At 64.1% G+C, this 57671-nt stretch carries 43 protein-coding genes, 1 pseudogene and 1 riboswitch (2 of these 45 cut by a window edge); of the genes and pseudogenes, 20 read left to right on the top strand and 24 right to left on the bottom strand.

Going from position 1 to position 57671, the window contains the following annotated elements:
* The 3 genes from ACWF6P_RS09640 to ACWF6P_RS09630 form a co-directional block, all read right to left on the bottom strand.
* Nucleotides 1-15216 carry the 5' portion of a non-ribosomal peptide synthase/polyketide synthase gene (locus tag ACWF6P_RS09640; RefSeq protein WP_452620877.1) on the bottom strand. The gene continues 11358 nt to the left of window position 1, outside the view, so only the first 15216 of its 26574 coding nucleotides appear in the window; the start codon lies at nt 15214-15216; its stop codon lies off the left edge, out of view.
* A complete protein-coding gene (locus ACWF6P_RS09635) occupies nt 15216-15347 on the bottom strand; it encodes a hypothetical protein (protein WP_378446015.1) in 132 nt (43 codons plus the stop codon). The genes ACWF6P_RS09640 and ACWF6P_RS09635 overlap by 1 nt, the downstream gene beginning before the upstream one ends.
* Before the next feature lie 178 nt (nt 15348-15525).
* Nucleotides 15526-15882, bottom strand: a complete 357-nt coding sequence (locus ACWF6P_RS09630) for a hypothetical protein (protein ID WP_192804714.1) — start codon at nt 15880-15882, stop codon at nt 15526-15528.
* 189 nt (nt 15883-16071) lie between these two features.
* Between ACWF6P_RS09630 and ACWF6P_RS09625 the strand changes: the two genes are divergently transcribed.
* Both ACWF6P_RS09625 and ACWF6P_RS09620 read left to right on the top strand, forming a co-directional pair.
* The gene (locus tag ACWF6P_RS09625; protein WP_230815631.1) at nt 16072-16410 is read left to right on the top strand and encodes an RNA polymerase-binding protein RbpA; all 339 of its coding nucleotides are present in this window, start codon (nt 16072-16074) and stop codon (nt 16408-16410) included.
* Nucleotides 16411-17146: 736 nt separating this feature from the next.
* Nucleotides 17147-17323 (top strand): hypothetical protein, encoded by a 177-nt coding sequence (locus tag ACWF6P_RS09620; protein WP_452620876.1) that lies wholly within the window; start codon nt 17147-17149, stop codon nt 17321-17323.
* Between the two features lie 10 nt (nt 17324-17333).
* Here the strand turns inward: ACWF6P_RS09620 and ACWF6P_RS09615 are convergent, their stop codons facing one another.
* Together ACWF6P_RS09615 and ACWF6P_RS09610 are read right to left on the bottom strand one after the other, a co-directional pair.
* On the bottom strand, nt 17334-18179 hold the full coding sequence (locus ACWF6P_RS09615; RefSeq protein ID WP_317552846.1) for a hypothetical protein: 846 nt from the start codon (nt 18177-18179) through the stop codon (nt 17334-17336).
* Between the two features lie 65 nt (nt 18180-18244).
* Nucleotides 18245-19220, bottom strand: a pseudogene (locus ACWF6P_RS09610) (helix-turn-helix transcriptional regulator).
* Nucleotides 19221-19354: 134 nt separating this feature from the next.
* On the opposite strand from ACWF6P_RS09610, the gene ACWF6P_RS09605 reads away from it, so the two are divergent.
* Nucleotides 19355-19750: a RidA family protein gene (locus tag ACWF6P_RS09605; RefSeq protein ID WP_452621005.1), complete on the top strand. Its 396-nt coding sequence runs from the start codon at nt 19355-19357 to the stop codon at nt 19748-19750.
* A 51-nt stretch (nt 19751-19801) separates the two neighbouring features.
* On the opposite strand, the gene lnt is transcribed toward ACWF6P_RS09605, so the two are convergent.
* The 3 genes from lnt to ACWF6P_RS09590 are packed head-to-tail and all read right to left on the bottom strand — an operon-like array spanning nt 19802 to nt 23615.
* Nucleotides 19802-21370, bottom strand: coding sequence for an apolipoprotein N-acyltransferase (gene lnt, locus ACWF6P_RS09600; protein WP_452621004.1), 1569 nt, complete (start codon nt 21368-21370; stop codon nt 19802-19804).
* A 37-nt stretch (nt 21371-21407) separates the two neighbouring features.
* A complete protein-coding gene (locus tag ACWF6P_RS09595; protein WP_452620875.1) occupies nt 21408-23042 on the bottom strand; it encodes an amidohydrolase in 1635 nt (544 codons plus the stop codon).
* A gap of 12 nt (nt 23043-23054) precedes the next feature.
* Nucleotides 23055-23615, bottom strand: coding sequence for an FxsA family protein (locus ACWF6P_RS09590; RefSeq protein WP_003944915.1), 561 nt, complete (start codon nt 23613-23615; stop codon nt 23055-23057).
* A 250-nt stretch (nt 23616-23865) separates the two neighbouring features.
* On the opposite strand from ACWF6P_RS09590, the gene ACWF6P_RS09585 reads away from it, so the two are divergent.
* Nucleotides 23866-24525, top strand: coding sequence for a hypothetical protein (locus tag ACWF6P_RS09585; protein ID WP_452620874.1), 660 nt, complete (start codon nt 23866-23868; stop codon nt 24523-24525).
* 37 nt (nt 24526-24562) lie between these two features.
* On the opposite strand, the gene ACWF6P_RS09580 is transcribed toward ACWF6P_RS09585, so the two are convergent.
* Nucleotides 24563-25222 (bottom strand): response regulator, encoded by a 660-nt coding sequence (locus tag ACWF6P_RS09580; protein WP_003945024.1) that lies wholly within the window; start codon nt 25220-25222, stop codon nt 24563-24565.
* Nucleotides 25223-25299: 77 nt separating this feature from the next.
* The gene (locus tag ACWF6P_RS09575) at nt 25300-26463 is read right to left on the bottom strand and encodes a sensor histidine kinase (protein ID WP_277377122.1); all 1164 of its coding nucleotides are present in this window, start codon (nt 26461-26463) and stop codon (nt 25300-25302) included.
* 65 nt (nt 26464-26528) lie between these two features.
* On the opposite strand from ACWF6P_RS09575, the gene ACWF6P_RS09570 reads away from it, so the two are divergent.
* From ACWF6P_RS09570 to ACWF6P_RS09555, 4 genes are read left to right on the top strand one after another with little or no spacing between them, the layout of a single operon-like run.
* Nucleotides 26529-27269 carry a TSUP family transporter gene (locus tag ACWF6P_RS09570; protein WP_452621003.1) on the top strand — a complete coding sequence of 247 codons (741 nt, stop codon included), beginning with the start codon at nt 26529-26531 and terminating at the stop codon, nt 27267-27269.
* Between the two features lie 30 nt (nt 27270-27299).
* Entirely contained in the window at nt 27300-28820 is a 1521-nt protein-coding gene (locus tag ACWF6P_RS09565) for a TldD/PmbA family protein (protein ID WP_452620873.1), read from the top strand.
* Nucleotides 28817-30178 carry a metallopeptidase TldD-related protein gene (locus ACWF6P_RS09560; RefSeq protein ID WP_452620872.1) on the top strand — a complete coding sequence of 454 codons (1362 nt, stop codon included), beginning with the start codon at nt 28817-28819 and terminating at the stop codon, nt 30176-30178. The genes ACWF6P_RS09565 and ACWF6P_RS09560 overlap by 4 nt, the downstream gene beginning before the upstream one ends.
* Entirely contained in the window at nt 30178-31083 is a 906-nt protein-coding gene (locus ACWF6P_RS09555; protein ID WP_452620871.1) for an epimerase, read from the top strand. Before ACWF6P_RS09560 ends, ACWF6P_RS09555 begins: the two co-directional genes overlap by 1 nt.
* Before the next feature lie 7 nt (nt 31084-31090).
* Here ACWF6P_RS09555 and ACWF6P_RS09550 read toward each other — a convergent pair whose 3' ends face one another.
* Nucleotides 31091-31471 carry a PPOX class F420-dependent oxidoreductase gene (locus ACWF6P_RS09550; protein ID WP_378446028.1) on the bottom strand — a complete coding sequence of 127 codons (381 nt, stop codon included), beginning with the start codon at nt 31469-31471 and terminating at the stop codon, nt 31091-31093.
* A 203-nt stretch (nt 31472-31674) separates the two neighbouring features.
* Between ACWF6P_RS09550 and ACWF6P_RS09545 the strand changes: the two genes are divergently transcribed.
* The gene (locus tag ACWF6P_RS09545) at nt 31675-33330 is read left to right on the top strand and encodes a GMC oxidoreductase (RefSeq protein WP_452620870.1); all 1656 of its coding nucleotides are present in this window, start codon (nt 31675-31677) and stop codon (nt 33328-33330) included.
* Nucleotides 33331-33368: 38 nt separating this feature from the next.
* On the opposite strand, the gene cobN is transcribed toward ACWF6P_RS09545, so the two are convergent.
* Nucleotides 33369-36989 carry a cobaltochelatase subunit CobN gene (gene cobN / locus ACWF6P_RS09540; RefSeq protein WP_452620869.1) on the bottom strand — a complete coding sequence of 1207 codons (3621 nt, stop codon included), beginning with the start codon at nt 36987-36989 and terminating at the stop codon, nt 33369-33371.
* 39 nt (nt 36990-37028) lie between these two features.
* Nucleotides 37029-37162: riboswitch (cobalamin riboswitch) on the bottom strand.
* Between the two features lie 51 nt (nt 37163-37213).
* Here cobN and cobG point away from each other — a divergent pair.
* The 9 genes from cobG (at nt 37214) to ACWF6P_RS09495 (ending at nt 44134) form a co-directional block, all read left to right on the top strand.
* Nucleotides 37214-38356 carry a precorrin-3B synthase gene (gene cobG, locus ACWF6P_RS09535; protein WP_452620868.1) on the top strand — a complete coding sequence of 381 codons (1143 nt, stop codon included), beginning with the start codon at nt 37214-37216 and terminating at the stop codon, nt 38354-38356.
* 19 nt (nt 38357-38375) lie between these two features.
* Nucleotides 38376-39002, top strand: coding sequence for a precorrin-8X methylmutase (locus tag ACWF6P_RS09530; protein ID WP_007729839.1), 627 nt, complete (start codon nt 38376-38378; stop codon nt 39000-39002).
* Complete coding sequence (gene cobJ, locus ACWF6P_RS09525) at nt 38999-40486, top strand: precorrin-3B C(17)-methyltransferase (RefSeq protein WP_452620867.1); 1488 nt, start codon at nt 38999-39001, stop codon at nt 40484-40486. The genes ACWF6P_RS09530 and cobJ overlap by 4 nt, the downstream gene beginning before the upstream one ends.
* Nucleotides 40487-40512: 26 nt before the next feature.
* A complete protein-coding gene (locus tag ACWF6P_RS09520; protein WP_378446033.1) occupies nt 40513-40872 on the top strand; it encodes an HNH endonuclease in 360 nt (119 codons plus the stop codon).
* Nucleotides 40869-41273, top strand: coding sequence for a nuclear transport factor 2 family protein (locus ACWF6P_RS09515; protein WP_452620866.1), 405 nt, complete (start codon nt 40869-40871; stop codon nt 41271-41273). Before ACWF6P_RS09520 ends, ACWF6P_RS09515 begins: the two co-directional genes overlap by 4 nt.
* Complete coding sequence (locus tag ACWF6P_RS09510; RefSeq protein WP_452620865.1) at nt 41270-41509, top strand: PLDc N-terminal domain-containing protein; 240 nt, start codon at nt 41270-41272, stop codon at nt 41507-41509. Before ACWF6P_RS09515 ends, ACWF6P_RS09510 begins: the two co-directional genes overlap by 4 nt.
* 77 nt (nt 41510-41586) lie before the next feature.
* Nucleotides 41587-42168, top strand: a complete 582-nt coding sequence (locus ACWF6P_RS09505; protein ID WP_452620864.1) for a dihydrofolate reductase family protein — start codon at nt 41587-41589, stop codon at nt 42166-42168.
* A gap of 186 nt (nt 42169-42354) precedes the next feature.
* Nucleotides 42355-43386, top strand: a complete 1032-nt coding sequence (locus tag ACWF6P_RS09500) for a transcriptional regulator (RefSeq protein WP_452620863.1) — start codon at nt 42355-42357, stop codon at nt 43384-43386.
* 25 nt (nt 43387-43411) lie between these two features.
* Entirely contained in the window at nt 43412-44134 is a 723-nt protein-coding gene (locus ACWF6P_RS09495) for a nucleotidyl transferase AbiEii/AbiGii toxin family protein (RefSeq protein WP_452620862.1), read from the top strand.
* 133 nt (nt 44135-44267) lie between these two features.
* Here ACWF6P_RS09495 and ACWF6P_RS09490 read toward each other — a convergent pair whose 3' ends face one another.
* The 9 genes from ACWF6P_RS09490 to ACWF6P_RS09450 form a co-directional block, all read right to left on the bottom strand.
* A complete protein-coding gene (locus tag ACWF6P_RS09490; RefSeq protein WP_452620861.1) occupies nt 44268-45050 on the bottom strand; it encodes an alpha/beta hydrolase in 783 nt (260 codons plus the stop codon).
* 201 nt (nt 45051-45251) lie between these two features.
* A complete protein-coding gene (locus ACWF6P_RS09485) occupies nt 45252-45767 on the bottom strand; it encodes a DUF1990 family protein (RefSeq protein ID WP_452621002.1) in 516 nt (171 codons plus the stop codon).
* A complete protein-coding gene (locus ACWF6P_RS09480) occupies nt 45767-46126 on the bottom strand; it encodes a VOC family protein (protein ID WP_019748498.1) in 360 nt (119 codons plus the stop codon). Before ACWF6P_RS09480 ends, ACWF6P_RS09485 begins: the two co-directional genes overlap by 1 nt.
* 10 nt (nt 46127-46136) lie before the next feature.
* On the bottom strand, nt 46137-46778 hold the full coding sequence (locus ACWF6P_RS09475; RefSeq protein ID WP_378446041.1) for a ScbR family autoregulator-binding transcription factor: 642 nt from the start codon (nt 46776-46778) through the stop codon (nt 46137-46139).
* Between the two features lie 159 nt (nt 46779-46937).
* Nucleotides 46938-47837 (bottom strand): HAMP domain-containing protein, encoded by a 900-nt coding sequence (locus ACWF6P_RS09470; protein WP_452620860.1) that lies wholly within the window; start codon nt 47835-47837, stop codon nt 46938-46940.
* Between the two features lie 166 nt (nt 47838-48003).
* Complete coding sequence (locus ACWF6P_RS09465; protein WP_452621001.1) at nt 48004-48771, bottom strand: cobalt-precorrin-6A reductase; 768 nt, start codon at nt 48769-48771, stop codon at nt 48004-48006.
* Nucleotides 48768-49517, bottom strand: coding sequence for a precorrin-4 C(11)-methyltransferase (gene cobM, locus ACWF6P_RS09460; RefSeq protein WP_452620859.1), 750 nt, complete (start codon nt 49515-49517; stop codon nt 48768-48770). Before cobM ends, ACWF6P_RS09465 begins: the two co-directional genes overlap by 4 nt.
* Nucleotides 49514-50797, bottom strand: a complete 1284-nt coding sequence (gene cbiE, locus ACWF6P_RS09455; protein WP_452620858.1) for a precorrin-6y C5,15-methyltransferase (decarboxylating) subunit CbiE — start codon at nt 50795-50797, stop codon at nt 49514-49516. Before cbiE ends, cobM begins: the two co-directional genes overlap by 4 nt.
* A complete protein-coding gene (locus ACWF6P_RS09450) occupies nt 50794-51555 on the bottom strand; it encodes an SDR family NAD(P)-dependent oxidoreductase (RefSeq protein WP_452620857.1) in 762 nt (253 codons plus the stop codon). Before ACWF6P_RS09450 ends, cbiE begins: the two co-directional genes overlap by 4 nt.
* A gap of 30 nt (nt 51556-51585) precedes the next feature.
* On the opposite strand from ACWF6P_RS09450, the gene ACWF6P_RS09445 reads away from it, so the two are divergent.
* Entirely contained in the window at nt 51586-52011 is a 426-nt protein-coding gene (locus ACWF6P_RS09445) for a PPOX class F420-dependent oxidoreductase (protein WP_452620856.1), read from the top strand.
* On the opposite strand, the gene ACWF6P_RS09440 is transcribed toward ACWF6P_RS09445, so the two are convergent.
* The gene (locus ACWF6P_RS09440) at nt 52012-53148 is read right to left on the bottom strand and encodes a M24 family metallopeptidase (protein ID WP_452620855.1); all 1137 of its coding nucleotides are present in this window, start codon (nt 53146-53148) and stop codon (nt 52012-52014) included.
* A gap of 37 nt (nt 53149-53185) precedes the next feature.
* Here ACWF6P_RS09440 and ACWF6P_RS09435 point away from each other — a divergent pair, with 37 nt between their 5' ends.
* Complete coding sequence (locus tag ACWF6P_RS09435) at nt 53186-54151, top strand: 5'-3' exonuclease (protein WP_378446048.1); 966 nt, start codon at nt 53186-53188, stop codon at nt 54149-54151.
* A gap of 4 nt (nt 54152-54155) precedes the next feature.
* On the opposite strand, the gene ACWF6P_RS09430 is transcribed toward ACWF6P_RS09435, so the two are convergent.
* Together ACWF6P_RS09430 and ACWF6P_RS09425 are read right to left on the bottom strand one after the other, a co-directional pair.
* Nucleotides 54156-54989 carry a DUF4333 domain-containing protein gene (locus tag ACWF6P_RS09430; RefSeq protein ID WP_452620854.1) on the bottom strand — a complete coding sequence of 278 codons (834 nt, stop codon included), beginning with the start codon at nt 54987-54989 and terminating at the stop codon, nt 54156-54158.
* Nucleotides 54990-55041: 52 nt separating this feature from the next.
* Nucleotides 55042-57671, bottom strand: partial view of a DEAD/DEAH box helicase gene (locus ACWF6P_RS09425; RefSeq protein WP_452620853.1) — the 3' portion only. Its footprint extends 82 nt past the window's final position; 2630 of the gene's 2712 nt are visible here — the last part of the coding sequence; the start codon falls outside the window, past its right edge; it ends in the stop codon at nt 55042-55044.

Here is a 57671-nt window from a genome sequence, read left to right as displayed (position 1 = left end):
TGCCACGTCCACGGCCAGGGGGTTCATCGAGAACCCGTCGGCGACGATGTGGTGGACGACGATCACGAGCACGTGTCTGCGTGTGTCCCCGTCCACGCGTAGGACTGCGCAGCGGATGGGGACGTCGGCCGAGGCGTCGAACCCTTCCGAGGCCAATTCGAGAATTCGATCGGAAACTTGTGCAGCAGCGACGATCTCCGGTTCCAGGATCGGCATGACCGCCTCGGCGGAGACAACCTGCTGTACCGGTTGTCCGTCGATCGAAGGGAACTTCGTCCGCAAGCTCTCGTGGCGGCCCAGTACGTCCGCTACCGCCTCCCGCAATGCGGCGAAGTCCAGATCGCCGTCGAGGCGCACGGCCAGGGGAACGTTGTAGGCCGGTGACGTCACGTCGAACTGGTTGAGGAACCACATCCGCTTCTGCGCCAGCGACACGGGCAGTGGGTCCGGGCGAGACCGTCGAGTCAACGGTGGTCGGGGGTTTTCGCCGCGGCCGACACTCTCGGCCAGACGCGAGAGCTGCCGAACTGTCGGAGACTCGAATAATCCTCGTACGCCGATGTCGGTGCCGAGTAGCGCGTTGACGCGGGCTATGACGCGCGTCGCGGTCAGTGAGTTTCCGCCGACGTCGAAGAAGTGGGTGTCGATGCCGATGGGGGTCACTCCGAGCACGTCCTCGAAGACGCCCGCCACCAGTCGTTCCAACTCGGTGGTCGCTGCCGTGAACGTTTCGGCATCGGTGTCGAATCGAGGCTTCGGGAGAGCAGCCCGATCGACCTTGCCGACGCCGGTGAGTGGCAGTTCGTCGAGCACGACGACGCTCGCGGGCACCATGTGTGCCGGCAGCACGTCTCGAGCCGCTGCCCGGATGTCCTCGGCGGTCACGGGGTGTTCGTCGTCGCAGACGACGTACGCCGCCAGAGCCTGCTCGTCCGACGGTCCGCGCACCGCCAGCGTGACCGCGTACTCGACGCCCGGCAGCTGACCCAATGCAGTGTCGACCTCGCCGAGTTCGATGCGGAAACCGCGGATTTTGACCTGGAAGTCGCTGCGTCCGAGGTACTCGATGGTGCGATCACTGCGCCAGCGCACGACGTCGCCGGTGCGGTACATCCGCTCCCCCGGCTCGCCGTACGGGTTGGCGACAAATCGTTCGCTGGTCAGCGGTGAGCGCCCATGATAGCCACGTGCGAGTCCGACTCCCGCCACGTACAGCTCCCCGGGAACACCGACAGACACCGGTTGGAGTCTGCGATCGAGGACAACCTCACTGAATCCTCGGTTCGGCGGCCCGAGATAGACCTTGTCGCCCGCCGGAATGGGGTCACTGAGATTGCAGGAGATGGTGGTTTCGGTGGGACCGTAGACGTTGACGAACGATCTTCCCGGCGCCCACGTGCGCACCAGGTCTGCGGAGGGTGCTTCGCCGCCGACCGTGATGGTGGTCAGTTCGTCGATTCCCTCGGGATCCACCGATGTCAGGGCCGCGGGCGTGATGAACGCGTGGGTGACGTGGCCTTCTCGAAGAACGTCGGCCAGTTCGGTTCCTCCGTAGACGGTGGTCGGAGCTACCACTAGTTCGCCGCCGACGGCAAAGGCGAGGAGATATTCGAGGACGGACGCATCGAAGCTCGGCGAGGCGAAGTGCAGTGCGCGCGAATTCTCCGTGAGACCGTAGCGATGACGCTGCTCGTCGGCGAAGTTCTCGAGGCCGGTATGGGTGACGACAACACCCTTGGGTCGGCCGGTCGAACCCGAGGTGTAGATGAGGTAGGCGGTGTTCTCCAGCCGGGTGGGTCCTCGGCGCTCGTCCTCGCGTAGCGGTGCCGTGGACACTCCGGCGAGCCGAGCGATGCTCGTCGGGTCGTCGAGTTCGAGCCACTCCGTCGCACCACCGTCGCCGGGTCGGTGGGCAGCAGTGGTCAATCCGAGCGAGGATGCCGAATCCTCGAGCATGAACGAGATCCGGTCACTCGGGTAGCGCGGATCGATCGGCACGAACGCAGCGCCGGTTTTGGTGATCGCCCAGACGGCTGCCACGGATTCGAACGAACGTTCCACACAGATCGCCACCCGTGAGTCCGGACCGGCACCTTCGGAGATCAACACGCGTGCCCACTGATTCGAGGCCTCGTCCAGTTCTCGGTAGGTCATCTTTCTCTCACCACACGACAGTGCGATCCGTTCGGGGAATCTGCTCGCCGTGTCCACGAAGATGCGATCGAGTGTCCTGACCGAGCGCCCTTGCTTTCCTCGCGCGGGAACCAGTTGCTGCACTTGCGAATCCGGCATCAGCCGCAGTTTCGCCAACGGAAGATCCGGTTGCGCGGTGATCAGTTCGAGGGTGCGCAGCAGCCGGTCCGCGATCGCGTCGATGTCGTGATCGCCGAGGACTCCGGGGAAATACTCGAACTTGAGCCGCAAGCGTCCGTCTGCCGCGGAAGCGACGATCGCGAGCGGATAGTGCGCCGCATCCTCGGCATCGTGGACGTCGAGGACGTGCATTCCGGCGATGTCCGTGCCGGACGAGAGTCCACCGCGGTCGACGGGATACGACTCGAAGACTGTCAGGGTGTCGAATGATGCAGCACCCCCCACTGCCGATGTGATGTGCGAAAGACCGACATGATGGTGATCGGACAACCGCGCCTGTTCGGCTTGCACACGAACGCACAGTGCTGCCAAAGACTCTCGCGGGTCGAGGCGAACTCGCACAGGGACGGTATTGATGAACAGGCCCACCATCGACTCGACGCCGGGAACCTGAGGTGGGCGTCCGGAGACCGTTCCGCCGAAGACGACGTCGTCGCGGCCGAGGAGTTCGGCGAGCACGATTCCCCAGGCCACCTGGATCAGGGACGCTGTCGTCAGACCGCGGGAGCGGACGAATCCGCGCAGGAGTTCCGTCTCACGTTCTCCGAGCGCCGTGGTGGTCGAGCGTGAGGTTGCACCGTCCTCGTCGACTGCGTGGGTTCCGGTGAGCAGTGTCGGATCGTCGAGTCCGCGAAGTGCTTCGCCCCAGGCCTCGATCGACTTGCTCTCGTCGCGACTGCTGATCCAGCTCAGATAGTCCCGGTACGGATGCACGCGCGGGATGGCGCTGTGATCACTGTCCGTGGCGTAGAGGGTGAGTAGATCGCGGACCAGCAGCGGCATCGACCACCCGTCGAGGAGGATGTGGTGGTTGGTCAGGATCAACCGGTATGCGTCGTCACCGGTACGCAGAAGCAGGAACCGCAGCAGGGGCGGTGTGTCCATGTCGAAGCCGCGCACCCGATCCGCATGGAGGAGTTCGCGTATCTCGGTCGCCTGTTCGGTGGGTGCCAACGGGGAAATGTCGATCTCGGTCCACGGCACATCCACGGCGGCGCTGATGACCTGCACCGATTGCCCACCGGTGTCGGTCGTGAACGCAGCGCGTAGGTTCTCGTGTCTGTCGAGCAGCGCCTGTGCGGCACGGTGCAACCGGGGCGCGTCGACGCCGTCGAGTTCGAGTGCGAGTTGGACAGTGTACGCATCCACGGTGTGTTCTGCGTAGCGGGCATGGAACAGCAGTCCGGATTGCAGCGGTGAGAGTGACCAGACGTCGGTCAGGGTCGGGAACTCGAGCTCGAGGCGATCGATGGACTCCTGGTCCAGGTCGATCAGGTCGATGTCCGACGGTGTGAGTCCACCTCGTTCGCTCTGCTCGGCGTATGCGGCCAGAGCGCGCAACGCCTGTACCCAGAGTTCTGCGATGGCGCGCGCATCACCGTCAGCCAACACGGCAGTGGGATAAGCGATAGTGGCGCCGATGTGCGGTGCACCCGAGATTTCGGTGGTGACGACATTGACGTCCAGTACCGAACCCACGGGCATGTCGGACTGAGCTGCCGCTTCCAGATCGACGTCACGGGCCAGTGCCCAATCCCCCAGCGACTCTCCGGCTTCGGTGCCGGAAAAACGCCCCAGATAGTTGAACGAGATCTGCGGTTGGCGGAGGTCTTCGAGTTCCGTTCGGCCTACCTCGTCGAGGTAACGCAGAACTCCGTACCCGATACCGCTGTCCGGAACGCCCAGTAGCTCTTCCTTGACGCGCTTGAGCACCACCGCGGCGTCGGGGCCGCTGCTCATCACGTTCGCGATGTCGATGTCGGCGAGGTCGATCCGCATCGGGAAGACGCTCGTGAACCAGCCGACGGTGTGCAGCACATCTGCTCCGGGGACCACGTGAGCTTCGCGTCCGTGGCCCTCCATCGAGACGAGCACGTTGTCCGTTCGTAGGCCCTGTGCCTGCCTCCACTGCGTCAGTGCCAGCGCGAGAGCAGCAACGAGGCCGTCGTTGACGGATCCACCGAACAGCGCCGGAAGCGTGGTCAGGACTGTTTCGGACAGTTCGACGGGTACGTCGGCGACAACTCGGCCGACCGAATCGAACGTGTCGAGCCGCGGGTCCAGCGGGCGGATTCCGATCAGCGGGTCGGCACCTTCGAGTATCGAACGCCACCTGGGCAATTCGACTCTTCGACCGGGCGCGATGTCGCGGAGCGCGTACGACCAACGACGAACCGACGTGCCCGAGTACGAAGGCTCCGGTTCCTCGCCTGCATCGATGCGGTGGAAAGCCGACGCAAGTTCCGGTACGAGGACGCGCCAGGAGACACCGTCGACTGCGAGGTGGTGGATCACCAGGAGCAACCGGCCGGTGTTGCGCACGCCGGCCAGCCAGACGACACGGACCATCACACCCCGGCTGGGGTCCAGTTCTCGGCGTGCACCGCCCAGGGCGTCGACGATCGCCGCGTCGAACACTGCGGTTCCCGGCTCGGCCTCCACCTCGAGTACCTGGCAGATGTCCTCGGCTGCAACCGATCCCGGCTCGCCGACGACGAGCCTGCGCTCGCCGTCGAGTTCGAGGCGCGCGCGAAGGATGTCGTGACGATCGAGAACAACTTGAAGAGCCGCGGTCAACTGCTCCACACTGCGAAGCCCGTGCGGCGCATTGAGAAGAGTCGCCTGGGAGAACGAATCGAGCCCCTGGAGATCGGAGCCGAGCCGGTCGAGCCACCACTGAGCCACCGGCAACAAGGGCACGTGGCCCACGCCGCCTCCGGGAAGTTCCTCGAGCACCTCGGGTTCGTCGTCCCTGGTCGACGCCAGCAATACCGCAAGACCGGCGACCGATTTCACCTCGAAGACGTCACGCGGGGTGAAGACGAGTCCCGCGTCGCGGGCACGGGCGACGAGCTGAATCGACATGATCGAATCGCCGCCCATCGAGAAGAACGAGTCGTCGACGCCCACCGATTCGACACCGAGGACGTCGACGAACAGGGCGGCCAGCGTGCGCTCGGTATCGGATTCGGCAGCCCGCGAGCGTGCCTGGGTTACCCGGAAGTCGGGAATCGGCAGTGCTCGACGATCGAGCTTTCCGTTGGCTGTCATCGGAAGTTCGTCGAGTACGACCACCACTGCGGGAACCATGTACGGGGCCAGAGCCGAACCCGCGAACGCGATGACAGCCTCGGGATCCACAGTCTGAGCGTCGCTGGCAGGCACTACGTATCCGACGATCCGTGCGGCGCCTCCCCCACGTTCGAGCGTCGTCACCACGGAATGTGCAACGCCGGGATAGCGAGCCAGAACTGCCTCGATCTCGCCGAGTTCGATGCGGAATCCGCGAATCTTGACCTGGAAATCGCCGCGGCCCTGGTACTCGAGTTCTCCGTTCTTGTTCCACCGGGCGAGGTCGCCGGTGCGGTACATCCGCGTACCGGCACCGCCCATGGGATTGGGCACGAACCGTTCGGCGGTGGTGCCCGCGCGGTTGCGGTAGCCGCGGGCGAGTCCGTCGCCGCTGACGTACAACTCCCCCGTCACTCCGACCGGGACGCGGTGCAGGCGATTGTCGAGGACCCACGCGGTGATGCCTGTCGACGGGCGACCGATCGTCACTCGATCGGTCGGGGACATCGGCTCGGTGATGCTGGCGACGACCGTCGATTCGGTTGGTCCGTAGGCATTGATCATGATCCGGTGATCGCTGACCCAGGCGGCGACGAGGTCGGGCGGGCAGACGTCGCCGCCGGTTCCGATGCACACCAACTCGTCCAGTCCGCTCGGATCGACCGTGGCCAGTGCGGCTGGTGTGATGAAGGCGTGCGTGACGTGTTGATCGGCGATCAGGCTCGTCAGTTCGGTTCCGCCGATGATGCTCGGTGGGGCGATGATCATCGTGGCGCCGGCACCAACAGCCATCAGGAGTTCGAGAATCGAGGCGTCGAAGCTCGGTGAGCTGAAATGCAGCGTGCGGGAGGTCGACTCGACTCCGAAGCGACTGCGCTCCTGCTCGGCGAGCGCCGAAAGCCCACGGTGAGTGACCATGACGCCTTTGGGGACGCCGGTGGAACCGGAGGTGTAGATGACATAGGCCGGATTGTCGAGAGACGCGGTTCCCAGCAGTTCCGTAGCCTCTATCCGATGATCACCAGTCTGTTCCAGGGTCGCGAGGATCTCGGCCTGATCGAGCAGAATCGCGTCCGCCTCGTTCGGGACGACACCGGCATGCTCGGCGGTGGTGAGAACGACGCCCGATCCCGAGTCGTTGATCATGTGGTGCACACGATCGACGGGATATGCCGGGTCGACGGGTACGAACGCGGCGCCGGTCCGAGCAACCGCCCAGATCGCCACCACGGATTGCAGTGAGCGCGGCAATGCTAGAGCGACAACGGATTCCGGGCCGGCCCCGCGGCTGATCAACAGTCTCGCGAGCCGGTTGGCGCGGCGGTCGAGTTCGGAGTACGTCAGATGTCGGTCGCCGAAAACCAGCGCGGTTCTCTGCGGTTCGCCAATGTAACTCCGCTCGAGCAACGTCGAGAAGTGAACCTGCTCGGGAAGTTCCGGTGCGAGGGTGCGGATCGTGTCGAGATCGCTCACGAGATCGATGTCTCCGACCGGTGTGTGCGGCGACTCCGTCACGGCATCCAGAATCCGAATCAGATACCGAGCAAAACCGTCGACTGTCGCCTCGTCGAACAGCGCTCTCGCGTAGGTGAACCCGGCCTCGATGCCCGCCGGCTGACCGTCCTCGTCGAAAGTCTCGGCCAGAGTGAGCTGCAGATCGAAATTCGAGACGGCGGATTCGAGTTCGAGTACTTCGACGTCGAGATCTGTCAGACGAACAACTGGTCGAGTGGTGTTCTTGAACTCGAGCATCACCTGGAACAGCGGTGAATGCGACGTCGACCGCTCCGGAGCGAGCGCATCGACGACGCGCTCGAAGGGGACGTCTGCGTGAGCGAAGGCGTCGAGGTCGGTGCTGCGAACCCTGGCCAGGAGATCGGTGAAGGAGGCCGAGGGGTCCACGTCGGCGCGCAGGACCAATGTTCCGACGAACATGCCGACCATCGGATCGAGCAGGGCATTTCCGCGCCCGGCGATCGGTGAGCCGATCGTTATGTCTTCCATGCCGGACAATCTGGCCAAGAGCGCTGCGTAGGCGGCGTGAATCGCCATGAACATACTGCTTCGATGTTCGATCGCGGTTTCGCTCAGACGACGGTGGATGCCGGCATCGATGTCGAACCGGACGACGCCACCCGAGAGATCCTGCACACGCGGACGCGGACGATCTGCAGGGAGCGCAAGAAGCTCAGGCACACTTGCCAGCTGACGTGTCCAGTACTCGAGCTGACCGGCGAGCGTACTGTCCGGTTCGTCGATCCGACCGAGCGCCCGTTCCTGCCAGATCGCGAAGTCCGCGTACTGGACCGGGAGAGGAGCCCAGTCGGGGGTCTCACCTCGATGTCTGGCCGAATACGCGCTCATCACGTCGAACGCCAACGGTGCCATCGAGAATCCGTCGGCGCAGATGTGATGGACGACCACAGCCAGGACGTGATCTTCTTCGTCGACCTCGATCAGTTCGGCCCTGATCGGCGGGGCCTGCGTCACGTCGAAGCCCGTCGAGGTGACGCGCTCGATCTCCGTGAGTACCGCTTCGGCGTCCGCGCTGACAACCGGCATCGTGCCCAACGCTTCACCTGGTTCCACGATCACCTGCGCCGGCACTCCCTCGATCATGGGAAACAGCGTGCGCAGCGATTCGTGTCGAGCAAGTACGTCGATGATCGCGCTCTCCAACGCGGCAACGTCCACCCGGCCTCTGAGCCTGATCGCTATGGCGACGTTGTATGCCGCGGACGTGACATCGAATTGATTGACGAACCACATGCGCTTCTGCGCCAGCGACAGCGGAATCGACTGTGGCCTCGGCAACGCTTCGAGCGGAAGGACGGCCGGTCCCCCTCGCGCAGTGGCGCACTCGACCGCCAACTGAGCAACGGTCGGCGCGTCGAACAACTCTCTGATCGACAAGTTCAGCGACAGCGAATCGTTCACTCGCGCCACGGCACGGGCAGCGACGAGACTGTTCCCGCCGATCTCGAAGAAATTGTCATGCACACCGACGGCACCGGATTCCAGGAGTTCTTCGAAGATCGACGCCAACTGGGCTTCGATCGGCGTTCGCGGCGCCAGATACGTCTGCGAGCTGTCGAAGCTGGGCGCGGGCAGGGCCTTCCGATCGAGCTTGCCGGTCGAGCCGAGTGGGAACACGTCGAGGTCGATGACCACCGCCGGAACCATGTAGGCCGGGAGGAGGCCTCTCAACTCGGTGCGCAGGCTGTCCGTGTCGATCGAATTCCCGGCTTCGGCGATGACGTAGCCGACGAGACTGTCACCGACCACATTGTCGTGATGGACGAGAGCAGCAGCTTGCGCGACACCTGTGAGCCTCAGCAATGCTGCTTCGACCTCGGCGAGTTCGATGCGCTGGCCGCGGATCTTCACCTGGAAATCGCGTCGGCCGACGTAGTCGAGTAGCCCGTCGGCGCGCCATCGGACGACGTCGCCGGTTGGGTACATCCGTGTGCCCGCCGGGCCGTACGGATCTGCAACGAATCTGTCTGCGGTGAGGTCACTACGCCCGAGGTATCCGCGCGCCAGTTGCACTCCCGCCAGATACAGCTCGCCGTGTACGCCGACCGGGACGGGATGCAGCCGACCGTCGAGGACGTAGAGCTGCGTGTTCCAGACGGGCGCACCGATCGGAACGGTAACGGTCATGTCGGGGGTGAATTCGGCGGCGCTCACGTCGACGGCCGCTTCCGTGGGTCCGTACAGGTTGAACAACCCCGCAGAACTCAGACGAGTGAACGCCTCCGCTGTGGTGGGTGCAAGAGCTTCACCGCTGCAGAACACCTGACGCAAGCTCGCGCACTGCTCGGGAGTCGCGACGGCGACGAATTCCGCGAGCATCGACGGTACGAAGTGCGCCGTCGTGACTCCCTTGCCGGCGATCAACGCCGACAGGTATCCAGGATCACGGTGCCCCTCCGGTTCCACGATCACCAACTGCGCGCCGGTCTGCAGGGGCCAGAAGAGTTCCCACACCGAAACGTCGAATGTCACCGGAGTCTTGTGCAGCACCACGTCCGACGCGTGAAGTGGATACGCGTCCTGCATCCACAGAAGGCGATTGACGATCGAACGGTGCGATACTGCAACGCCTTTCGGTCGACCGGTCGATCCGGACGTGAAGATCACGTATGCAGCATTGTCCGGACGGAGGGGCGCGACCCGATCAGCGTCCGTGATCGGCGCCGTCGTGGGAACCGGATGATCGACATCGATGTCGACGATCGGCACTTCTGCGGGAAGAGCGCCACGGTCCTGGGGTCGACTCAGCACGCAGATCGGTTCCGCGATGTCGAAGACGTAGGCGATGCGCTCGGCAGGATGATCGGGGTCCACCGGGACGTATGCCGCACCGGCACGGATCACGGCGTGGACGGCGATCAGCAGTTCGGCCGACCGGCGAATCGACACCGCGACGCGCATGTCCGGGCCGACGCCGCGGCCGATGAGGGTTCTGGCAAGTTCGCTCACCCTCGCATCGAATTCCGCATACGTCAGCGTCCGCTCACCGAAGATCAGCGCGGCCCGCTCGGGTGTCCGGGCTGCCTGCTCCGCCGCCAGGTCGGCCAGAGTGGTGATCGGTACTACGTGCTCGGTGGAATTCCAACGCTCGAGGACCAGTTCCGCCTCGCCCGGGGCTGTGAGGTCGACGTCGCCGACGACGGATTCCGGGTCGGCAGCTACCGCGTCGAGGAGCATCGTGAAGCGATCGGCGAGGCCCGACATGGTGTCCGAGTCGAACAGTTGGCTGGCGTAGTTCAACTGGCCGTCGAGATGGTCGCCGCGGTCGGTCAGAATGACCTGAAGATCGAACTTTGCTGCACCCGTAGAAAGTTCGTCAACCGTGACGTCGAGTTCGGGCAAGGTGACTTCGGTGGGAGCGGCGCCCTGCATCACCAGCATGACCTGGAACAGCGGCGCCTGGTTGTCGGCGAGGGACTCCACGAGTACGTCGTACGGCACTTCGGTGTGCTGCAAGGCCGCCACGTCGACGTCGCGCACACGGGTGAGAACGTCGCCGAAGGTGAGTCCCCCGTCGAGAACCGTCCTCAGCACCACCGTGTTGACGAACATTCCGACAACGTCGTCGAGGGCTCGCTCGCTACGTCCGGCCACCGGGGTGCCGATCGTGATGTCGTTCGCTCCACATTCTCGGCTGAGCAGGACGGCCAGCGCGGCGTGGATCACCATGAAGACGCTGACATCGCTGCGCGCCGCGATCTCGCCGACCCGGCGGTACGTCGCGGAGTCGATACGGAAATCGAGATCGTGACCGCGCAGCGAGACACCGGCCGGCCGCGGATGATCCATCGGCAGTTCCGCAAGCTCGCCGCGTTCGGTGAGCGTGTGCGACCAGAACCGCAACTGCTCGGCGAGTATCGAATCCGGGTCGGACGCTTCGCCGAGCGCTCCGCGTTGCCATTCGCTGAAATCGCCGTACTGCACTTCCAGTGGCAGCCACGCCGGTACACGTCCGCTCGCCCTCGAGGCGTACGCGACCATCACGTCACGGGCCAGCGGGGCCATCGACAGGCCGTCCGCGGCGATGTGGTGCACGACGAGGACCAAGGTGTGTTCGAGTTCGTTCACTTCGAGCAGAGTCGCGCGGATCGGCACCGATCCGCTGACGTCGAATCCCGTTCGCGCCAGTTCGCTCGCTCGTACGGAAGCCGCTGCGGCAGGAACGGTTTCCACCTCGAGGTGATCGAACATCTCGTCCACACCGAGAACGTGCTGTACCGGACCGCGAGCGCTCTCGGGGAAAACGGTCCGCAAGACCTCATGCCGGACGATCACGTCCCGCAGGGCGGCGAACAGGGCATCGACGTCGAGAGCGCCGGTCATTCTCACCGCGATCGGGATGTTGTACGCCGGCGAGTTCGGATCGAGTTGATTGGTCAGCCACATTCGTTGCTGCGCCAGAGATACCGGTATCCGATCAGGGCGATCGATACGCGTCAGTGCAGGCGCGCGGGTATTCCGCGAGTCCGCGAGGTCGGCGCGTGCAGCCAGAGCGGAGACTGTCGGTGCCTCGAAGAGGTCGAGAACGCTCAGCGTCGTCCCGAGCGCTCCGTTGACCCGGGACACGACGCGGGTCGCGATCAGCGAGTCACCGCCGAGGTCGAAGAAGCTGTCGTCTGCTCCCGCCCGGGTGATGCCGAGCAGATCGCAGAACACCGCCGAAATCCGCTTCTCGGTCGAGGTCTCGGGTGCACGGTATTCGGCCGAGCCGCCCGCCGAATCGATGTCCGGCAACGCCTTCCTGTCGATCTTTCCTGCCGGAGTCAAGGGAATGGAATCGAGTACGACGATCCGCGACGGAACCATGTGAGCTGCCAACGAGGATCCGGCGTGGGCGATCAACTCGGAGTTGTCGATGTGTGTACCCGCAGCCGCCGTGACGTACGCCGCCAACAGTGTTTCCCCGCTCGGGCCCGCAACTCCGGCGGCGACGGCCTGGGCGACGCTCGGATGGCGGCGCAGTACGTCGTCGATCTCACCGAGTTCGACGCGGAAACCGCGGATCTTGATCTGGAAGTCGCTACGGCCGAGGTACTCGAGTTCACCGGCGCCGTTCCACCTCGCGAGGTCGCCGGTGCGGTACATACGTTCTCCCGCAACACCGTTGGGGTCGGCAACAAATCGTTCGGCCGTGATCGTGGCACGCGCGTGGTACCCGCGCGCCAGACCGATACCGCTCACGTAGAGCTCGCCGGCGACACCGATGGGCACCGGTTGAAGCCGTGAGTCCAAGAGGACGGCCGCGGCGCCGCGCATCGGCTTTCCGATGGTGACGGGAACATCGCTGCTCAGCGGTCCGGTCAGGGTGGAGACGACGGTGGTTTCGGTCGGTCCGTACGCGTTGAACATCGAGCGTCCGTGTGACCACTGATCAACCAGTGCGGGCGAGCAGGCGTCGCCACCGGTCACGACCACCCGAAGATCCGGCAGGCCGGCGGGATCGACGGTTGCGAGCGCGGCCGGGGTGACGAAGGCATGTGTCACCCGGCCGACGCGCATCACCTGGGCCAGTTCGCCGCCGCCGTACACGGTGGGCGGCGCGATCACCATCGTTGCCGCGCCGCCGAAGGCAAGGAGAAGTTCGAGGACCGAAGCGTCGAAGCTCGGTGAGGAGAAATGCAGTGTGCGATCTCCTGGTTCGACTCCGAACCGGTCTCGCTCTTCGTCGGCGAAGCTGCTCAGCCCGCGGTGACTGACCACGACGCCTTTGGGGACACCGGTCGAGCCGGAGGTGTAGATCAGGTACGCCGGATCGTCGTAGTGCACGCGTGAATGACGTTCGGCATCGTCAATCGGTGCATCCGAGCAGTCGGCGTTCAATTCGTCGAGAAGAAGCCAATCCACCGAGTCGGCGAGCCCGCCGTGGTGCTCCGCCACGCTGATTCCGACAACAGCTCCCGAATCGGTGAGCATGTGCCGAATACGGTCCTCGGGGTAGTGCGGATCTATCGGGAGAAAGGCTCCGCCGGCCTTGGCTACCGCCCACGTCGCGGTCACGGATTCGATCGACCTCGACAATGCCAGGGCGACGTAGGTGCCGGGGCCAACCCCGCGGGCGATCAATTCGCGGGCGAGCTTGTTCGACTCGGCGTCGAGTTCCCGGTAGCTCACCTGGCGATCGCCGAACACGAGCGCTGGCGCATCGGGGTTCACAGCTGCGGCTCGGCGGAGGATGTCGGGGAGGGTCAGCGGGTTGGACGCGACCTCTCCCCGTGCCGGTACCAGGGACTCACGCTCGAACTCGTCGAGGAGATCGAGGTCTCCGATCGGCGTTTGCGGGGCTGCGGCTGCGCCGGAGAGAACCCACACCAGTCTCGAGAGGAAGCCTCGGACCGTGGATTCGGCGTAGTGCTGTGCGGAGTACGCCACCTCGAGGGCATCGGCGTCCGCGTGGACCTCGATCGCCACGTCGCGGCCGGCTATCGTCGTCTCCCGCGATCCGTCGTTGAGATGGACATGCAGCTCGGGCACCTCGGGGACACCTGCCGCCGATCGGAGCAGCAACGTATCGTGTTCTTGCGCAAGAGAACCCACGAACTCATCGAACGGCGCTGCCGGATCGACCTCGCAGCGCAGGGGCAAGGTCCCCAGCTCGGTCCTCGTCCCGATCAACACGTCCCGGCGCTCGGTCGATCTCGACAGCAACGCAGCAAATGCCGCATGGACAACGGCAAAGAGCGATACACCTTCCGAGCGTGCGAGTTCGGCGACCGCGGGATCGAGCGGGACACTCAGCCGATCCGTACCGGTCGGCTCCGATTCCGCGTCGATTCGCCCGAGATCCAGTCTCTCGAGGCCCAGTGTCGAACCCTCGTCGGCGTCCCCCAGGTATCTCGCCCAGAACCGCTCGTGTTCTCGCCGCTGTGCACTGCGCGCTCCTGCCTCGGCACTTGCCGGATGAATCCGGTTCATCGGCGTACCGGCCGGCGCTGCTGTCAGTTCAGCGACCAACTCGGTGAAGGCTCGGTGATGATCAGCCAGTTCGTCGTGACCGTAGCGATTGGGGTTACCCCGAAAATCGATCAACGTCTGGGCCGGATCGCCGCTCTGGTACACGTTGACCAGGAGATCTTCGACCGGCCCCGACGTGACGATGTGGAACTCGCCGGTCAACGATCCCAGGGTGATCTCCTGCCGGAACAGCATCACATTCATCATCGGACCGGACAGACGCGCGTCGCCGACCGCCAGGCCGGCATCACGCCGGATGTCCTCGAGACTGCACCGCTGATGACGAAGCGCACCGAGAAGTTCGAGTTGAACCCGCCCGACCAGATCGTCGACGCTTTCGCCTGGGTCGACGTGAATGTGAAGTGGCGCGACGTTGACCAACATGCCGCCGGACCGTTGTAGCGGGGCCGTGGTCCTCGCCGAGACCGGGAGGTTGATCAAAACGTCGTCGTAGCCGGTGCTGCGGGACAAGTAGCACGCCAGTGCCGAAATCAGCACCGCTGCCGCAGTGGCACCGGAACGTGTATTCCACTCGTCCAACGCGGCAAGACTGTTCGCCGACATCGCGGCACTGACGAGTTCGCTGTGCGCCGTCGGCGGTCCCTCACGCGTGGCCAACGTGGAACCGTGTTCGACGCCGGATACGCGCTGGGCCCAGTATTCGCGGTCGGCGTCGAACCGACTCGATTCGCGGTACTTCTGGTCGAGTTCGGACAGCGTCATGACGTCGAGCGCCTTGTTCGCCGCAGGCTCTCGACCTTCGACGGCCGCGGTGTAGATCGCCGCGATCCGATTGACGATCGTCATTCCACTGTATCCGTCGAGTGCAACGTGGTGAATTCTGGTGTACCACAAGTAATCTCGATCACCAGTTTGGAGAATTGTCATTTCGACAAGGCGATCGCGCGTCAAGTCGAGTGTCGTCGCGTAGTCGTTGTCCATCCACTCCGACGCCGCGAGCCTCGGATTCTCGCGCTCACGGAAGTCGAAGTAATCGATGCCCGGATCGATCGTGAAGTCCACGATCTGGCACGGTTCCCCGTCCGGGTACATCAACCGCAGAAATGGCGATTCGAACTCGTGGGCAGCCTCCACCGCAGCGCGGCTGAGCAGTTGCATGTCCAGGTCGCCGTGGAATTCGATGTACTGCGCGATGAAGTACGGGACCGTCGGGTGAAGTTGCTGCGCGAACCACATGCTGCGCTGCACGGCCGAGAGAGGAAACGCCCCGGCCGGCAGACTCCGTGATCCGGTCAGCGGATCGATCCTCTTTTCGGTATCCATCACGACCACCCCCACACAGCGTTACCGCGATCAGCGGTGCCACGATCGGCGTTGCCACGATCAGCGCTGGGAACTGTGGTTCGGGGATTGAAGAGAAACATCGCACCGCCTCGATATCGAGTGGAAACCATGTGGCGATCCTGCGAGAGCGCAGCCGAAGGTCATCGACCTCGACGAAGGGTCGCTTCGAAGTCCGAACCTCCCCGAAGGTCCGAACTCAGGATCAGAATTTGTCGTCGTCAGGCGTCAGGCGCACCGCAGTGCTGCGGTGCTCAACGCAAGGCTAGAAACCGGTTGCCCACACCTGCTTCACCGGAAACGTTCGGCTTCGCGGGCAAGTTCGGTCAACCGTTCACACAACTGTGTGAGTTCCGAACTTTCGGCGCCCTCGGCAACAGCTGTCGCCACATCTTCGGCGGCGCAGCGGACCTCGAACATCCGATCCACCAGTTCGACAGCCTCGACGGCGGTCAAGATGACGGCGTCAGCCGGGATGGACGTGCCTTTGACAGCACTGCGTTGTTCGTAGGCGCGCTGGCGACAGGACTGGCTGCAGTACCGGCGACGACGACCCACTCCCGTCACCGCGACCTCGCGGCCGCACCACACACACGGGTTTCCGGAACGCGCAGTCTGCGGTGATCCGACGCGTGTGCTCTCAGCCATGAGTCGACACTGTACTCGAGATTCGGACGCCTTCGATGAACGCGCACGGTACCCGGTAAGATGGAGAGGTTGCGTCTTCTCGCCACACGGGAACCAATCGGGTGCTCGTGGCGTTGTAGATGAGTGTGAGCGTCTACTCCCCAAGTCAGGGCGCCCACCAGCGGTGACGAACGAAGAGAGGACACCACCATGGCAGATCGCGTACTTCGAGGTAGCCGACTCGGAGCTGTGAGCTACGAGACCGACCGTGACCATGACCTCGCGCCCCGTCGTATGGCCAAGTACAAGTGCGAGAACGGCGAGATCTTCGACATCCCGTTCGCGGACGAAGCCGAGATCCCCGGTACCTGGTTGTGCCGTAACGGCCTCGAAGGCAGCCTCATGGAGGGAACTGCTCCCGAAGCCAAGAAGGTCAAGCCTCCCCGTACCCACTGGGACATGCTTCTCGAGCGTCGCTCGGTCGAGGAACTCGAAGAGCTCCTCAAAGAGCGTCTCGACTTGCTGAAGGCCAAGCGTCGCGGCGCATGAACTAGCACTTCGATCAAGACCGTCCGGTTCTACACCGGGCGGTCTTTCTCGTTCTTCGGGGAGTGATCGTTCACAAGTCGACGTCATACTTCGGCCCTTCTTCGACGTGGTAACTCCAGATGCTTCGCCGTACTGAAAGATATTTCAGTACAACGTCATTCAGCATCCAGGCGCACTCGCCAGCCGACAGTGCGCGAATGCTGGATTCGCGCTGGAGAACCATCGGCACTGCTTCGTGCACCAGTGTGAGCTGTATCCCCCACCCTGCGACACACCAAACTTCGGTGCACCAAACTTCGATACGGCATGAAACTTCGATACGGCATGGGGACACCTCGGATACGGTGTCGAAATGAGACCGTCAGGAATGTTTGTCGGCGCGGGCGCACTGCTTCTCCTTGTGGGCTGCGGAAGTGCCGAGTCCCCGGTGCTGGGCTCCGCCCCTGCTCCCCCGACAGCCGATCTTTCGATGCTCGAGCCGGCGACCTGTCTCGCCGACAATCTCGGCGCGTCGCTCGGCACCGGAGTGCTCGTTTCCGAACCGAAATCGATCCCCGACGGATTCACCCCCACTCACGTGATCACTTGCGACTTCGGTACTGATGGCGATGGCAATGACAATGACAATGGCAGGGGCGATGGCAGGGGCGGTTGGGTCGAGCAGCATCGTAGGGGCGATCTGTCGGCCGTTCTGTCCGCCTTCAGAGTGCCCTCCGACCCGCGGGATCCCTCTTGCATGACAGACCAGCTTGTACCGCCGACCGTGTGGCTCGTGGACGATCGGGGGTACGGTATGCGGCCGCTCGTTCCCCAGGGCACATGCGGCCAGTACAAGTGGGATGCGATCGAGGCGGTCAACACTCTGCCGGTCACCGAAACAATCGTGCACCAGGTTCCCCTCGGCGCGCGATGACTGCGACCTTCTAGTCGACCGTGAATCTTCGCATCGCCAGATATCCGAAAACGCCGACCAGGATCAACGTGACGCCTGCGGTCACGGAAACGGAGTCGGTCACCAGCCCTGCGATTCCGGTCACGGCTATGAACACCGGCAGAAAGTCGAACAGCCTGAAAATCGACTGCGGGGGTTCGGTATCGAGGCCCTGCGCCTGAGCCGCCTTGTTCGGCGCGTACTCGGGGTACCACTCGGTGAACGAGATCGCGAAGAAGGTTCCGAGCAACTGCAGAATCCACCCGGTCCAGAAGTTGTCACCGTCGTGCAGCCGTGCATCTCCGAACAGGCCCACTGCAGCCGACCAGGTGAAGGCGAGCGCCCATACTGCCGTGATGACGTAGTTGATGCGCAGAAACAACGGCGTCGTCCAATACTCCTCGGGCGTCGACTCTTTCGCGTACTGCAAAGTGAAAGGATTGCGGAGCAGGATCGACCCGAAGGCGAAGACCACCAGTGCGATGTTGGTCAGTTCGCCTCCCCAGAGTTCGAACCACCGAATCGTGTTCGCCGACGCGAGTAGCCCGATGGCCGCCAGAACGCCGAAGAACGCGACGTCGAAGACCTCCAACAGCTTCACGGTGCCACCACGCCGGTGACTGGCCGCCAAAATCAGCAGTGACAACCCCAGCGCGGCAGCTGCGGATTCCTCGAACCTTCCCGGCCCGGAGAGTAAAGACAGCAGGATCCACGGCGACAGGCCCGCGAGCGGTGATTGCAGAACCGCATCGACCACGCTCGTTTTACGAACTGCATTCTGTCGCTCGGTCTTCTGGGGCTCGGTTTTCTGTGGCTGGGTCTTCTCGGGCTCGGTCACGGAACGCCGCCTTTGCGCTGGAACGGGTGGCACAGCGAGTACCCGCGAAGACGGCCCCTGAAGCGTCAGGACGACTCGCGGTAGCTTTCCGCCACTGCGGCGGCGCGGCTCAACAGGGCAATGCGCAGCGACTGCGGGGCCAACGCCTCCGCATCGACGCCAAGCTGCCACAGCGCCCATTCGGCATGTCGCGAATCTTGGAAGGTGACCTCCATCCGCAGCCATCCGTCGTCTCCGGCACTCTCGGCATGCACGCCCAGCGCGGTCTCTACCAACTCCTCCCTGCGTGCCGGATTCAGCCGCAGCCGCACGGCCACCTGGTCTCCGCCCGCCCGAAAGCGCGCACTGCGTTCCTGCCAGATCTGTTCGAGATCGACACTGGCCGGCCGCTCAGCGAGTTCGGCGAGTTCCTCTGCGGCCAGAATCCGAGACAACCGATAAGTCCGGTCAGCGCCCGAGGTCACGGACAACAGGTAGCCTTTGCCGCGCACCGTGACCAGGCCGACCGGATCCACCGTGCGCCACTTCGGCGCCCGGTTTCACCGCTGCGTAGTGGATCCGCAGCTTGTGCCCGGCAAGCACCGCACGCCGGACCTCGATCAAGACCGCGTCGGGCACTTCCTCGGTGACCGATCGCCGTGAGAGCAGATCCTTCTCGGGGTCGATCAGAAACCGCTGGGCTGCAATGTCCGCGAGAACTCGATTGCTTTCGGGTAGCGCGTCGACGACCTTGCGCATGGCTGAAGCGAGCTCCGAGCCGAGTCCGAAAACCTGCTCGCCACGCGCCGATCCCGCGGTCAGCAGTGCAAGTGCCTCGTCGTGGTTGAGTCCGGTCAGTTCGGTTCGGAAACCGGGTAGCAGCGCGAAACCTCCGTTTCGACCGCGTTCGGCGTAGACCGGTACCCCGGCCGCAGACAAAGCCTCGATATCGCGCAACACGGTACGTGTGGACACCTCCAACTCACGTGCCAGTGCGTCCGCGGACTGCCGGCCCCGTTGGCGCAGTATCAGCACGAGCGAGACCAACCGATCAGCACGCATTCCGAAAATGTACCGAAATACATGACATAGAGTGTCGTGATTTATTGACAGGCTTCTTCCACGACGGTGGAGACGGGGGCTGTCGAGCCCCCGCCCATACGTTTTTCGAACAATCGAATGGAGTCGACGTGGCAATGGAGCGAACGGCAGTCAACCCGGTGACGTGGTCGGCGGAAATGGGATTCAACCAAGGTGAAATTGTCTCCGGGCAGACTCGGACCCTGTTCATCTCGGGCCAGACGTCGATGAGCGAAGACGGTCGACCTCGGAATGAAGGCGACATGGCTGCGCAAGTAGCGCTCAGCCTCGACAACATGGAGGCAGTGCTCGCCGAGGCCGGCATGAGTCTGGCAAACCTGGTCCGTCTCAACGTCTACACCACAGATGTGGACCTGTTGTTCACGCACTACGGCATGTTGGCCTCACGGCTGGCCGCCGCCGGGGTCGCACCAACCACGACGATGCTCGGCGTGGCTCGGCTGGCAATCCCGGGTCAAATGGTCGAACTCGAGGGAACTGCCGTCGCGTGATGCGGCCTTCCCTGTTTTCCGTCCCTGTTGGTGGGGAGTGATTCCCGAGGGTCAGGTTGCTGCCGTCTTTTCGGCAGGTAGCTCGGCCTTGTCCCGGCGCCTCGCGATCACTGCCAAGGCAATCGCGCCGACAGCGATGATGCTGAGCACGATTTCCGGCGCCGGGCCTACTCGGGTGGCGAGAGTGGTGCTGGTCGAGAGCGGCACCTTCGCCACCAGTGCGGCAGGCACGAACAGTTCGGTCTGCGAGGTCACCGCGCCGTCGGGACCGATGATCGCGCTGACGCCACTGGTCGCAGCAACGACCACCGCGCGACCGTGCTCGACTGCCCGCACGCGCGACATCGCCAGCTGCTGATACGTCATCTCGGTGTCGCCGAACGTGGCGTTGTTGGTGGGTACCGCGAGAAGTTGTGCACCGTTGCGGACCGACTCCTGGAAGGCTCGGTCGAACGCCACCTCGTAACACGTTGCGACGCCGATGGGTACGTCCGCTGCGTGGACGACCCCGTTGCCCTCGCCGGGCACGAAGTTGCCCGCTCGATCGGCATAGGACGAGAAGTTCCGGAAGAAGCTCCGGTAAGGCAGGTATTCGCCGAACGGCTGGATGATCTTCTTGTCGTGTTGTTCCTGAGGACCATCGGCGCCGTCCCACACGATCACCGAGTTCGTGGTCGTGCGATCGGCATTCACGAGTACGGTGCCGACAAGAATCGGCGCCCCGATCGCTTCGGAGGCTCGGGTGATGTCAGCCGCGGCATCGGCGTTTCGCAAGGGGTCGATGTCCGAGGCGTTCTCCGGCCAGATCACGACGTCAGGCTGATCGACACGGCCCGCGTCCACCTCGGCGGCAAGTTTCACGGTTTCGCTCACATGATTGTCGAGGACCTGCTTGCGTTGTGAATTGAAGTCCAAGCCCAACCGCGGAACGCTTCCCTGAATCGCGGCGACGGTGATCGTTCGGTCGCCGGAATCCATGGTGGCCAGGAACGGCGACGCCACAAGGGCAATGATCACGGGCACGAGGGCAGCGGCAACAGCTCCGAAGAATCCTCGGTCCCACCGCTTGGCTGCGACAGCGACGGCAATTGCTGCCAAGCCGGTACCGGTCAGGGCCACCGCGAAACTGAGCAGCGGCGCACCGCCGACACTCGCAAGGGGAAGGAGCCACCCTTCGGATTGACCGAATGCGAGCCTGCCCCAAGGAAATCCGCCGAAAGGAACGCTGGAACGAAGCCACTCGGTGAGCGTCCAGGTCGCGGCAATCCACAACGGTGCCCACGGCAACCTCCCCACCAGGACAGCGAGCAACCCGAACAGTCCGATGAACAACGACTCCACCGCGGCCAACGCGATCCACGGGACCGCGCCTACGAACACACCGATCCACGGAAGCAGCGGCACCAGGAATCCGAGACCGGCCAGGTACCCGTAACCGAAGCCGGCACGCAGGCGAAGTCCGCCGCGGCCGAAGTTGGTCAACACACACGTCAGAAGAGCGATCCCGACGGGCGCCAAGAACCACAGTGGGCGGGGTGGGAACCCGGCAAAGATCAGGAATCCACCTGCGGCTGCGTACAGCGAACGCAGCCATGCCGAACCGGTGAGCACAGCGTTCACGCGGGAGCGATCGTTGCCGGGCGCCTCGGCGCTGCGCTCACTCACTCGTCGAGCTGCGCTGATAGACGACGCGTCCGCGATGCACGGACTCGATGCAGACCGGAATCGGCGCATCTTCCGCCAACCTCGGCAGAGCGGGTACTCGCGAGCGCGGATCGGTGGACCATCGCTGAACCGAGTCGGCCGGTGCACTCACTTCGAGTTCGCCTGCCTCCCACAACACGTAGGACGCCGGTGCGCCCGGATTGAGCGTTCCCGCGGCGCCGTCCCGCACGCCGCCCGCGCGCCAAGCACCGCGTGTTGCTGCGGAGAAGGCCGCACGCGGCGAGATCCCACTTCCGTCGGTGCGGTGCTGAACAGCGGCGCGCAGCATCGCCCACGGCTCGATCGGGGTGACCGGCGCATCGGAACTGAATGCGAGTGAGACGCCCTTACCGGCAGCGGGTGCAAACGGATTCAGAGCTGCCGCGCGGTCGAGGCCCAGACGTGTCGCGTACAGGCCGTCGGTGCCTCCCCACAGTGCGTCGAACACCGGCTGGACACTCGCGATGACGCCCAAGGCAGCAAAGGTTTCCGCGTCGGCCATCGACATCATCTCCGCATGTTCGAGGCGGTGACCCAGCGCGGCGACCTTGGGGCCACCCAGTTCGTCGGCCACTTTCCGGAACGCGGCAGCTGCCGAAGACACGGCGCCGTCACCGATGGCGTGGAATCCGGCCTGGACACCCGCGAGGGTGCAGGCCCGGATGTGTGCGGCGATCGCGTCGACGTCGAGGTAGGCGTTTCCCGTCGAATCAGGTTGGTCTGCATAGGGTTCGAGCAACCAGGCGGTGTGTGAACCGAGAGAACCGTCGATGAAGAGATCCCCGCCGAGTCCGTGGGCACCGGTCTTGTCGAGGAGCGCGCGCGCGTCCTCCTCGCTGTCGACGCGTTCACCCCAGTAGCCCCGAACCTCCACGCCGTGATCGTGGGACAGGAGTTCCTGAAAGTCGGTCAATCCCGAGATGTCCGGTCCCCCGCACTCGTGAACGGCAACGATTCCGCGTGAGGCGCAGAGATCGAGCGCAGCGGTACGAGCAGAAGCGCGCTGAGTTTCCGTCAGCAGATTCCGAGCGGCATTGCGCGCCAGGTGGTGTGCGTCGAACGTCAACGGGCCCTCGGCTGAGTATCCAGCGGTGTCGGCGAGGTCGGAGATGCCGTCGCGCAATGCGCTCGAGCACGCGGCGGAGTGAACATCGATCCGCGAGAGGTATACCTTGCGGCCAGGTGCCGCGGCGTCGAGATCTGCGGTCGACGGCGGCGTCTGCTCGGCCCACTCGGTGTCGTCCCAACCGTGTCCCCAGATGACTGCGTCGGGATGGGCAGTTTCGGGGTTCGCGGCTGCGAATGTTCGTACTCGCGAGAGGCATTCGTCCAGAGAGTTCGCGCCCACGAGATCGAGGCCGACGAGATTGAGTCCCAGTGCGGTGATGTGGACGTGGGTGTCGACGAACCCGGGAGTGACAAACGCACCGCCCAGGTCTTCGATCTCCGCGGCGGGGTGCAACGCCCGTCCGGCGCGCTCGTCGCCGACCCACACGACGGTGCCGTCGGTGATGGCGATCGAGGTCGCGTCAGGTGCAAATGAACTGTAGATCCGGCCGTTGACCAGCAGACGAGTAGTCACGAGCACCCAGTCTGCCTGTTAGTACTGCGGCCCCCGCGAACGGGTGGGTGTATCCGTGTCCAGAATCTCACCCTCGAGGACCAGTTCCTTGCCGTTGCTGGCTACGTACTCGGTGGTTTCGGGTGTCTCGACGATGATCTCGCCGTCGATCACCTCGCCGTTTCCGCGCATCCGCGCCGCGTAGCCGACGGTTCCGGCAAAGGCGTCACCACCGGCAGCAAATGCTGCTGCGCGCTTGCCTGCCAGGAGGACGGCAAGCGGGCGCAGTGCCCAGCGGGTCGGCGGAATCAGAAGCAGCAGGCCCAGAACGGAAGTCACGAGTCCGGGCACGAACATCAACGCGGAGCCCGCCGCGACCAAGGCGCCGTCGGCCACCGCCAGTGACGGCGATCCCTCACCCCGCGTGGCCTTACGAAATCCGTCCATGACCCGTCGCCACTGCGAACGCATGAGGATCAATCCGACAAGCGATCCGGCAAGAAACAGCAGCACGGTCCAGGCGACACCGATGGCGTTGCCCACGATGACCAAGGCTGCGATCTCGACGATCACGTAGAGGAGGAATACGGCGGCAATCATGACGTCCCCTTTCAGACGGTCTATCCGTTCAACGCTCGAGGGCCCGGTTTTTCTCCCGACAGCGATGCAGACCTGCAAAACAGGCGGGTGCCGTGAGTCACATGGGGCCTCTGCGGGGCGCCGTCGACTTGCCTGGCGTTAACTAACGCTCCGCTAACGATTCTAAACCTCAAGTTGACGTTGAGAGTCTGGACGTGGTCAAGTCACTTCGGGCCGCATTTCCCGGCCTCATGAAATGAAGGAGCCCGACATGAGCCGACTCCCCGGCAAGACACTCGCCCGACGCATCCCGGCTGCCCTCGCCGGCACTGCCGCCGTCGTGGCACTCACCGCCGGCAGCACGATGACGAGCGCCGGAACCGCCGCCGCAGAACCGGTTGCACCCGAAGGTATTGCTGCGCTGATCGCCCAGGCCGCAGCCATCTCCCCCGAAGCGTCTGCCGCTGTCCAGCAGCTGATCGGCACGGCAGGCGCCGACCAGATCACCGCAGCCCTCGATATCCCCGCCGTCGGCGTCACGAAGCCACAGTCGTTCATGTACCCGGCACCGACGATCGGGTGCGGCATCGCCGGCGAGCCTGTCACCGTCACGCTCAGCTCCGCGCAGGCCGGTCCGAACTTCCCCTTGCCGCCGTGGGTCGAGGCCGATCACCTTCGTTTCCAGGCAATCCCGGGTTACGTGGGCATCCCCAAGACATCAGGGTTGAGTGTCGCCTGGATCAACGTCGGCACGTTCAAGGGCGGCATCGTCCCGTTGGACGAGAAGTTGCCCGTACTCGATACGCCGTTGCTCTCGAAGGTCGTCGACACCGGTGACGGCAAGGTGTTTGCCGCTCTGTTCGGCAATGTCGATTACGCAGACGGGAAGACCTGCATCGTGCTGCCAACAGTGGGCTCTTTTGATGCTTGAGCAGAGCGAAACGCTCGCTGCCTGACAGGCGGCTGGCCTACGCGCCCGGAGTCACCAGTCCGGTCTCGTAGGCCAGCACCACAGCCTGCACACGATCACGCAGATCGAGTTTGGTGAGAATGCGTCCGACGTGCGACTTGATCGTCGATTCGGACAGGTACAGCTGCTGTGCGATCTCGATGTTCGACAGGCCAGTGGCCACGTGTCCGAGGACTTCTCGTTCGCGTTCGGTCAGGACGTCGAGAACAACCGGATCGCGTCGCGGCGCCGGACCGTCCACGATGAACCTCGACAGCAGACGACGTGTCACCTTCGGGGAGACAACCGCATCACCGGCCGCCACGCTGCGGATGGCCGACACGAGATCCTCAGGCGGTGTGTCCTTGAGAAGAAAGCCGCTCGCTCCGGCTCGTAGGGCGCCGAGCGCGTGTTCGTCGAGATCGAACGTCGTCATGACGAGGACTCGCGACTCGATCCCGGAGGCAAGGATCTGCTCCGTGGCTTTCACTCCGTCGACAATCGGCATCCGCACGTCCATCAACACGACGTCAGGCTTCAGCGCCACCGCCGCTGCGACCGCCGCGGCTCCGTCGCCGGCCTCACCGATGACCGAGATGTCTTCATGTGCTTCGAGCACCATGTTCAGGCCCATCCGCATGAGTTCCTGATCGTCGACTAGCAGCACGGTGATGGGCACCGCGTAAACCTATCGGGCCTGAGACGTCGGTGCCAACGCGATTGCTCCGGCACCTGGTTACAGAGACATCGCCTGGATCAGTCGTGGATCTCGAGTGGTAGTTCCGCATAGACACGCCAACTGCCGTCGGGGCGTCGTCCGGTCTCGAGTGTCCCGTGCAGTACCGCCACCCGCTCGCGCATGCCGACCAGTCCGTTCCCCGAACCGTGGGAGAAGGTCGAACTCGACGTTCCGTTGTCGACCACCTCGAGCAGCACCGCGGTCTCGGTGCGGCGCACGGTGACTCGTGCCTTCGGATTTGCGCCGGCGTGACGGAGGACGTTGGTCAGGGACTCTTGGACGAGGCGATGAATGCCCAGGCTGACCGACGGACTGACGTCGTCGAGTTCACCGGTCAGCTCGAGGCGCACGCCGAGTCCGGCGGCACGCATCATCTCGACGACCTTGGCGATACCAGCCGTTCCGTGTTGCGGCATCGCGTCGCTACTGACCTCGGTGCGCAGAAGCGAGACGGTCCGGCGAAGTTCGGCAAGCGCGTCGCGTCCGGTGCTGGAGATGTTGCCCAGCGCTTTCTTGGCCAACGCCGGATTGGAATCGACCGCATACGACGCGCCGTCCGCCTGGACGATCATCACGCTGACCGCGTGGGCGACGACATCGTGGAGTTCGCGGGCGATTCGGGTTCTTTCCGTGGCCACCGCATCCTCGGCACGCCGATCCCGTTCGTATTCGGCCACTTCGAGTCTGGCGGCCACTTCCTCGTCGTAGGCGCGGCGGGCGCTCAAGAACTCGGCGGTGATCCAGGCCAGTGCATAGAGCAGCGTCGCGATGATGATCGTCAGGATCACGTCTTGGCGGATGACGAGCAACGAGAGAGTCATGTCCAGGGCAAGGAAGCACGCGAATATCGCCCCGGTACGCCGATCGACGTAGGCGACGAGTGTGTAGAGCGAAACTCCGAGCGCCAGCAGGCCTGGATGTTCCGCAGCCGGATCCCCAGTCGCCCACATCATCAGGGTCGCGAAGTACGACATCGACAATATGGACGCAGCGGACACACGCGGATATTTGCGACGCCACACGACGGGAAGGCAGATCAGAAATCCGACGACGAGCTGAGGCCACCGCTCCTCACGCGGCGAACTGACGAACGTGACTACCTCGAGCGCGAAGAACACGAGCGCCAGCGCGCTGTCCGCGATCATCGGCTTTCCTCGCAGCCACAGGCTGAACCTCCGCATGTGCTCAAGAGTGTCACAGCTGTGAAAGAGTCACCGCCGTGGATATTGCTGATTGGGGACTGCTGATGACGGCAGCGACGGCGGCGGGTTGGGTGGACGCTGTCGTCGGCGGCGGCGGATTGATTCTGTTGCCCGCGCTCTTTCTGGTCGCGCCCCAATTGACCCCGCAGGCGGCCCTGGCCACCAACAAACTCACGGCCTTCACCGGGACGAGCGCCGCGGTGTACACGTTCTCCCGGCGAATCCCGATGGAGTGGCGGCAGCTGGCTCCGGCAGCTGCCTTGGCTGCGGTGACAGCCGCGTGCGGCGCGGCAGCCGTTTCACTGATCGACAAGAAATACTTCATTCCGATCGTGATGGTCGTCCTCGTCGCTGTCGCCGTCTTCGTGACCATGCGTCCGACGCTGGGAACCACCATCGCCACTCATCGTCCGACGCAGCGCAAGACCGTTCTCGTCCTGCTGCTCTCCGCCGGACTCATCGGCCTCTACGACGGTCTGCTCGGACCTGGCACGGGCACGTTCCTCATCATCAGCTTCGCGACCTTCCTCGGAACCGAATTCGTCCGCAGCGCAGCGATGGCGAAGGTGATCAATCTCGGTTCCAACTTCGGCGCGCTCACGTACTTCGCCGTCACCGGACATGTCTGGTGGAGTTTGGGTTTGGCTATGGCAGTCTGCAACGTTCTCGGTGCGGTCATCGGTTCGCGGATGGCGTTGAGCAAGGGATCCGGGTTCGTGCGGATCACGCTGTTGGTTGTCGTGATCGCCATGGTGATCCGCCTCGGATGGCAGCAGTTCGGCTGAGATCGGCGGTCGTCGACTAGCGTCGTGTGCGTGACCGTCACCCGAGATGTCGATGCAGATTTCCTCGCCCTCCCGCTGCGAGTCGTCGCCGACGCGGCGCTGTCGGCAGCAAGAACCGCCGGAGCCCAGCACGCCGACGTTCGTGTCCACCGCGTGCTCACACAGTCGATCAGGTTGCGCGACGGCGTAGTTCAGGCCGTGTCCGACGGAGACGAGATCGGGGTCGCCGTCCGTGTGATCGTCGACGGCACCTGGGGATTCGCCTCCCACGCCGAGGTGTCCCCTGACGTCGCGGCTGCGCTGGCGCGCCAAGCCGTCGAGGTTGCGAAGGCATTGCGCTCACTCAATCGTGATCCGGTCACCCTCGCCGACGAGCCCGTCTACGCCGACGCGACGTGGGTGTCGCCGTACCTCGAAGATCCTTTCGCGACACCGACGTCCGACAAGGTAGCTCTGCTGGTCGACTATTCCGGGCGGCTTCAAGCCGCTGACGGCGTGGATCACGTCACGGCGAGCGTCCTCCAGGTCAAGGAGCAGACCTTCTACGCGGATCTGGCCGGTTCGTCGATCACCCAGCAACGGGTGCGTCTGCACCCCGAGTTCGAAGCCACAGCCGTCGACAAGTCGGCCGGCAGCTTCGAATCGATGCGTACCTTGGCTCCGCCGGTCGGGCGCGGATGGGAGTATCTCGGGGCGGAGAGCACGTGGAACTGGGGCGACGAGCTCGCCCGGATACCGGAGTGGCTGGCCGAAAAAACGAAGGCACCGACCGTCGAAGCGGGCCCGACCGACCTCGTGATCGATCCGACCAATCTGTGGCTCACGATCCACGAATCCATCGGACATGCCACCGAATACGACCGGGCAATCGGCTACGAAGCGGCCTACGCCGGTACGTCGTTCGCGACGCCGGACAAGCTGGGAACGCTGAAGTACGGAACATCGCTCATGCACGTGACCGCCGATCGAAACCAAGAGCACGGTCTGGCCAGCGTCGGATTCGACGACGACGGCGTCGCCGCTCAGCGGTGGGATCTGGTCGCCGACGGAACACTGGTCGGGTATCAACTCGATCGCGTGTTCGCACCGAGGCTGGGACTGACGCGTTCCAACGGATGCTCGTACGCAGACTCCGCACATCACGTCCCCATCCAGCGTATGGCCAACGTCTCGCTCTCCCCCGACCCTCACACGGACACCTCGACCGAAGACCTGATCTCACGAGTCGAGAACGGCATCTACGTCGTCGGTGACAAGTCCTGGTCGATCGACATGCAGCGCTACAACTTCCAGTTCACCGGTCAGCGGTTCTTCAAGATCCGTGACGGAAAGCTCGACGGTCAGGTGCGTGACGTGGCGTATCAGGCGACGACGACAGATTTCTGGGGCTCGATGGAAGCCGTCGGCGGAGAGTCGACCTGGCGACTGCAAGGCGCATTCAACTGCGGCAAGGCGCAACCCGGTCAGGTTGCGGCGGTCAGCCACGGCTGCCCGTCCGCTCTGTTCCGCGGAGTCAACATCCTCAATACCCGTTCGGAGGCTCAGCAGTGATCGATCCGCAGCAGGTCGTCGAGCGTGCACTGGCCGCGAGGACGGTAGACGAATCGTTGGTGATCGTGACCGACGCCAGTGAAGCGTCGCTGCGGTGGGCCAACAATTCGATGACCACCAACGGAGTCTCACTGTCCCGTACGTGGACTGTGATCTCGATCGTGCGCGAAGGTGACATCGCGAAGGTGGGCACTGTCAGTTCCAGCAGTGTCGATCCGGAGCAGATTTCCGCGCTCGTGCAGGCAAGCGAAGAAGCTGCTCGCACAGCCACTCCCGCTGACGACGCATCCGACTTGATCACCCAATCGGCGGCGGAAACCGACTGGGACCTGCCGCCCGCCTTGACCGACATCGGTGTCTTTGCTCAGTTGGCTGTCGACCTGTCGAAGGCCTTCGACGGCAGTGACCAGTTGTTCGGCTTCGCCCACCACCAGTTGCACACCACCTGGCTCGGAACCTCGACAGGCGTGCGACGCAGAACGGCTCAGGCCACCGGCTCAGTCGAAATCAACGGCAAGCGCGGCGACGCGAGTGCCTGGGTCGGATCCGGAACTGTCGATTTCAGCGACATTTCAATACCGAAGCTCTTGTCACAGTTGACCACTCGACTCGACTGGGCGGGCAATTCCGTCAGCCTGCCCGCCGGCCGCTACGAGACGATTCTTCCGCCATCTGCTGTGGCGGACCTGATGATCTATCTGATGTGGACCATGGAGGGTCGCGGCGCCGAAGAGGGGCACACCGCACTGTCCTCCACCGGTGGCACCCGGATCGGCGAGAAACTCGGCGCCTTGCCACTCACGCTGACCTCCGACCCCGAGGCCGAGGGCTTGCAGTCCGCGCCGTTCGTGATCACGACGTCGTCGAGCGAATCCGTCTCACTGTTCGACAACGGCATGGAGATCGAACCCGTCGACTGGGTCCGAGACGGGGTTGTCAATGCGCTGGCCTACCCGCGCCGCGCTGCCCGAGAATTCGGTCGACCCGTCGCAGTTCCCGGCGACAATCTCATCCTGACCGGTGGTGACGACACCTCGATCGAGGACATGATCGCAGGTACCGAGAAGGGATTGCTGCTCACGACCCTCTGGTACATCCGCGAGGTGGATCCCACGACTCTGCTGTTGACGGGACTCACGCGTGACGGTGTGTATTTGATCGAGGACGGCAAGATCGTCGGCGCCGTGAACAACTTCCGTTTCAACGAGAGCCCTCTCGATCTCCTGCGGCGGGTCACCGAGGCGGGCCGCACCGAGATCACGCTCCCCCGCGAGTGGAAAGACTGGTTCACTCGAACGGCGATGCCGCCGATGCGCATTCCCGATTTCCACATGTCCTCGGTCAGTCAGGCGCAGTGATGGCGAAGGTCGTGATCGCCGGCGGCACCGGCGCTCTCGGCCGCCGGATCTGCGACGATCTCGCCGGCCGCGGGTACGACGTCGTGGTCCTGACTCGGTTACCGAAACCCGGCAGGCACAGGCAGGTTCAGTGGGACGGCGTCACGGTGGGCGACTGGGCAGGAGAACTTGACGGCGCCGCGGTGATCAATCTGGCCGGCGAGTTGGTCGATCGCCGACCCACACTTGCAAACATCGCACTGCTCACCAGCTCCCGAGTCGATCCGACCCGTGCGCTGGTCGAAGCGTCGAAACTACTGGCGAGCCCGGTTCCGGTCTGGATCCAGGCGAGCACGCTCGCGATCTACGGCGATGCGGGTGAGTCCCGGCTGGACGAGGATTCTCCCCTCGCTGACGGGCCGCCTCAGATGACCGACGTCGCAAAGGACTGGGAGGCAGCGGTCGAGGGCGCCAACACGTCACGAGTAGTGATCCTGCGGACCAGCGTCGTGTTGGAGAAGGGCACACCGGCGCTCGAGCGACTGCTGTTGCTCGTGCGTTTCGGCCTGGGCGGACGCGTTGCCGCGGGTAGGCAGTGGACGAGTTGGATTCACATCGAGGACTGGCTGTCGATCGTGCGCTGGGCCCTCGAACCCGATTCGGTCGCCTCGGGTGTGGTCATCGCTAATGCCCCGGATCCTGTCCGAAATTCAGAACTGATGGCCGGGCTGCGCAAGCACCTTCACCGGCCACCTGCCCCGCCGACACCCGCCTTCATGGTCCGGCTTGGCGCGTTCCTGCTGCGCAGCGACGCGGCCCTTGGCCTGACCGGTCGACATGCCGTGTCGAAAGTGTTGACGGACAACGGCTTCCCATTCACCTATCCGCAGTTCGACACAGCCTTGGATGATCTGCTCGGCAAGTGACGCCGGGTCAGGCCGAAGTGATGGCAAGGCCGATCGTTCCGGTCTTGCCGCGGCGAAGGAGACTGCCTTTCATGGTGATCCAGCCGAGGATTCCGTACCGACGTGCTATCGCGTCGCGAGCATGATCGGTGCCCGGTCCGTCGAGGATCTCGGCGACAGCGGCAACCGGTTCACCCTTGGGATTTCCCCGAGCATCGCACGCAGCGACCGTGACCGACGGGTTTCGCCTGATGCGCTTGACCTTGTAGGAATCGGTGACGGTCCACATCAGGAGCTTGTCGCCGTCCGGCGCGGCCCAGAGCGGAGTCGCCACCGGCGTTCCGTCCTTGCGGAAGGTCGTGAGTAGGACGTACTTGGCCTCGGAGACACGCTTGAAGTCGGGGTTCACCCCTCGAGGATAGGTGCGAGCGCCTCCCGCTGAACACCGACAGGCCTTCGCGACTATCTGGCGACCGCTCATCCTCGAATCAAAATTGCCACTTATGCACGTTTTATCCGGTTTCGATGCACATTCGACACGCTGTTTCGTCCCCAAACTCCATCTCGAGTTATTCTGAGGCAAACCGTCGAACTGGGGAGTCGAACTTACACATGCAGCGCCGTGACATGCAGCGTCGTGACTTTTTCAAGGCGGCCGGGGTGGGGGCGGCAGTTGCAGCCGCGACACCGCTCATGTCGACGTCGATCAGCCACGCAGCCCCCGCACCTCTGCGGGCGCTCCCGATGGGTGCTGATCACTACCGCGCGCTCGTCCCCGAGTTGTTCGTACCCTCGCCTACTCCCCCGGAGCATTCCGAAGCCATCGTCATCGGGTCCGGATTCGGCGCAAGCGCCACCGCACTCAGGCTGACGCAGAGCGGCACCCAAGTCACCATCCTCGAACGCGGACTTCGATGGCCTCACGATCCGCAGCGAGAGATTCACACCTCCGACATGCTGGCCGACGGCCGCGGAGTTTTCCGGCGAACATCGTTCACCAACCTCACCGGACTCCCCGTGGCGTGCGACTACTTCAGCGGCGTCCTCGATGCCACCGACTACGAACACATCTCGGTCTGGCGCGGCGCTGCAGTCGGCGGCGGGTCCGTTGTCTTCACCGGCGTGATGATCGCCCCCGAGCGCCGATTCTTCGACGCGGTGTTCGGCAACTCCCTCGACTACGACGAGATGACGGCGACGTGGTACCCCAAAGTGCGCCAGATGCTGCGTCTGAGCCCGTTGCCCGAAGACATCTACCAAACGCCGAACTTCGGACACTCGCGCCGCTGGGATCAGGACGCTCGTCGTGCGGGCTTCGATCCGCAGCGGATCGACGGGATCTGGAACTGGGACGTCGTTCGCGCAGAACTCGCCGGCCGAATCCGAGCGTCGGCCACCGCTGGTGACAGCAACATGGGCAACTCCAACGGGGCGAAGTTCGACCTCACGCAGAACTACATTCCTGCCGCCGAAGCCACCGGACGAGCCACCGTGTGTTACGGACATCAGGTGCTCGCAATCAGTCGCGAACGCGATGGACGTTACGTCGTCGACGTCGAATCCACGGATCCGACGGGCGGCGTTCTGGCGCGCAAGACTCTCACGTGTGACCGGTTGTTCCTCGGCGCCGGCTCCATCGGCACGTCCGAACTGTTGGTCCGCGCCCAGGCGACCGGCGCGCTGCCGAACCTCAACGAACACATCGGCAAGGGCTGGGGAACCAACGGCGACGCCGGAATGGTGCGCTCGTTCGGCTTCAGCGACGGCAACGCGCAGGCCGCGCCGTCCGCGTCGCGCATCGTGGACGAGTCAGGAATGCCACTCTCCCTGGAGAATTGGTACGTTCCCGGCTTGCCCGTGAACATCGGCATGCTCGGAACCTTGGGTATGACTCTCGACTCACAGCGCGCCGACTTCGCTTACGACGGCGGCAACGATCGGGTGGTGTTGAACTGGCCGAAGAACGGCAACGACGCCACCGTCGAGGCCCTGCGCGCCGTTCAAAACAAGATGGCGTTCGCCGGGACCACCCTGCCGTCCGCGTTGCCATTCGCGAAAGACGTCAATTCCTCGTTCACCGCACATCCCCTCGGCGGTGCGGTGCTGGGCAAGGCCACCGACAGCTACGGGCGAGTCAGGGGCTACGACGGCCTCTACGTGATGGACGGCGCCGCAATTCCGGGAAGTACCGGCACTGTCAATCCCTCACTGACAATCACCGCTCTGGCGGAGCGGAACATCGCGCAGATCATCAAGTCCGGACGCTGACATACTTCAGCGCCCGGACCTACGGTGATCTTCGAGATCTACTCCCCCTCGAGTTCGCCTTCGGTTTCGAGGTACACCTGACGCAAACCGTCGAGTGTCTTCTGCTCGGGGTGCTCCCACATGTTGCGCTCTGCAGCTTCGAGGAGTCGCTCGGCGATTCCGTGCAGGGCCCACGGGTTCGACTGGGTCATGAACTTCTGGTTCTGTTCGTCCAGAACGTAGGTCTCGGCGAGCTTCTCGTACATCCAGTCGGCCACCACGTTGGTGGTGGCGTCGTAGCCGAAGAGGTAGTCGACCGTCGCCGCCATCTCGAATGCACCCTTGTACCCATGGCGGCGCATGGCGTCGAGCCAGCGGGGATTGATCACGCGCGCCCGGAAGACACGGGCGGTCTCTTCCGAAAGTGTGCGTGTACGAACCGATTCCGGGCGAGTGCTGTCCCCGATGTACGCCTCGGGTGACTTTCCGGTCAGCGCGCGCACGGTGGCAACCATGCCGCCGTGGTACTGGAAGTAGTCGTCCGAATCGGCGATGTCGTGCTCACGCGTGTCGGTGTTCTTGGCCGCCACGTTGATTCGACGGTATGCGCTGCGCATGTCGTCGGCTGCCGGGATTCCGTCGAGCCCACGGCCGTACGCGAAGCCGCCCCAGTTGGTGTACACCTCGGCGAGGTCGTCGTCACCGCGCCAGGTCTTGGAGTCGATCAGTTGCAGCAGGCCGGCGCCGTAGGTTCCGGGCTTCGAACCGAAGATACGGGTGGTCGCACGCCTGGCGTCGCCGTGCTCGGCAAGGTCGGCCTGCGCGTGAGCGCGCACGTAGTTCTGCTCGTCCGTCTCGTCCAGCGCCGCCACCAACTGAACGGCGTCGTCGAGCAATGCGAGCACATGCGGGAACGCATCACGGAAGAATCCGGAGATGCGGACGGTGACGTCGATGCGCGGTCGGCCCAGTTCTTCGAGATCGATGACTTCGAGGTTGACGACGCGTCGGCTTGCTTCGTCCCAGACGGGGCGAACACCGAGGAGCGCAAACACTTCGGCGATGTCGTCGCCGGAGGTACGCATGGCGGCGGTGCCCCACACGGACAGACCCACCGAGCGCGGGTACTCGCCGTGATCGGCGAGATAGCGAGCGGCGAGCGACTCGGCCATCGCCTGACCGGTTTCCCATGCCAGACGTGAGGGAACTGCCTTGGGGTCGACCGAGTAGAAGTTACGACCGGTGGGGAGAACGTTGATCAGGCCGCGCAGCGGCGAGCCGCTCGGACCGGCGGCGATGAAACCGCCGTCGAGCGCATGCAGGACCTGTTTGATCTCGTTGTTCGTCTGCCGCAGACGCGGAACCACTTCGGTGGCGGCGAACTGAAGGATCTTCACGACGGTCTCGTCGTCGCTGAGTTGTTCTGCAGCGGCTGGGTTCCAGTCGGCGTCGTACATGCCGCGAACCAGAGCGTGCGCCTTTTCCTCGATGTCGTCGACACGGTTGCGGGACTCGTCGCCGTCTTCGCTGAGCCCGAGGGCCTCACGCAGACCGGGGACGCTCTGTTCGCCGCCCCACATCTGACGGGCACGCAGCATCGCGAGTACCAGTTCGATTTCGGCGTCGCCCTCTGGTGCACGGCCGAGAATATGCAGGCCGTCGCGGATCTGGACGTCCTTGATCTCGCACAGCCAACCGTCGACGTGCAGGAGCATGTCGTCGAAGACGTCTTCTTCGGGACGCTCCGCGAGGCCGAGGTCGTGGTCCATCTTGGCTGCCCGCATCAGCGTCCAGATCTGCTGGCGAATGGCCGGCAGCTTGGACGGGTCCAGTGCGGAGATGTTGGAGTGCTCGTCGAGCAGTTGCTCGAGACGGGAGATGTCGCCGTAGCTTTCCGCGCGGGCCATCGGCGGGATCAGGTGATCGACGAGCGTCGCGTGGGCACGACGCTTTGCCTGTGTTCCTTCACCCGGGTCGTTGACCAGGAACGGGTAGATCAGCGGCAGGTCGCCCAGGGCTGCGTCGGTGCCGCAGTTGCTGGACATGCCGAGCGTCTTGCCCGGCAACCATTCGAGGTTGCCGTGCTTGCCCAGGTGCACAACCGCGTCGGCACCGAATCCACCTGCATCAGGCGTCGCCGCGATCCAGCGGTAGGCCGCGAGGTAGTGATGGCTCGGCGGCAGATCCGGGTCGTGGTAGATCGCGACGGGCTTTTCGCCGAATCCCCGGGGCGGCTGGACCATGAGCACGACGTTGTTGAATCGCAGTGCCGCGATGACGATTTCGCCGTCCGGATCCTGCGAGCGATCGACGTACAGCTCGCCGGGCGCTGTGCCCCAATGCTCTTCGACGCCGCTGCGCAGCTCTTCGGGCAACGTGGCGAACCATTCGCGGTACTTTGCTGCCGAGATTCGGATCGGATTTCCCTCGAGCTGCTCGGCAGTGAGCCAGTCGGGATCCTGGCCGCCGGCCGCGATCAGGGCATGGATCAGCGCGTCGCCGTCCTTCGCCGCCAGGCCGGGAACTGCGTCCGGACCGTCGACCGGACCGAGGTCGTAACCGGCAGAACGCATTTCAGTGAGCAGGTCGATTGCGCTCGCCGGAGTATCGAGACCGACGGCGTTGCCGATGCGGGCGTGCTTGGTCGGGTACGCCGAGAGCATCAGGGCAACGCGACGCTCGGTGGTGGGTATGTGGCGCAGCTTGCCGTGACGGACCGCGATCCCGGCGACACGTGCAGCGCGCTCGACGTCAGGGACGTACGTGGACAGTCCGTCGGAGTCGATTTCCTTGAAGGAGAACGGGACGGTGATGATGCGACCGTCGAACTCCGGCACCGCGACCTGGGTCGCGACGTCGAGAGGAGACAGTCCGTCGTCGTTCTCGTCCCAGGTGGCGCGGCTACTGGTCAGGCACAGACCCTGCAGGATCGGGACGTCGAGAGCAGCGAGTGCGGCAACATCCCAGGCTTCGTCGTCGCCACCGGCGGACGCCGTCGCGGGCTTGGTGCCACCGGCAGCAAGAACTGTCACGACCATGGCGTCGGCGCGGCGGAGAGTGGTCAGAAGTTCGGCTTCTGCGGTTCGTAGTGATGCGCAGTAGATCGGGAGCGCTGTGCCACCAGCCTCGGCGACGGCGTCACACAACGCCTGGATGTACCGGGTGTTTCCGGCCAGGTGCTGAGCGCGGTAGTACAGAACGGCGATGACGGGACCGGTCGCCGAGTCGAGATCGGGCGCGAAATCCGCGATTCCCCAGGAAGGCAGGTGGGCCGGCGGTTCGAACCCGTGGCCGGTGAGCAGGACGGTGTCGGACAGGAAGTGGTGCAGCTGTGCCAGATTCTGCGCGCCGCCCTCGGCCAGGTAATTGTGGGCCTCGGCAGCGACGCCGGCGGAGACCGTCGAGCACTCCATGAGGTCGGCGTCCGGTGCGTGCTCGCCGCCGAGCACGACGACAGGGAGTCCGGAGGCGAGGACCATGTCCAGGCCGTCCTCCCAACTGCGACGGCTGCCGAGGATACGAACGATCACGAGATCGACGCCGTCGAGCAGCGGCGGCAAGTCTTCCGAAACGAGCAAGCGGGAAGGGTTGGCCCAGCGGTAGGAAACTCCGTCGCCGGCTTCCTGGCTGGCGCGGGCGCTCAGCAGATCGGTGTCGGACGTGGAGAGCAGAAGAATCACGGGTGAAGCCTTCCTGGGGTTTCGCGCCCCGTGGCACAGATCTGTCATCGACGGCGGTTGAGGGTCTGACTCGTGTTTCCGAGCGGAAACACATTCCGTTCGAAAGAACACTCACAGTGGCGCGACCGCACCGGACTTTCACCGGTTTCCTCAACTGCCGTCACTGGTGGTGGTGATGCTACCGGTCCGCAGAAGGCACTCATGACAGGTCGTACCCTGGAGCCATGCCCACGGACCGTTCACAGCCAGACGCGTGCCCGGGTGCACTGCAAGTTCACCACGCCGCCGACGGCGCACTGGCACGCGTGCGCCTCCCCGGCGGTCTCCTCACCCCGGCCCAATTGCAGACGCTTGCCGACGCGGCGCGCGATCTGGGTAACGGTCAGATGGAACTCACCTCGCGGGGCAACGTTCAGTTGCGCTCGGTCTCGGATCCCGAAGCCTTCGCGGCGCGTATCGCGTCGGCGGGTCTGCTGCCGTCCGCGACGCACGAGCGAGTACGCAACATTCTCGCGTCCCCACTGTCCGGCCGTATCGGGGGCGTCGCCGACATTCGTGAACTGGTCCACCGTCTCGATTCGGCCATCCAAGCGGATCAGGCATTGGCGGATCTGCCGGGGCGAACGCTGTTCACCCTTGACGACGGACGCGGAGACATCACTGGGCTGCGAGGCGATTTCGGACTCCATGCGCACAGCGCCACCGAGCATTCCCTGGTGCTCGCCGGTCACCACACCACTCACCGCGTACATGCAGATGACGCCGTCGGGTTGCTCCTCGAGGCGGCTCGATCGTTCCTCGAGGTTCGCGACAAGCACTGGCGGCTGGCTGAGGTTCCGGACGGAATCGAGCGCACCCTCGAGCAGTTGGGCCTGAGCGCCGAGTCCATCGGCGAGGCGGATCTCACGCCGGATGCACGGCCCACCATCGGGTGGCTCGAGCAGCGAGACGGAACGGTCGCCCTGGGCGGCGGCCTGCGGTTCGGGCTGCTCGACGCTCGGCTGGCCGAGTTCCTCGCCGCCGTCGACAAGCCTGTCGTCGTGACGCCGTGGCGATCGGTGCACATCTTCGACCTCGAAGAATGGGCGGCCGAACAGGTAGTCCGAGTGCTTGCCCCCATGGGACTGATCTTCGACGAGAACTCGCCGTGGCTCGACGTCACCGCGTGCACCGGAAGTCCGGGATGCGAGAAGTCACTCGCCGACGTGCGCACCGACGCGATCAACGCCGTCGAGCAAGCAGAGCTACCCGTCGTCGGACGGCAGCACTGGGCCGGGTGCGAGCGCAGTTGCGGACGTCCCCGCGGGGACGTAGCGGATGTGGTTGCGACGGGTGACGGTTACCGGGTGAATCCGGCCAATCGGTGATGCCTCTATCGTGTGGCACATGATCGAGTACATCCGTGACGGCGCGGAAATCTATCGCCAGTCCTTTGCCACCATTCGGGCCGAAGCCGACCTGAGCCGTTTCCCGGCGGATGTCTCGCAAGCTGTAGTTCGCATGATTCACGCAAGTGGCCAGGTCGATCTCGTCGACGACGTCGCCTTCACTCCCGGAGTCGTCTCTGCCGCGCGTGCCGCTCTGCGCGACGGCGCGCCGATCTTCTGCGACGCCCAGATGGTGGCGGCCGGCATCACGCGCAAGCGCCTGCCCGCCGGCAACGACGTCATCTGCACCCTCGGCGATCCTCGGGTTCCCGTGCTGGCGTCCACCATCGACAACACTCGCTCGGCCGCTGCCCTCGAACTGTGGGGAGCCAAGCTCGAGGGCGCTGTTGTCGCGATCGGAAACGCACCCACCGCACTGTTCCATCTCCTGAATCTCATCGAAGCCGGAGCGCCCCGTCCCGCCGCGATCGTCGGAGGTCCGGTCGGCTTCATCGGCGCTGCCGAGTCGAAGGAAGCTCTCATCGAACACGCCAGCGGAATCGATCATCTCGTGCTCCGCGGCCGACGCGGCGGAAGCGCGATCACTGCGGCGGTCGTCAATGCGATTGCGAGCGAAGTCGAATGAGCGCAGGCAAGCTCTGGGGTGTCGGAATCGGCCCCGGTGATCCCGAATTGGTGACTGTCAAGGCCGCCCGCGTCATCGGCGAGGCAGACGTGGTCGCGTTCCACTCTGCGCGGCACGGCAAAAGCATCTCCCGCGGCGTTGCAGCGCCGTACATGCGTGAAGGGCAGATCGAAGAGCATCTCGTCTACCCCGTCACCACCGAGACCGTTGATCATCCCGGCGGATATCAGGGCGCGATGGACGAGTTCTACGAAGCGGCTGCCGAGCGGTTGGCAGTTCACCTCGAGGCCGGTCGAACCGTCGCGTTGCTCGCTGCCGGCGATCCGCTCTTCTACAGCTCCTACATGCACATGCACAAGAGGCTGGCCGATCGCTTCGACGCCGAGGTGATTCCCGGTGTCACCTCCGTCAGCGCGGCATCGGCTGCACTCGGAAAGCCGCTGGTCGAGGGTGAAGAAATCCTGACGATCCTGCCCGGCACGTTGCCGCAGGCCGAGCTGACCAGACGGCTCAAGGAAACCGACGCCGCCGCCATCCTCAAGCTCGGACGCACGTTCCCGCCGGTCCTGCAATCGCTCGAGGATTCCGGCCGCCTGGGTGAAGCCCATTACGTCGAGCGTGCGAGCACCACACGTCAACGCGTCGAATCCGCTGCCGACGTCGACCCGGACGGAGTTCCGTACTTCTCGATCGCCATCGTTCCGAGCCCGTCGAACAACCCTCGACCGGCAACCGAGTCTCGCGGCGAGGTGGTCGTGGTCGGACTCGGGCCGGGCGATACCGCCTGGACCACACCTGAAGTGGCGCATGAGCTTTCGTTGGCCACCGACCTCGTCGGCTACGGCCCTTACGTCGATCGCGTGCCGACGCGTCCAGGTCAGCGTCGCCATTCCAGCGACAACCGCGTCGAAGCGGAACGCGCCGCGATGGCGCTGGACCTCGCGAAGAACGGCGCCCGCGTAGCTGTCGTCTCGTCGGGAGATCCCGGCGTATTCGCCATGGCTGCAGCAGTTCTCGAAGTTGCCGCCGAAGACCAGTGGAGCGGCGTCCCGGTCCGCATCCTTCCCGGCATGACGGCGGCAAACGCTGTCGCCAGCCGCGTCGGCGCTCCCCTCGGGCACGACTATGCGGTGCTCTCCCTCTCCGATCGCCTCAAGCCGTGGGATGTCGTCGCACGCCGGATCTCGGCAGTTGCAGCCGCGGACATGGCATTTGCGGTCTACAACCCGGCGTCGAAGTCCCGGACCTGGCAGGTCCAGGCGATGAAGGACCTCGTGCTCGAGCACCGCTCCCCTGAGACTCCCGTTGTCATCGGTCGCGATGTTGCAGGCGCCGAGGAATCCGTTCGGGTCGTCACCCTCGGTGAGCTCGAGCCTTCCGAGATCGACATGCGGACTCTGCTGATCGTCGGCTCCTCGATGACGACGGTCGTCGAAACCGGTTCGGGCCGTCAGGTGTTCACCCCGCGGCGCTACCCGGAGTGAACATCACACAGCGATAGCATGGCCTAATGCCCGTCAACCGGACCCGGAAAGCCAGATACGCGCGTAAACGGAAACGCCGGATGGATCTGGTGGAGCACGACCTGTCCGTCGAGCAGTGGTCCGCGCTCAAAGCGGCCTGGGGTGGATGCGCGTACTGCGGTGAGCCGGACGAGTCGCCGCAGCGTGACTGCGTGCTCGCGATCTCCCGCGGTGGGCGCTACACACTCGACAACATCGCACCGGCTTGCCGCTCGTGCAATGCGAGCAAATGCAACAGCGAGGTCACTCTCTGGTTGCGGCGCAAGGGGTATGACGAGAAGGCCTTCCTCCTGCGCCACGCGGAGATAGGTATGGAGATGAGGGCGCAGTTCTCGGAGCAGTCGTGACGGCCCCGCACGGGTTGCGCCTGATTCTCGACGAGCTGATGGAGTTCGAACCTCTGTTTCACCGGACGCGAGTAGCCATGTCGCGAGACGAGTTCGATGCGGTCGTCGACCCGGAGTTCCGGGAAATCGGAGCCTCCGGTGCGCGATACACCCGCGACTACGTGCAGTCGGTAGTCGAGACCCGGCGACTCCGCGGCGAACTGAACGACGCGGCCGAACTCGGATGGAAGGTCGACCGACCTGCGCTGAACCCAATCGCTCCGGACCTGTATCTGGTGACGTATCGGCTGGCGCAGGCGCATCGGGTTACCGAGCGATCATCCATCTGGCGGTTCGCCGAGAATCGATGGAGAGTGTTGTTTCATCAAGGCACAGTTGTCGAAAGTGGTCTGGAAGAGTGAACGAAACGACCCACAACCCCACCATTCCGCTTTGGGTGGACATCACCTTCACCGTCTTCGTTCTTGCCTGGATCTTCATCACGATTAGCGCGCTCGTGGCGATCGTGCGCACCGACTTCGACCGTTCGGGCGGCAAATTCTGGTGGTGCGCGCTGGTGATTGCGGTACCCGTACTCGGAGCGCTCGTCTGGTTGCTGTTCGGACGACCCCCGCGTGACTCCAGGTCCCGAACCTGACCTGCACCGACGACGCGGCAGTAGTCTGAGTACGGTCCGGTGCTGTCACTCTGCGCGTATCAGGGGAGAACAACGAGATGAGACCACTTCGATACTCGATCAACGTCACCCTCGACGGCTGCTGCCATCACGACGCCGGGCTCCCACCCGACGAGGAGTCGATGCGCTACTGGACCGCTCAGATGAAACGAGCCGACGCTCTGCTTTTCGGCCGGGTGGCCTACGAGATGATGGAGTCGGCGTGGCGGAAGCCGGCAACGGGCACATGGCCTGACTGGATGGACGAGTGGGAGGTCCCGTTCGCCGATGCCATGGACCGGGCGAAGAAGTACGTCGTGTCGAACACGCTGAGCGGGGTCGATTGGAATGCCGAACTCGTGCAAGGCGACTTGGGGCCAGCGATTCAAAGGCTCAAGGAGCAGCCCGGCGAAGGCCTGTGGGTTGGTGGCGTGACACTCCCCCTGGCGCTGGCAGACCTGGGACTGATCGACGAGTACGAGTTCGTTGTGCAACCGGTCCTCGCCGGACACGGACCGACGTTGCTCGCCGGTCTGCGCGAGCGCATCCAGCTCGAGCTCGTCGATCGCCACGAGTTCCGGTCGGGCGCAGTCGCCATGCGATACCAGCCAACGCAGGTATCGACTCGAGTACTCAAGTAGCTGCGCCCATTCAAACAATCTCGGTAACACTGGCGCTTACCTCCGCATGCCGCTCAACCTTTGTGCTGCCCACGAGCGGGGTATGGCGAGGATGCGACACGTATGGCAGCGCCGAGATCGAGTCAGCACCGGCTTGTTCGGTGTTCGGTATTGACCGAACACCAAACAAGCTGAGACGATACACACGTGAACAACGAAGCTTCCGCCGTTGAGGCTTTCGTGATCGACGCCTTCGCAGAATTGGGCATCGACGCCCAATCACCCATCGGCGAACCCGACACCGGCATCGACCTGGTTCTTGACCCAGGCGGCCTTGCCGTCCCGATCCAGATGAAGTATCGCTCCCTGGTCACCGACCAGGTTGCCGAACGTCTACTCACCGAAAACCAGTCCCCGGAGACGACATTGTTCGTCGTATCCGACCGACTCACCGATACCGCGCGCAGGATCCTTGTCCAGCGACGCTGCGGCTACCTCGACCTCCGCGGACGCCTCGCCCTACGCACAGGCAGCGTGGTCATCGACGCCGAAGTCAAAGCGCTCCAGAAACGACTTGAACGGTCAGAAGCACTCAGTGGCAAGGCAGGCCTCGAGGTCGCAGCTTCAGTACTCATGCGTCCCGAGCGAACTATCGCGGTGCGTGAGCTCGCGCGGGAGTTGGGCCGTTCCCCCAGCACGGTCTCGGAGATACTCGCTGCCCTGCGCCGCGACAGTTTCGTCGATGCGAAGAACATGCCGACGAGCACTGACCTGTTCTGGCAGGTCGCCGAGCGCTGGCCGACACCACGCGTTCATCTGGCCGCGCTCCCGTCCCGAGGCGATGCAACTCTGGTGCGACCGCTGCGGCTCAATCTCGACACTATCGAGAACGAACCGGGTTGGGCTTTAACCGACTCCGCTGCTGCCGCTATGTACGGCGCGCCTTTGGCATTCCGCTCAGACCAAACTCTCGATTTCTTCGTCCCCGACTCCTCGATCGCCCGGCGCGCTACTACCCTGCTGGGAACTGCAGCCTCTGCTATGCAGGCGAAGGCCACCTTGCGGGTCGCGCCTGTACCCGCGGTCGTAAACCACCGCGTCGATTTCGACGCCAACCCGCTCGAATGGCCCCTCACACATCCGTTGTTCGTCGCACTCGATCTCGCCCAAGACGCCGGACGCGGCCGGGAGATATTGGACGCATGGACACCCGACGACCGGTGGACCCGTGTCTGGTAGCCGAGTTACGTTTGCCGGTGATGCGATGGCCGCCGTAGTTCAGGGTGTCGTCGAGGTCCGCGCACTGCTCGGCGGGCCACCAGTCATCGTCGGCGGACTCGCCGTATTGTCGCGGTTGTCGAATCCATACCGAGCAACGGTCGATCTGGATCTTGTGGATCGACTTCTCGGCGACATCCCCCAACTCGAAGTCCTGCGTGCTGCCGCTGGCGCCCAGCCTGTCGAGCCGGCAGCCGTTCTACTCCCCACGCCATACGGGTCAGTGAAAGTAGACGTGCTCGAAGTCCGTCAGATCGAGATCGACCACCCCAGCGACGATCCTGGTGATCGTCTCCATGCTTCAGCGCACGCGTGGGCCAACGACAGCGCCAGTGACATGACCATCGCGGTGATCCGGGCCCACAGCAATATCGTCGAGGTCACCACGCCAGTTGCCGAGCCAGGCCCACTGATCGCGATGAAACTTCAGGCGGTGATGAATCGTTCCGGAGACAAGCACGGCACTGATCTTCTCGACATCGTGCACCTCGCGCTGGACGCAGCCACCCGGCCCGCCGCGATGGCGCAAATCAGCTCCGTCGACACTTCCATTGCCCGCGACATCGCCCTTCACGTCGATCTGTGGTTCAAGGAGAGGCGAGAGCAATCGCTCCAGCGGATCCGAGCAGCGGGCGACCGAGATATCGCCGCCGACGACCTCGATCTGGTCGCCGAATTGCTAACTGATGCAACAGATCATCGACGCTGACGGCGATCGTAGTCTACTCACCGAGTGCGGTGTTCTCCCGGTTGGTCAGCGTCTAATGGGTCCGGGCGGCCACGGCGGGTTAGTCGAGATAGTATCGGCGTCCGACACCGCCGGACGCCGATACGTGTTCACGTCAGCTCACGGAAGCGCCAACGCTCCCGCCGAGGTGGCGAGCGAAGAACCGAGCCGAACTGTCGCGCTCGTAGTCGGGCACGGGATAGTGCCTGCCGGAGTATGCGTGCAACACCTTCTCCTTCGAGCCGAAGGCGTCGAACAACGCGACCCCTGACGTGCGGTCGTAATCGCTGTCGTCCCAAGGAATTCGGTACTCGACCGGGACGGTGAGCTTTCGTGCCGCCTCGAGGAGGGAGTCGTCCACAAATACTCCGCCGAAGCTCACGGCAGCGATCCTGGGTTCGACTGGAGCTAACATCAGCCCGGTCACGACACCCAACGACACGCCGCCGAAACCGATCGGAGAGTCGGCGTCGACCTCGGGCAGCGCTTGCAGGGCGTCCAGGGTCGCCTGCCATTCCGGCACCGCACGCTCTGCCAGCGACCGGTTGTACTCGACGACGATCGGGGCGATCGGCTCGCGGGCCGCTCGGGCCTGATGGATCGCGTCGACCCACTGTTCATCCTGCGTGTTCCGCGGCCGGTCGCCGTGTCCGGGCGCGTCGATCGCGGCGACCGTGAACCCGTGCGAGCTCACGCTGTGGAGTGCACTCGCGACCAGTCCCGGCGCTTTCTTGTGCATGCCGCCGGAGTGCCCGGACAGCAGAAGGGGTGATCCGACGGATCCAGACGCGGGTGACCAGAGCACACCGGGGATGTCGCCCAAAACGAAATGGCGTTCGACGACACCGTTCGACGTTGTCTCGGAAGTGAATTCGATGATCTGAGAATTGGATTGCATGGTGTTACCTTTCGGGATTGCCTACTCGAGGCGCTCCCGGCGACACCTACGTCAATCGCCGATCCGTGAACAGGAGTGGGAGCACCCACATGGTTACTGCGTTCATGGGTCTCACCTCCTGGCGTGTTGTCACGGTCTCGCACAAGCTATCAACCCGAACCGAAGCTCGTCCAATTGTTTTCCGGCCCACCGATCCGAGGGTCATATCCGCGATCGGTCGACGCTCTCGCGGACGGCACGGATGTAGCGGCGCGTGACAAACGCCTGTACTCGACGTCCGATCGGAGCGCCGAGACGCACCCACCACGTTCCGGGCTTGGAGAACGCAACGATCTCGATACGAACCGCTTGGCTGGCCTCGTCGAACTGGACGACAAACAGTTCTTCGCCGCATTCGGGGTGGCCGGCGCGGGTTCCGTACGCGAATCCCTTGCGATTGGGTTCGTCGACGACGTAGACGATTCGAACTGGGATCGACACCGGACCGAGTCCGAAAGTCGCATCCTGACCCGCCGCCGCGGTCGGGGCTGCCGCCCGGACGGTCAAACCAGCTCCGCGGTGCATTCCCCAATTCGCGACTGTACGAGCGGCAACCTCGAAATCCTCACGTCCGGATCCGACCGTCGCGCTCTCGTGAACGTGGTGATAGCCGGCGGGGAGTACGCCTGACGTTGCGCCCACCTCGAGGTACGTCAGCCCGCCCGGGCCGGACGCCATCATTGCTCGCGTCGATGGCTGAGGATGTTGATCACGTGACCGTCGGGGTCGGCAGCGAAGAACCTGCGCACACCCCACGGCTCCTCGGTGACGGGATAGACGATGGTGTCGCCGCGCTGCACCGCGGCCTCGTACGCCGCATCGAGATCATCCACCTCGACGGAGACGTCCGGCACGACGGGCGCATGAGCGTCGTGCGTCATGACGCTGATCTGCAAGGACGGATCCGTCGGCGAAGCCAACGTCACGATCCACCCGTGATCCATGACAACTTCGAGGCCCAGCACTTCGGTGTAGAAGCGCTGCGCGGCCTCGAGCGAACTACTCGACAGATCCGAAACTATCCGCGTGACGGCCATATCCCGCAGGCTACGCCGCCGCCGGAGTCCACCGCGACTTGACGAGGCGCTCGATGTCACCGGAAAGTTCGTCGCTGACGATTCCCGGAAGCAGGATCTGCCACATCTCGTCGACACGATCCGGAAGATCCGAGCGTCGGGTGAGAACGTTCGAAACCAGCTGTACCCCGGTGAATGCCGAGGGCATGAACCTGCCGAACGATTCTGCGCTGACCGATTTTCGGATTTCACCTTGCGCCTGAGCTCTGGCGGTGAGATCGGTGATTGCCGAGATCCATTCGGCGTACGGTTCCACCGGCCCCTCGTACGTGCTCAGTTCCAGCGTGAGGCGAATGCCCGCGCGAACGATCGGCTCGTCGACAATCTGGCGTGCCATTTCGTGCGTGAGCATGATCATCTGTTCCAACGGGTCCTTGCCCGTCGCGGAAATCGCCTGCACCGATTCGATCGAGAGTCGATGCTGTTCGGCAATGATGAATTGCGCGAGCTCGTCCTTCGACGCGAAATGGAAATACAACGCGCCCTTGGTAGTACCGGCCCCCGAGACTATGTCGGCCATGCTGGTGCTGCCGTAACCAGTCTTCTCGAACTGCGCGGCCGCGCCGGCAACGATTTGCTGCCGAGTCAGCTCGGCGCGTGCTTGCTTGACCACTGAATCCCTCTCGTCCTCCAAAGGCCCCCGCCCAGCAAACCCCACGGTTCGCGCCACACTCCAGCTATACCCAAAAACTTCACAATTGCCCCACATTACCAGCGCTCCTTCCATTGCTTCAATTACGAATGCAACAAAGTCGCTGGTCAGACGTCCGATTTAGAGGGAATCTCCTCTCCCCAACGTGCTTTCGTCAACCCGCGCACGGTCCACCAACTCTCCGACGAGGAGCGTCAACTCCATCATCTGGTCGGTGATTTCTTCGCGCAACTGCGTTGCATCTGCTTCGGAAATCGCGCCGGACTTGGTATCGAAGGACATCAACAACTCGATATTGGTGCGCAGCGCAGTCAACGGAGCCAGAAGGTCCTGGCCCGCTTCGGTGATCAGACTTCTCTGGCGTGCCCGCGATTCCGACAACGTCCCGAGCATGCGATTGAAACTGACTGTCAACGACGCCAATTCGTCGTCACCGGTCACCGGGATCGGCGCAAGATCATCCGTTTCGGCAACTCGCCGCGTTGCCGCAGTGAGTCGCGAAATCGGCCGTAATCCTGTGCGTGCCACAGCATCTCCGGCCGCATAAGCGAGGGCGATCCCGGCCGCCCCAAGTGCCGCCAACACCACTGCGAGTCGCTTGAGTACCGAACGCGTCGGCCCCAGGGATTGCGCGACAACCAAAGTCTGGCCCGCAACCGAGGGCTCGACAAGAATTCGATACGCATCGACGGTTGCGATCGTCTGCGACGAATTGCCGTCGGCGATCGACCTGATGGCGTCCGCGCTGGTGCTGAACGGCGGCAGACCGGGAGTCGCCGTCACCAAGGCGCCGTCGGCAGTGAGAAGCCCCACCGCCTGGATGACCGCTGTATCCGCGCCGGCCGTCAATCCCAGAACCGGTGTGACACCGCCGAAATTGACGGTGTCGGTGATCGCATCACTCGTGCGCTCGAGTTGCCGGTCGACGTTGCCCTGCAAATACGCGTTGAACACGATGTACACCGCCGACGCCGACACGATCACCGCGATCGCCACCAGGCCTGCGGTCAGCAATTTCACGCGGGCATGGAGCGTCCGCACATGAATTCCCGATGGTTTTCGACGGCTCATTCCGGGAACCGACACTCTCATGCGCGGTCCCGCAGTGCGGCGTCGAAAGATCCCAACATCCCTCCAGTATGGTCACGGAACCTTAGACGAACCTGAAGCGAACGCGATGTCGGCTTCACAGTGCCGTTCCACTACCGAAAGCCGTGAGCCAGTCCACCGCCCCGGCTTCGGTGTCGAATGCGGGAGCGGTCGCCGGGATCGGTGGTCGTTCGACGACGATCACCGGGATCGACAACTGCCTGGCTGCGGCGATCTTTGCGTACGTCTGCTCGCCGCCACTGTTCTTGGTGATCACGACGTCGATGCCGTGAGTTCTCATCAGGTCGACTTCTGCTTCGACGTCGAATGGGCCACGTGCGAGCAGCAATTGCGAATGAGGTGGCAATGTCCCTGAAGGCGGATCGATGGAACGCACGAGAAACGAGACGTCCTTCACACGGCCGAACGCCGAAACTCCTTGCCTCCCGATCGTCAGAAAAGCGCGTGAGCCGACCGTCGGCACCAATTCTGCGGCGTGATCGAGACCGCCTACGGGAAGCCAAGTGTCGCCAGGTTGCTCGCGCCACGGCGGGCGTCGGTACATGGCGTATGGAACGGAATTCGCGAGGCACGCGTCGAATGCATTCTTGGTGATGCGAGCAGCAAACGGATGCGTGGCGTCGAGCACTGCACGAATATCATTGGCCGACAACCACTCCGACAGCCCGCCGGCTCCCCCGAACCCGCCGATGCGCACTTCGCCCTCCGGCCAGCGAGGATCACGAACCCGGCCGGCCAGCGATGTGACAACCTCGAGGTCGGCTGAACCGGCCAACCGAGATGCGATCGCTCGGCCCTCGCCCGTGCCTCCGAGTAGGAGTACGCGGCGACCCGTCGGGGTCAGTGTGTGCTTCTCTCACGCGCCGCCGAGTAGAGGTAGCTGTCCGGAAATCCCTCCGCCGTCAACACTCGGCCGACGATCACGACGGCAGTCTTCGTGATGCCGGCCGCATGAACGAGTTCGACGATCGTCTTCAAAGTGCCTCGAACAACGATCTCCTCGGGCCGCGAGGCGAAGGCGACCACCGCAACCGGACAGTCCTCGCCGTAGTTGTCGGCCAACTCGGATGCGATCTGTTCGATGCGATGAGCGCCGAGGTGGACCACCATCGTCGCGCCGCTGCGGCCGAGGGACCGCAGATCCTCGCCCTCCGGCATTGCCGTCGACAAGGTGGAGACTCGGGTGAGAACAATGGTCTGCGAGACGCCTGGGACAGTCAGCTCACGCCCCAGCGCGGCTGCTGCCGCGGTAAATGCAGGAACACCGGGAACCATGTCGAAATCGACCCCTGCGGCGTCCAGGCGACGAGCCTGCTCGGCCACCGCACTGAAGATCGACGGATCACCGGAATGCAGGCGCGCGACGTCCAGTCCGGCCGAATGTGCTTCGACAAGGATCGCGGTGATTTCGTCCAGGCTCAGGCGAGCAGTGTCCACGACCTGAGCGCCTACCGGGCACCACTCGAGCAACTCCGCTGGAACAAGGCTGCCTGCGTACAGGCACACCGGGCTCGCCGCGATGATGCGCTGCGCGCGGACAGTGATGAGATCTGCCGCACCGGGGCCCGCACCGATGAAATGGACGGTCATTGTGTGGATTCCTCCGGCGTATCCGTGTCTGCGCCTGCAGACGGCTGACTTTTTGTGACGGACCATTGGACCACCGGAAGTTGCGGTCGCCAAACGTTGAACGCGCCCAAAGGCTCGGCGCGCTGTACCTGAAAGCGTCGCAGCGTCCCACCATGGCGACTCATCCAGCCGAGCAGCAACGATTCGGACTCGGCGGTCACGGCGTTGGCAACCAGACGGCCACCCACGCTCAACTGTTCCCAGCATGCATCGAGCATTCCCGGTTGCGTGACGCCGCCGCCGACGAACACCGCATCGGGTCGGCGGATCTCATCCGCAAACGCCTCGGGCGCGGCCCCTTTGACGTTCAACGCTGGAACGCCGAGATTGCGCGCATTGGTGCCGATCTGTGCAACGCGGCTAGCTACCTTCTCGAATGCTGTTGCGCTACAACGCGGGTGGGTCCTCATCCATTCGACCGCAATGGTTCCCGAACCGCCGCCAACGTCCCAGAGGTGTTCTCCCGGCGCCGGAGCGAGCGCGCACAACGTCAACGCACGGATCTCCTGTTTGGTCATCTGGCCGTCTCCGACAAATGCAGCATCCGGTAGACCCGGGATTCGAGTCAGCCGTATCGGAATCTCCGCCGAGATGCACTCGACGGCGAGAACGTTCAACGCATCCACGTCCTCGTCCGCGTGATCCCACTCGTCTGCGACGGTGATGGTCCGCGATTCGTCGGCTCCACCGAGCTGGGCCAGCACGGTCACGATCGATCGACCGAACCCCGCGCCGGACAACAGCCTCGCCACCTCCCCCGGAGTCGAGCGCCCGTTGCTCAGAACGAGCAGGCGCGCACCGTCGGTCACGGCGGCCAACACGGTCGCCGAGTCTCGGTTGACCAGGCTCACTACGTCGATCTCGGCCGATGCCCATCCCATCCGCGCGCTCGCCAATGCCACCGACGACGGGTGGGAAATCACCCGCACGTTGTCCGCGCCGAGCAGCCGCACCAAAGTCACCCCGATCCCATGGAACATCGGGTCACCGCTCGCGATTACACACACTCTGCGATCGGCGCTCTCGGCGAACATCGACGGCAACGCCGGAATCATCGGAGACGGCCAGGTCAGTCTGGTGTGCGCTCGCCGCGCCCCGAGATGCGTCGCCGGGACCAAGTCCAACTGGCGAGGTGACCCCATCAGAACCTCCGCGCCCAGGATTGCGCCCTGCGCGCTCTCGGACAGCCCTTCCCAGCCGTCGGCACCGATACCGACGATCACCACCGGGTGTGTGGTCATCGCGGCATCCGGCGCCAGATCGTCTGAGGCAGAAGCCGCATGACGAAGAACACCGGCTGCAGAATTCGCGGAACCCACACACGCGTCGCCCCCGAATTCAAACCCCGTACGACGGCGTCCGCGACCTGCGACGGGGTGCTCGACATCGGGGCAGGCGACATTCCCTCGGTCATCTTGCCGACGACAAATCCCGGCCGTACCAGCATCAATTGCACACCCGAACCGTGCAGTGCGTCGCCGAGGCCACTGGCAAACCCGTCCAAGCCGGCCTTTGCGCTCCCGTAGACGTAGTTGGCGCGGCGAACCCGGACGCCGGCGACGGACGAGAACACCACGATTTTTCCGCTTCCCTGTCGGCGCATGATCTCCGCGAGGTGAGTAAGGATGCTGATCTGAGCCACGTAGTCGGTGTGCACCACTGCTACCGCGTGCGCCGCGTCGGTTTCGGCACGCGCCTGATCGCCGAGAATTCCGAAAGCCAGCACTGCAACCGAAATCCGGCCGTGCTCGGTGACTACGGCGCCGAGGAGGTCTCCGTGAGTGTCCACGGCGTCGGCGTCGAACTCGACGGTGGAGACGTCGATCGCGCCGGCGTTTTTGAGCATCTGCTCCTGCTCCGACAGCTCTCCGCTACGTCTGGCAGCCAGAACGATGTTGCGGCCCGGCGCGAGCCTGACCGCGATCTCGAGGCCGATCTCACTTCGTCCGCCGAGGAGCAGTACCGTCTCGATGTCATTCACGTTCGCACCCGCAGTCACCGCTCCAGTGTCCTGGATTACCGTCGTGGCATGACGCTCACCCCCTCCACCACGCCATCGTCACAGCAGACTCTCACCGAAGACGGGATGAAGTTCGTCGGCGAATACCACCTCGCGACACTCACGACGTTGCGTCCGAACGGCACCCCGCACGTCGTGGCCGTCGGATTCACCTGGGATCAGGAAGCCGGAAAGGCGCGCGTGATCACCAGCGGTGGTTCGCAGAAGGCGATCAACGCCGCCCGGGGTGGATACGCCGCCGTCAGTTCGGTCGACGGTGGACGCTGGCTCACGCTCGAGGGGCCTGCACGCGTGCTCACCGACGCGGACTCCGTGGCCGACGCCGTTCGGCGTTACGCCGAGCGGTACCGCCAGCCACGGGTCAACCCCGCGCGTGTGGTCATCGAAATCGACGTCACACGCATACTCGGGTCCGCGGCGTTCAAGGAAAGCTGATCAGTCGAGGACCGTCAGGCCGTGCGGACGGTTGTTGAACGACTCGCAACCGTCGGCGGTCACGACGACGATGTCCTCGATACGGGCGCCCCAATTGCCGCGGAAGTAGATTCCCGGTTCGATACTGAACGCCATACCTTCGACGAGTTCGATGGTGTTGCCCTCGACGATGTAGGGCTCCTCGTGCACGGACAACCCGATACCGTGACCGGTGCGGTGAACGAATACCTCCGCAAGACCCTGTGCGGCAAGCACTTCGCGGGCGGCAACGTCCACGGATTCTGCGGATACTCCTGGCCGCACCGAATCGACAGCAGCCTGTTGAGCCGCTTCGAGTACCGCGAACTGTGCTGCTACCTCGGCGGACGGCTGCCCCATGCTGTACGTGCGAGTGGAGTCAGAGTTGTATCCAGGCTCGACCGGTCCACCGATGTCGATCACCACGACGTCACCGCTCTCGATCACGCGGTCCGAAACCTCATGGTGGGGATCGGCGCCGTGCGGGCCCGATCCGACGATCACAAACGCGGCCTCGGTGTGCCCCTCTTCGAGAATCGCCGACGAAATCGCTTCACCCACTTCGGCTTCCGTGCGGCCGACGATCAAGAACTCGGCCATGCGGGCGTGAACACGATCGATTGCCGCACCGGCTCGTCGCAACGCCTCGATCTCGGCGTCGTCCTTGACCATCCGCAATTCACGCAACACTCCGGTGGCGAGGATCGGCAATGCACCCAACGTGTCTGCGAGCGGGATCAGATGCAGCGCGGGCATCGCATCGGTCACCGCGACCTTGGCGCCGGCCGGAAGTTGCGCCGCCACAATCGCATACGGATCGACACCGTCGACCCAGTCGAGGACGGTCAACCCGAGATCACTCACCGCCGATTCCTTCAGCGACGCCAACTCCAAGCGAGGAAGCACAACGGACGCCTTCGCCGTGTCCGCGGCGATGACCAACGCGGTCAAGCGCTCGAACGAGTCGGCCCGAGAACCCGTCAGGTACCGCAGATCCGGACCGGGAGTCACCACCAGACCGTCGAGACCTGCTGATCGAGCCAACTCGGCGGCACGAGCGATACGTGCGCCGTACACGGCGCTGGAGAATCGGGAATCCTGTTCGGCTGGAGACGTCATGGCTTACAGGTTAGTGCCGACTGGCAGGATGGTGACCATGAGTGGGCCATTGCTTCTCCTCGACGGTGCCAGCCTGTGGTTTCGTGCGTTCTACGCACTGCCCGAGTCATTCGTCGACCCCGACGGCAGACCTGTCAACGCGGTGCGCGGATTCACCGACATGGTTGCTTCCCTGATCACCAAACACCAGCCGAGTCGCCTCGCAGTGTGCTTGGACTTGGATTGGCGACCGCAGTTCCGCGTCGACGCCGTCCCGACGTACAAAGCGCATCGCGTCGAGGAAGGCTCTGACGGTTCGTCCGAAGAAGTTCCGGACACGTTGACACCTCAGGTCGACATGATCATGGACGTGCTCGCAGCAGCGGGTATCGCGACTGCGGGTGCTGTCGGCCTCGAAGCCGACGACGTGTTGGGAACGCTTGCCGCTACCGAGCGCGAGGATCTCACCGTCGTCGTCAGTGGTGACCGCGACCTTCTGCAGGTCGTCACCGACGAGTACGTGCCCGTTCGTGTCCTCTACGTGGGCCGCGGTTTGTCCAAGGCGGAACTGTTCGGACCGGTCGAGGTCGCCGAGAAGTACGGGGTACCCGGTGACCGTGCAGGCGAGGCATACGCCGAACTCGCGGTACTGCGCGGAGACGCCTCCGACGGTCTACCCGGCATCAAGGGTGTCGGTGAGAAGACTGCGTCGACGCTGATGCTGCGCTACGGCTCGTTGGCCGGACTTCGCGCGGCCGCGGCTGATCCGGAATCCGACATGGCCAAGGGAATTCGCGCGAAACTCACCTCACCAGAGGCAATGGCATACCTCGACGCTGCGTTGCCGGTGGTACGAGTAGTTCGCGACGCGGACGTTCAGTTCTCGAAGGACGACCGACTCCCGGCGACCCCCGTCGATCCCGCACGCTTCGAGGAAGTGGCCGCTTCGCTGAACATAGAACGCTCGGCCGGCCGGCTTGCCGCCGCGCTGAAGGCTGCGGCGGCAGGCCGTTCCGACCAGTAGAGCGTCAGCTCGGGCGGCTGACCTCGTACGTGCCGTTGTCGTCGACAAACGTCACGGTCACGTTCGACTTCACGCCCGCGATCGAGAGCGTGCAGGTGAACTTGTTGCCTGACTTGACTTCCTGGTCCGCGGGGCACTGAACATTGCTCACGTTCTTTGCCCCGTAGGACTCGGTGACGATCTTTTCGACGCCGGCCTGAGCCGCGCTCTGATCGAGTGTGTTCTTGCCGAATACACCGAACACCAGGGCAACCACGACAGCCGCCAGAACAACGAGAACACCGATCGCACCGAAGATCAGGGGCTTCTTCGACTTACCCGCCTGGTTTCCGGGCGCACCGGGACTCGGGAACTGCTGGGCCTGGTTCCACTGGTTCTGTTGTCCCGGAGCTTGGCCGGGAGCCGCGGCGCCCCACGCCTGCTGAGGCGCGGCAGCAGGAGGCTGACCCCACGCCTGGGTTGCATCCGGTGCCTGCTGTTGCCCGGGCTGACCCCACGGCTGAGCCGGAGGTTGTTGCTGAGGCTGGCCCCACGGCTGTTGCTGACCAGGCTGCCCCTGGCCTGGTTGCTGGGGCTGGCCATACGCAGGCTGACCACCCGGCTGCCCAGGCTGACCGTAGGCAGGCTGGCCCCAAGGCTGTTGCTGACCGGGCTGCTGTTGCTGACCGGGCTGCTGTTGCGGCTGACCCCACGGCTGTTGCTGGCCGGGCTGCTGACCAGGCTGATGTTGTCCGCCCGGCTGCTGGGGATTCTGCCCCCACTGCTGCTCGTTCGGCTGCTGCTGATCACCAGGACCCCATTGCCGATTCGGATCGTTCGGTCCGTAAGGCCCGCTCATGTTCGCCTCCCACTCGAAATACCAGTCTGCGAATCAAACCACATAGTTGCGGTCATGCTGCGTCGACAGCAACTACCCCGCGACGAATCGCAGCTACCGCCCGCGCCGCGGTCTTCGCCACGTCGGCGTCCGTCGATGTCAGTCGGACCTGATCGAGGAGATCGATCACCTGACGACACCACCGGACAAAATCACCCGCAGAAAGCGCGCGGCCTTGCACTCCGGCTGCGATCAGAGCGTCGACCAGCGAATTTTCACTAGCCCAGTGGTAAACGGCAGTGACGAATCCGAGATCGGGTTCGCGCGTCGGCGGCAGCTTGTGGCGAATCTCGTCCGACCGCAATTCGCTCCACAGTCGTTGAGTGTCGTTGAGCGCGTGACGAAGTGCTGCGGTCGGCACCCGATCGACCGTGTCGCCGTCTCGACGTGATTCGTAGACCACCGAGGACACGACGGCCGCCAGTTCGGCCGGGCTGAGACCAGTCCACGCACCGGTCCGCAGGCACTCGGCGACCAGAAGGTCGCTTTCCGAATAGATGCGACTGAGTCGTCGTCCTGATTCGGTGACTTCGGGCGCTGCTTCGGCAGTCATGTACTCACGCTCTTTGAGGAGTGCGATGATTCGGTCGAACGTCCGCGCCAACGAGTTGGTGGTGGCCGCGGCCTTTTCCCTCATCGCCTGCGTTTCGCGGGCCAACCGGTTGTAGCGCTCACCAATCCGGCTCAGATGTTCGCGATCGGGCCAGCTGTGGCACGGATGCGAGCGAATAGCGCGTCGCAAAGTAGCGACCTCGGCGTCTTCGGACGCGCCCGCCTTGTGGCGCTTCTTCCGCCGAGGGGCGCTGATTCCGGTGCTGCGCAACGCCGAGGCCAGATCGCGCCGAATCCGGGCGGTGTGGTGATCGACATGCTTGGGCAGGCGCATCTTTCCCAGAGCCTCGGCTGCTTCCGGGAAATCGCTCGAGGAGAGTCGGCCGGCCCACTGATCGGCGGTCAGAACCAGCGGACGGGGGTCTTTCGGATCGTTGTCCGGAACGAGGACCACTGCCACTCCGGAATGACGACCGATGGGAATCGCGATCACGTCACCGCGGGCGAGTGCACTGAGGGACTCCACCGCATCTTCGCGGCGATCCTCGCGACCCTTACGTTCGAGCGCCCGCTCGCGCGCGCTGAGCCGCTCACGCAACGACGCGTATTCGAAGTACTCGCCGTCTGCACCACCGAGTCTCTCCTGCAAGCCCTTCAGTGCTTCTTCGTTCCGCTCGATGCCACGCACCAGTCCGACCACCGAGCGGTCCGCTTGGAACTGTGCGAAGGAACGCTCGAGCAGCTTGCGTGAATCGGCCGCTCCCATCCGCTCGACGAGGTTGATCGACATGTTGTACGAAGGCCGGAACGAACTGCGGAGCGGGAACGTCCGTGTTGACGCCAAGCCGGCAACATCCGTCGGCTCGACCCCGGGCTGCCACAGGACCACAGCGTGTCCTTCGACGTCGATGCCGCGACGGCCGGCCCGACCGGTCAGCTGCGTGTACTCCCCCGGCGTCAGTTCGGCATGCGTCTCGCCGTTGTACTTGACCAGTCTTTCGAGCACCACCGTGCGTGCCGGCATGTTGATACCGAGGGCCAACGTCTCGGTCGCGAAGACCGCTCGCACGAGACCCTTGACGAACAGTTCCTCGACGGTCTGGCGGAATGCCGGCAGCATGCCCGCGTGATGGGAGGCCAGTCCGCGTCGCAGTGCCTTGCACCAGTCCCGATATCCGAGAACTTCGAGATCTTCCTCGGGTAGTTCCCCGGTGTGCTTCTCGATGATGGCGTCGATCTCGCGAACCTGCTCCGGAGAAGTCAGATCAAGTCTGGACCGCAGGCACTGTGCAAGCGCCGCATCACAACCGGCGCGGCTGAAGATGAAGGTGATCGCCGGGAGCAGTCCGGACTGATCGAGCTGAGCGATTACGTCAGGTCGCGGCAAGGGCCGGAAATCGTTGGAACTCTGGTAGCTGCCACGCCGTCCGCGGCCACGCGGCTGCCAGCTCTCGACGCGTTCGAGAGCCTGACGCTGCTTGACGTGGCGAACCAGATCCTGGTCGACGAGTACGGTCTTCGGCCCAGCCGAAGGATGACTACGACTGTCGAAAAGATCGAAGATCCGTCGACCGACCATGATGTGCTGCCACAGCGGGATCGGCCGTGTCTCGTCCACGACCACGGTGGTATCGCCGCGGACAGTTTCCATCCAGGCGCCGAACTCTTCGGCATTGCTCACAGTCGCCGACAAGCTCACCAGGCGGACATCCTCGGACAGGTGCAGGATCACTTCCTCCCACACCGCCCCGCGGAACCGGTCGGCCAGGTAATGCACTTCGTCCATGACGACGTGCGAAAGCCCGCGCAGTGCCTCGGAGTTGGCATAGAGCATGTTCCGCAGAACCTCGGTGGTCATGACAACCACCGGTGCGTCGGAGTTGATGCTCGAATCACCCGTCAGCAGGCCGACCTCGCTCGAGCCGTAGCGTTCGACGAGTTCTGCGTACTTCTGATTGCTCAACGCCTTGATTGGCGTTGTATAGAAACACTTGCGGCCGGCCGCAAGAGCCAGGTGCACAGCGAACTCGCCGACCACGGTCTTGCCTGCGCCGGTTGGTGCGCAGACAAGGACTCCGTGGCCCGCTTCGA

The organism is Rhodococcus sp. NPDC055024 (assembly GCF_053608585.1).
The sequence above is the reverse complement of the archived record's forward strand: the minus strand, read 5'-3'. Positions and strand labels throughout refer to the sequence as shown.

Excerpts from the sequence above, each read along its gene's own strand:
- cbiE (WP_452620858.1), bottom strand. The coding sequence starts at position 50,797 with ATGACCACACACCCGGTGGTGATCGTCGGTATCGGTGCCGACGGCTGG.
- ACWF6P_RS09590 (WP_003944915.1), bottom strand. The coding sequence starts at position 23,615 with ATGATTGCCGCCGTATTCCTCCTCTACGTGATCGTCGAGATCGCAGCC.
- ACWF6P_RS09635 (WP_378446015.1), bottom strand. The coding sequence starts at position 15,347 with ATGGTTTCCACTCGATATCGAGGCGGTGCGATGTTTCTCTTCAATCCC.
- ACWF6P_RS09585 (WP_452620874.1), top strand. The coding sequence starts at position 23,866 with ATGAGCCGACTCCCCGGCAAGACACTCGCCCGACGCATCCCGGCTGCC.
- ACWF6P_RS09490 (WP_452620861.1), bottom strand. The coding sequence starts at position 45,050 with ATGCAATCCAATTCTCAGATCATCGAATTCACTTCCGAGACAACGTCG.
- ACWF6P_RS09480 (WP_019748498.1), bottom strand. The coding sequence starts at position 46,126 with ATGGCCGTCACGCGGATAGTTTCGGATCTGTCGAGTAGTTCGCTCGAG.
- ACWF6P_RS09630 (WP_192804714.1), bottom strand. The coding sequence starts at position 15,882 with ATGGCTGAGAGCACACGCGTCGGATCACCGCAGACTGCGCGTTCCGGA.
- ACWF6P_RS09555 (WP_452620871.1), top strand. The coding sequence starts at position 30,178 with ATGGCGAAGGTCGTGATCGCCGGCGGCACCGGCGCTCTCGGCCGCCGG.
- ACWF6P_RS09545 (WP_452620870.1), top strand. The coding sequence starts at position 31,675 with ATGCAGCGCCGTGACATGCAGCGTCGTGACTTTTTCAAGGCGGCCGGG.
- cobG (WP_452620868.1), top strand. The coding sequence starts at position 37,214 with ATGCCCACGGACCGTTCACAGCCAGACGCGTGCCCGGGTGCACTGCAA.
- ACWF6P_RS09520 (WP_378446033.1), top strand. The coding sequence starts at position 40,513 with ATGCCCGTCAACCGGACCCGGAAAGCCAGATACGCGCGTAAACGGAAA.
- ACWF6P_RS09440 (WP_452620855.1), bottom strand. The coding sequence starts at position 53,148 with ATGACGTCTCCAGCCGAACAGGATTCCCGATTCTCCAGCGCCGTGTAC.
- ACWF6P_RS09620 (WP_452620876.1), top strand. The coding sequence starts at position 17,147 with ATGACAGACCAGCTTGTACCGCCGACCGTGTGGCTCGTGGACGATCGG.
- cobM (WP_452620859.1), bottom strand. The coding sequence starts at position 49,517 with ATGACCGTCCATTTCATCGGTGCGGGCCCCGGTGCGGCAGATCTCATC.
- ACWF6P_RS09625 (WP_230815631.1), top strand. The coding sequence starts at position 16,072 with ATGGCAGATCGCGTACTTCGAGGTAGCCGACTCGGAGCTGTGAGCTAC.
- cobJ (WP_452620867.1), top strand. The coding sequence starts at position 38,999 with ATGAGCGCAGGCAAGCTCTGGGGTGTCGGAATCGGCCCCGGTGATCCC.
- ACWF6P_RS09505 (WP_452620864.1), top strand. The coding sequence starts at position 41,587 with ATGAGACCACTTCGATACTCGATCAACGTCACCCTCGACGGCTGCTGC.
- ACWF6P_RS09575 (WP_277377122.1), bottom strand. The coding sequence starts at position 26,463 with ATGCGGAGGTTCAGCCTGTGGCTGCGAGGAAAGCCGATGATCGCGGAC.
- ACWF6P_RS09605 (WP_452621005.1), top strand. The coding sequence starts at position 19,355 with ATGGAGCGAACGGCAGTCAACCCGGTGACGTGGTCGGCGGAAATGGGA.
- ACWF6P_RS09495 (WP_452620862.1), top strand. The coding sequence starts at position 43,412 with ATGGCCGCCGTAGTTCAGGGTGTCGTCGAGGTCCGCGCACTGCTCGGC.
- ACWF6P_RS09485 (WP_452621002.1), bottom strand. The coding sequence starts at position 45,767 with ATGGCGTCCGGCCCGGGCGGGCTGACGTACCTCGAGGTGGGCGCAACG.
- ACWF6P_RS09445 (WP_452620856.1), top strand. The coding sequence starts at position 51,586 with ATGACGCTCACCCCCTCCACCACGCCATCGTCACAGCAGACTCTCACC.
- ACWF6P_RS09435 (WP_378446048.1), top strand. The coding sequence starts at position 53,186 with ATGAGTGGGCCATTGCTTCTCCTCGACGGTGCCAGCCTGTGGTTTCGT.
- ACWF6P_RS09430 (WP_452620854.1), bottom strand. The coding sequence starts at position 54,989 with ATGAGCGGGCCTTACGGACCGAACGATCCGAATCGGCAATGGGGTCCT.
- ACWF6P_RS09530 (WP_007729839.1), top strand. The coding sequence starts at position 38,376 with ATGATCGAGTACATCCGTGACGGCGCGGAAATCTATCGCCAGTCCTTT.
- ACWF6P_RS09570 (WP_452621003.1), top strand. The coding sequence starts at position 26,529 with ATGACGGCAGCGACGGCGGCGGGTTGGGTGGACGCTGTCGTCGGCGGC.